The following is a 57,671-nucleotide window of genomic DNA, read 5'->3' as shown; positions in this document are numbered from 1 at the left end:
CACACCCGCTCAACAAATTATTCGAATCTACAAAGGCCGGCGCCACGAGTCTGGCGATGGAGGCTAAAAATAAAAGGGACAAAAATCCCAATCATGCGCGTACCCAAGTACCAATCTCAGAGGGAGATGTGTTGTCCCAAGTGACCTTCGGAAAGTGGCATAACCTTGTTCCCTTCGACGAAGGCGAACACCAAGACGAAATTACTAATAGCTACAGGAAAACTATTTGGGACGAAGCGCTCCACAAAGCATTTTTCAACCCCGTCACGGTCCCAGACGAAGTACGTTGGCTCTTGTACCGTTTGTCATATTTCCGAAACCGCATTGCCCACCATGAATGTGTATTGCTCAAGCCATTAACAATTCCGCCGTCTCACGCTCTCAGGGAACGCGTACATGACATTTTTCGACTGTCGAGCCTTATCGACCCAGACATCCACATCCTTTTGACTTCGTACAACAGGGTGTCAAGTCTTCTCAAGAGCTGCCCAATCGAAGTTGAATCCTGATATTGCTACGCGTTAGCAGCCGGATGCTGCGGTTGAGATGTCTCCCTGCTCGGCGACCCGCCACAGGAACTGCGCGAGTGGACCGACACGCTGACGCAACGCGCGTACGGTTTTAAACACAGGCGTTTTCCCAGGTCGCGGATTTTGAGTGCGTTGTTTGTCACTGGTTCCGCTGGCAAAAGCGGTTTCTGGCAGTTTCCTGTGCACCAAAACCCGGGGTTTCGGCGGGGCGGGAGGGCAAAAGGCCAGGTCACTTATCGTGCGGAGTGGAATTTGGTGCGCCCGGCGCCCTCACGCCGAAAGAGATAGAAAGATATCGAAACAAATCGCTGACCTGCACAAATAGCATTTCGGCGAGGCTTCCAGGCCCCTATATCTTTCCGATATCTTTCTGGCGTGGAAATTGGCTACAAAAAGAATTACCTGGGCTTTTCGGAATGTCCCAGGGAGCGAGTGCCAAAGGACGCAATTTCGGTTTTGGAAACGGTTGTTTTCCCAGGTCGTGAATTTTCGGGTGCGTCCTTTGGCACTGGCTCCACTAACGAAATGGTTTCTGGCAGTTAGCTGGGCACCAAAACCCGGGGTTTGGCGAGCCGAAACAGCAAAAGCCCAGGTCGCCACTGGCCAACAATGGAATTTGGTGCACAAGCCCCCTTCACCCCGCACCCGATACCATTGCCAGCATGAGTTCCCAGTACAGCGCAGTCGGGGTGATCCTCCCGCGGGAGGTGCCGCTTGGTGGCCCGATGGCGATGACGGTGCATCGGACGATTCCGCATCGGCAGCGTCCGATGATTGGGGCGCAGTTGCACATCGCCCCGGGGGGCTGAGGTTGAGCTTGCGGTCGAGGCGTCGTTCGAGCACGGCCTTCTTGTCGACGCCGCCGGCATCCGCCTCGAAAACGTCGAGTTGCCGGAGCATGCGATCGGCTACATGGGCGTCGGTGAGACGGCGATGCGCATCGAGAACACCAGTGACGAGTGGGTGTATGCGCTGCTCATTGGGGGTGAGCCGTTTGGGGAGGAGATCGTGATGTGGTGGAACTTCGTCGGCCGGGACTTCGAAGAGATCAAGCAGGCACGGGCTGAGTGGAAGCCGCGCCTCAACCCGGGTCCGGTGGCGCGGGGCTAGGGTGCTAGGCGTCGGCAAGCATGTCGCGTACCAGCGGCACGACCTTGGTCCCGTAGAGCTCCACCGAACGCATGCGGGCGGCGTGGGGGATGTATCCAACGGTGGAGTACACCATGTCGTATCGACCCAGGTCAAGCGTGCGAACCGTGTTGGCGATCTTCACCGCCACCGTCTCCGGCGAACCAACCGTGAGCGCGCCGCGGCTGATCTCCGACCCGAAGCGGCTGCGGGTCAGCGGCGGCCACCCACGCGTCTTCCCGATGCGATGCTGAGCCGCCGCGTACTCCTCAAAGATGAGTTCCTTGGCTTCCTCATCAGTGTCGGCGACGAAGCCGGGGGAGTGTACGCCCACGGGGTGCGCGGTGGTTCCGAACTGCGCCGAGGCCTGCTTGTACAGATCCACGTACGGCTTGAACCGGACGGGTGCGCCGCCGATGATCGCGAGCATCAGGCCGAACCCGTACTTGGCGGTGCGCACGACGGACTCCGGCGAACCGCCGACGCCGACCCAGGTAGTCAGGCCATGTTCGGTTTTCGGGTAGAGGTCCGCGTTATTGAGCGCGGCTCGGGTCTGGCCGGACCAGGTCACCGGCTCCTCCTTCACCACCTCGGCCCACAGGCCGAGCTTCTCTTCGAAGAGCTGGTTGTAGTCCTCGAGGTTGTAGCCGAAGAGCGGGAAGGACTCGGTGAAAGATCCGCGCCCGAGGATCACCTCTGCACGGCCGTTCGACAACGCGTCGAGGGTGGCAAACTGCTCGAAGACGCGGACAGGGTCGTCGGAGGACAACACCGTCACCCCGGACGCCAACTTGAGGCGTTGCGTGGCGGTGGCGATGCCCGCCAGCATCGTCGGCGGGGAGGAGATGGCGTAGTCGGGCCGGTGGTGTTCGCCGACGGTGAAGGCGTCGACACCTATGGCATCGGCGAGTTTTGCTTCCTCGAGTGTCGCGCGGATCGCCTCGGCGTGCGTGAACAGCGCGCCGTCCTCCTTGCGAGGGATGTCGCCGAACGTATCTAAGCCGAACTCAATAGCTGCGGGATCTACCGTGGTCATGCCTGCTCCTTGTCGTTGATCAGTGTGCGTAGCGTGTGCACGTTTACATTCGCACCGAACGCGGGGTGTCCGGGCTGCAGCGCAACCCCGGCATCGAGGGAGTGCAGGGGCAGGGGATCGAACCCAAAGTCGCGGACGAGCCCCGCCACCTTTTCGACGTCCCCTTCGCCATCCCCCGCCACCGCAATCGCCTTGCCGGTCCCGGAGCCCTCATCGAGATCGTGGTAGCCCATGTGGTTGAACGCCTTCACCACGCGGGATTGCGCCAGGTGGTCCTGCACCAGCCGCGAGGAGTTCGCCTCCGCGAGCTCCGGGTGGTGGCCGTCCGTCTCCCACCAGTAATTCATCGCGTCGACGACCAGCGCTCCCGCCAACGCATCAGCAGGCAGTTGGCGGAAGTTCCGCAGCGGCAGCGCGAGAATCACGACGTCAGCAACCTTAGCGACGTCCCCTCCGGTGGCAGTCGCAGCACCCGGTACGAGCGCGCGCACGATCAGGTCGATCGCCGCCGGATCGCCCGAACCAGCAAACGTGACCTCGTGGCCTGCGGCGATAGCGTGCCTGCCCAGGACGGTGCCGAGCTTGCCCGTCCCCAGGATTCCGATATGCATCGTTAGCCCCTCTCATTTATGTGACGTGTCACCTATCTTAACGCGTCAGCGCTGAGAGTATTCCCGGGCTGCGTCTGATTCACGTAGCGGCGGAGCGCTGCGCACCAAAACCCGGCTTTTCGGCGAGGCTCCACTACATTCCCTCAGGTCGGCGACCTCCGGCGAGGGAATTTGGCGCCTAGCAAAGTGAGACGCATGCCAAGAGATGCAACCCCATTTGGTCTGTCCATTTATAGTTCCAGGTGAGCAAAGTGCTAGATATTACGCGATGTCAGATTTGGCACTCTGCGAACTCCCTGTGCACCACAATCTCTATTTTCGACCGAGTCGCATGCCATTTCCCCAGTTCGCGAACAATCAGCAATGGAATGTGGTGCGCGAAACGCCGACTGCACTCGCTACCTTAAAACGTAATCAATAACCGTTGCGAAATTCGGACAGCCCGAGCGCTCTAGCATTACGGCAGTTATCGGCCGGTCCGCCGCTTTGACGCCCTTTACCTTCTCCCAATAAGCCTCGTTTTCCTGCGCTACCCTCTTACAAAGCCCTGGGAACGCCTCAAAAATGTGGCAAAAGAAATCATCCGGAGTCAGCACGTCAAACAGAAACTGCTGTGAGTCGACATAGTCAACGAGTCCCCTGTCGCTGGTGACGACGCACTGGACGTTGCCAGCCACGGCAGCGCTGAGAACGTGATGATCATGAATGTCCGCGTACCCATAATTACCAACAACAAAACCGGAGATTTCCCATTCCGCCAACGCACCGCGAATTCGCTTGAAGCGTTTTGAAATAGCACCCTCGGGAGCGTGTGGGTTATTTCTGCGCAAATGATACTGAGCTTCGGCGATAATATCCTCGGTCCACACTGGAAAGAATGGTGGCTCGACATCTTTATCAGAGCCCAGGAAGAGAAGGAAGCACCAGTCGGTGAGAGTGCGCGAGTACCAGATGTTAGCGTCAAAAAGGACTGGAATACTCACAGGCCTTCGATCTCATTATCGAGCTCTCGAATCGCATCGAACTCGTGCCGTGCGCGCGCACGGCACCGCTGCAAGTATGCGACGACGTCTTCCCTATGAAGCCGCGTGTGCGACCCGACTTTGAAGTAATCGATTTCGCCTTCTCGAATCCGTTTCATCAGAGTCGGCCGAGAGATCCCGAGATACTCAGCGGCCTCAGTGGTGGTGAACACCTCGGAAGGGCGGGAAAGTGCGACGCTCTCTCCGCGCGCGACCCTGGCCAAGATGGACTCGATAAATGAGGCTAATGCAGGTGGAAACGTACCGCGCACGGCATCATGAAACGTTTCGGGGTTAGCCACGACTTGACTGGCCTGCTGCTCGACAGCCTGGGTGACCTCAATTGCCGGATTAGTTTTCGTTGTCACGGTGTTTCACCTCCAGAGGGTTTACACTTATAACTGTAACATCCACACCATAAACGTGCAACCCGCCGTACTACGCCACCATCTGCCAGACCGTCACGCAAATGATCACGATGCCCAGGCCGAACACGAAGATCGCCTCCGGCTGGTTCGCGTAGTGGCGGAAGGCGGTCGCGTGGCGGAACAGGAGCATCGGCACGATGTAAACCAGCAAGGTAATGAAGATACCGCCGACGACCGAAATCAAATCCAGGATTGACGGGTTGAAGATGGCGACAGCGACCGTCGATACGAAGACGAAGATGTAGATGCCCGCGCGGACCGCACGCGGATTCCACTTCTCCGTCGCATTCGGCGCCACCGCACGCAACAGGTACTGCGTGCCCTCCTCCGTGCCAAGCATGTGCCCAAAGTACGACGACGCAATCGCACACAGCGCGACCACCGGGGTCACCACCGCCATGAACGGGGCATTCGTCGTGTTGGCGAAGTAGGAGAGGACCGGAATGTTCTCCTCGCGCACGGCGGCCATGCCATCCGCGCCGAGGGCGAGCGTGCAGGACCAGACGAAGAACATCGTGAAGCTGACCAGGAGCGTACAAGTGATCAACTCAATCTTGGAGACCTCCTTCTCCGTACCGGCCACATCACCGTCGTGCGACTTCTGCACATCCAACGCCGACTGCGACACCGCCGCCATATGCGAAAAGGAAAACACCAGCACAGGCAACACAAACAGCATCGCCTTCCACAGCGGCACGTCCGACTTGTACGCCATGAAACTCTCCAGATCCCAGTACGGGATCAAGTACAGAGAGACGGCAGCGAGCGCCACGATCAGCGGATACACCAGCAGATTCGCGAACCACAGCGTCGCCTTCTTGCCGAGGGCGTAGGCGCCCGTCATCACGCCGACGCAAATCGTGGCCAGCAGCCAACGGTCAATGTGCGGGCCGCCCATCTGATTCACGATGAAACTGTCCATCGTGTTCGTCACCGAAACGCCATAAATCAGCACGATGGGGTAGATGGCGAGCCAATACATCAACGCCGTGGCCAGGCCACGCTTCCGCCCAGCCAGGGACGTGATGACCTGCAGCACGTCCAGGCCCTTCACCGGGGACGCCGACACAATCCTCGAATACATCCGATGCGAGAAAAACACCATTGGTCCAACCAGGATCGTCGCAAGGAGGAGGGGCCAGAAGCCAAAGGAGCCGGCGTCGATAGGAAGGAAGAGGATTCCGGCGCCGACCGCGGTACCGAACAGCGTAATCGCCCACGACCAGGTACTACCGTCCGGAGACGGGGCTCGCCGCGTGCGGCGGATCTCGCGCTTGTCCGCCGGGGTGAGGTTCTCCAGCTCGAACTCGTCAGCGGCAACCTCCTGGTGCTCGCTGCTGAAAGGTACGGGGTCCGTGGCACGCTCGCTCATGAAATCCTCTCTCGCTCGACAATAATGTGACCCCACACACCTTAGCCGATGAATGAAATTGAGCTAACTTATCGACGGCCAGCTGCGCGGAGGGTTGGGCGGAAGGTGTCGAAAACTGTCCTTAGCGATTTTGTGAACAGAATTGCGCCTGGGCTACCAGTGAGCACGACGAGCCCGAAGCACCCGCCTCAGATCCCTGGCCCGGCCTGGATCAAAATCACAGTCCCGAATGAGGCGCTCGGCTAAATCCCCCGTGGCGGCAAGGGCTTCGTCGGCGACTTTGCAAACAACTGGCTCCGGCAATCCAATACCCTCCGCGAAGGCGAGGAACTTCTTGTAACTCAACCCAGACGTCGAGTCGCGAACGGGGAGCGCAAGGGAAGTATCGCCGTAAGGCACGGTGCTCGGGATGTCATACACCGGGGCAAGCTCGAATCCTCTACCCGAATCCATTACGGACACATTCTTCGCATGCAGATCCCCATTGCCCGACAGCCACGCAAACGCCAACTGCTGCGCCAACCCGCGCGCCGCAACCAACGGAGCAGCAACAACGCCAAGCACCGAGGCACACACATCCTCGTAGCTCACGTTGTATTTCTCACTCGGGTAGATGCCCAGCAATTGCGCAGCATCTTCGACGGGACGTTTGTGGGGGAAGTGGCCGTCGAAACGCGAGACGACCAAACCTGACCTGCCCGAAGCATCGTGAACCACCTGAGCCTCGACCACGCGACCTCGCGCCGACGGCATGGTGCGATACGCCGCCAAGCAGGCATTTTCATTCTCGACGACCCTCGGAAACTCCGGTGGCGCGACCTTCAAAATCGCATCCCCCCGCACCGGAAGTGCAAGCGTGCGCGCCGACGCCTTCTCCTGCACCCCAGCCAACGCATTCGCATCAAAACCGGTCGATGGATCTAGCAAATCAGCGAAATCGCCATACCCATCCCGCACGTCCACCAGTGGTGCGACCTCGGACGGCAGCTGACCCCACGGCAGCACCCGCACATTACCGACCGTGTTGCCACCAACGGCGAGCAGCATCGCCAGCTCATCATCCAGCGATGCCTTCACGCTCCTGCGCAACGCGCTCAGACGACGACCCTCCGGCAACAGCCCCGTAAAAAACGGGGGCAGTGCCCCCGACGAAGTCTCCACCACTTTGCCGAACGGCAACGTCGTCGCGACTATAGCGCCACCCGACTCCGCGTACCCATCAACGTAACTAAACGTATTGACGCCACCCCGACTCACAATCTGCCCCGCAAGCACGTCATTCACCCACACACCAGCGGCCGGGACTTGGGTTGGTGCTTGAATCATCGGGTTTTGGATCATCGCAGCGCCTCCGGAACGTGCTGCACCGCCACCACATCCAAGCCAAGCACCGCCAGCACGGCCTCAACCTTATCCAGCCGGACAGAACGTTTTCCCTGTTCAAACTCGCGAATGAACCGTTCCGACACCATCGACAGGTCGGCCACGTCCGCCTGCGTCAGGCGCATGGCACGGCGTTGCTCGCGAGCCTGCTCGCCGAGACTGCGGGGCGTGGGGGACATGGGGGGCCTTTCGGTGTTGTGATTCTGGAGGGGTTTCGGCCTTTTGGAGTTTCGGCACGATCGTGCCGTTTTGGAGTGTAGTTTGCAGTTCTGGCGTGCGCAAGAGGCGTTTTCGGCATGAACGTGCCGGTTTGGGGCGCTGGTAGCGTGGTGGGTTCACACTGTTTTCGCGCCGGTTTCGCGCTGGTTTCGTTCCCGTCGACCTGCTCCGGTCGACCAATGCAGGTCACGGCGTTTTCGGCCGCATCCGGGCGTTTTTGCCGATTTTGCGCTGACCTGGGTTGGTCGACCGCAAGAGGTCGACCGGAACTAATTGAGGGAGCGGAGGGGAAGCGTTTCGCCCGGGATGGAGCACGGCGGAGACGGGGGTGGGGAGCAGGGGAGGGGGATGTACATCATGGTGTGCAAATTGGGGAAAGAGGGGACGTCGGGAAGTGGGGGCTGCCAGAATGAACGCATGCAAACGGGGGATTGGAAGTCAGCGCTGCGCGCCGAGTTTATCGACGTCCGCGACTGCGTCAACGTAAACAGCCAGGTCAGGGAGCGACTGGAGACGGGTGAGCTGGTGAGGTTGTCGTCGGGGGTGGCGGTGCCGGCGTCGATAATTAATGGATTGCCGAGGTACCAGCGGCAATGGGCGAGGAGCTTCTGCGTAGGGATGAGCGCGCGGGCGGCGGTAGTGACAGGGCGGGCGGCGGCGCATCTGCTTGGGATGTGGACGGTGAACGCTCCGATGCCGGAAGTGCGGATGCTGGCGAAGCATCCGCCGCCGAAGTCCAAGCAGCAGCCGGGCGTGCGTTACGTGCGGGCGCCGCTTCGGCGGGACGAGGTGGTGCGCGGGCAGCACCTCAACACGACGACGCCATACCGGACCTTTTTGGAGATTGCTCGCGAAGCGGGGTTCGTGCACGCACTCGTGGCGGCGGACTGGCTGCTCTATTCGGGGACAATGGTACCTGCGCAGCTAGAACACATGATGTGCATCACCCCCAGATTTCACGGTATTGGCTCAGCTCGTAGGGCTGTTAAGTGTGCGGAACTTGGGCCGGAGTCGGCGCCAGAGTCGCATGCCAGGGCGATATTGCTGGATGCCGGGTTCCGTAATGTGCTGCCGAACGTGTGGATCGAAAAGACGCGCTACCGGGTAGACCTTCTCATCGAGGATGCGCTCATCATCGAGATCGACGGTCGCGTGAAATACGAAGGCGCCGGCGTCGACACCGCGGACGTGCTGCTCCGGGAAAAGCGCCGCGCCGACACCCTACGCAACCTTGGCTACGAACTCATCCGGTTCTCGCCCAACGAACTCGCACGCAACCCCACCGCCTTCTTATCGACGGTCCACTCCGCCCTCAACCGCGCCCGACGGTAAGTGCGCTGCCGGTCTTCGCGCTGGTTTCGTTCCCGTCGACCTGCTCCGGTCGACCAATGCAGGTCACGGCGTTTTCGGCCGCATCCGGGCGTTTTTGCCGATTTTGCGCTGACCTGGGTTGGTCGACCGTAAGAGGTCGACGGGAGCAGTTTAGGGGGCAGAGGGGGCGGGGCGTCGGTAGATGAACTCGTGGTCGCGGTGATTACCGACTTTGAAGAAGTACTCGCCTGCCTTGGAGAAGCCGTAGCGGTGATAGAAGCGCTGCGCCCCAAAGTTCTGCGACCACACACCGAGCCACGCCGTACGCGGGCCGATCCAGTCGAGAACCAGCTCGATGAGGGTGGAGCCGAGGCCGGACTGTTGGTGGTCGGCAAGGAGGTAGAGGCGTTTGAGCTCGCGGTCCTCGGGGAGGACGTCCGGGTGGGGGAGGCTGCAGGGCCCAGCGAGGGCGTAGCCCACGAGGGCGTCGTTGTCCTCGACGACCCAGGTGGCGTGGTCGGGGTCGGCGAGGAGGATTTTGTGTTTCTGCAGGTCGTAGGCCTCGTTGAGGAAGGCTGCGAGGTCGGCGGGGTCGTAGAGGTGGCCGAAGGTCTGCGTGAACGTGGCGATAGACAGTTCGACGAGGGCTTCGGCGTCGTCGGGCCTGGCGCGGCGGATCGTAGGCATGGGGACAGGATAGGGGAAGGGATAGGCGTCACAAACGGAGTCGGGAATTTGTGAACAGAATTGCAGATGGGAGTAATCCGGGCTTAAGGGACATTAGGGCACAGCGGGAGACGTTTGGTGGGGCAGTGGGGCGTCGATAAGCAAGAGTCCCTGCGGTACCGTGGGCTGCGTGACTGCTGCACTTGCGCCCAAGCCTGGAGGCCTTTCGATCGACGCGCCGTCGGAGCTGCGCGAGCAGGGCTACGGCCCGGTGGCCGCTGGCAAGGCTTCGTGATCTAGGAGAGATTATGCGAATTTACACACTCGGGTTTTCACACAAGAGCGCGGAGGAGTTCTTCGACATTCTGCACGATTCCGGCGTGCGGCGCGTGGTGGATATTCGCCGCTCGAACACGAATCAGCTCGCCGGGTTTACTAAGAAGGACGACCTGCGCTACTTCCTGCGGGTCATCCTGGACATGCCGTACACGCACGAGCTTGCTCTCGCACCGTCGGCGGATCTGATGCGCGCGTATCGGCATGACGAGGTTGGCTTCGATGAGTTTTCGAAGAAGCTGCGCGAGGAGTACGACGCTGGGGAGGTTTCGTCGCTCGATCGGTCGCTTTTTGACGACGCCGTGCTCCTCTGCTCCGAAGCAGACCCCTCCACCTGCCATCGGTTAGTTGCCGCCGAGTACCTCGCCGAAGTTTGGGACGACGTGGAGATCGTGCACCTTTAGGGTTGTGTTTGGGCTTAGCTGTCTTGCTCGCCGTGGCGTTCGCCCGTAAGCATGCTGAGCAGCAAAATGTTACCCTGCGACAGGGCATCATCCGGGCAGTAGACCGCGTGCGGCACGTACGCGCGTAGGTGGACAACTTCTCCCTGCTTGAGCGGGAAACGCTCGCCGGCACACTCGAACTCGAGAGACCCGTTGAGGCACTGCACGGTGATCGGGTGGGCCGCCTTGTGTTCCGGCAACGTCTGGCCAGGGCAGAAATTGAAGACGATGAGGTTCGCGCCGTCGCCCTGCAGCAGTCGCTTGACCCCTGGTCGCGCGTTGTCTGGCCGCGGAGCGACGGCGTTGATCGTCTGGATGCAGGTGGCGTGATCGGTCGAGTCTGCCGAGTCGGCAGCACCAAACACTTCGGGGCGGTTGACAGGTAGGTTGTCTTTTAGCTGGGACATCGTTGATCCAATCTTGGGGTATCGGGGTGGTGGCGTCTGGGCGTTTACGACACCATTTTATCGGCTCAGTCCGCAGCGTGTGGCATACGCAGGATGACTCGTTGGCGGGGCTGACATTCGGTCAGTGGGTGCATCTTCTCCCCAAGCCACATGCGGGCGAACGTAACGCTCGCGTTGTTCTCTGGAACGAAGCGCTCGAACCAAACCTCTCGCTCTATGGCCAAAACTCCACTAATCGCAGGCGTTTCCAAAGCCAGGCGCTTGCAGTCAAAGAATTACGAAACCGAGCTACTCATCGACGCCCGCTAGTCAAAGACCAAAACAGAATTCAGAATGCACACCGAGACTGCATCGAATTGCTCCGCGCAATCAATCCCGAGTTAGGGGATTGGTTTAAGAACCAGAAATGGATACCAAACGTATTGGCCACATCGCCGATACCCAGAAAATAAAAGATGGCCCCCGATTTCTCGAGGGCCAGAGCCTATTTGCCTTGCGACTTGATGGCTCAAAGATACATGGATTTCAACATTGAGTCAACACGACCCACCGTAGGTGATGATGGCGCCGAATCTCCCCAACTACACTGAGATCGATCGGATTCTGCGGCGCATGCCAACGACAGCGTTCACCCCGCCCCAAACCGTGCTCCCCACCGAAGTGATGGGGGACTCAGGCGACTTCACCGGGCGGTGGATCGTTGGATTCAAATACCAAGACTTCTCCAAAACAGTAGAGAGCTGGGTAGACATGGTTGTTGTTCACCGACCTGTTCGTAGGCGCGCTGTAGTGAGCAGGACTCCAAGCAGACCATTTCAATGATCTTATGGACCGCCTTCCTCTTAAACTCGACGGAATACTTTCTGGACATAGTGCCTGATCTTTCCTTACCTGAGGTAGGAACTAAATCCAGGACGCTTAACAATTTTGATTGAGTGGTCCTAAAACCGGTGGCTGCTAAACTCTCAGGACAGGCCCTGAGCAGGACTTTGTTATATTTAATTATACATGTTTAGAAATAATGCTTCTTTGAGGGGATGGAATTTTGGCTACTGATTTAAGTGAAGAAATCGTTACCTGGCTCAAGGCGAGAAAAGGACCAGAATGGCAAACTGCACTGCTCCAAAAAATTGCGCACGGAGAGCTAGTCGCTAACGAAGACATCGATAACTTTGTGAGCCACTCCATTAATGACGAAATTAAAAAGGTCAAATGCTGGTTTGAAACACCGTCTTTCGACACTTCGGAGCTTTCGAATCAGCTGAGTGTTGATGATTTTGGAGTTCGAACTGAAGCCGACGATCCAATCTCGCTAAAGGAAATAACGCACGTCAGAGGTGTGAATGCCCTGAAACCTGGAGCATCCCTCTTACTTTCTGAATCTGGACTGAATATTGTTTTCGGACACAACGGATCTGGAAAATCTGGCTTTACGCGGATTATGAAGCAGTTTGCGGCCTCACGAGGCCCGGAGACTGTTCTCCCTAATGCTTTAGGTGAATCTACAGAAACTAAGGCAAACGTCACATTTTGCACAGGAGACGACACCGCGACATCCGAATGGACTGGAGGGGAAGCGTTAGTAACAGGAAGCCTTAACCGGGTGAGGGTTTTCGATTCGGTTTCAGCCAGAAGTCATATCAGTGAGAGCAACGAAGTAGCTTATGTGCCCCCACAACTAGAGGTTCTTTCTTCTATGGTGGATTTGCTGGGGCAAGTAAAACAGGCGATTGAAGATCGCCAACTAGGCCTCAAACCACCGCCCGCAAGCTGGAACGCCGTAGGCGATCAGGAATTCAACGACCTGGTGGAAATCCTAGGGACCGACGAAAGTAAAAAGATAATCGAAGAAATACTAGAGTTTACAGACGAGGATTCTGACCGGTTAGCGAAGCTTGAAGCGGATCTGGCAAAGCTAAAAACATCCTCCCCTCAGAAGCTTGCAACGCAACTTTCTTTACATGCAAAACAAATCACCGAGATAGCGAAGACTTTAGAGACCGGCGATCAAAGACTTTCGCTGGACAATGAGAAACAGCTGGTCAGCTTGATCACTCGAAAAGAGTCGGCTTCGAAAAAACTTGAAGAACAAGCCAAAAGCCTACGCTCTTATGACTTGATAGATGGTCTTTCGGAGCCCAGCTGGGGTGTGCTTTGGGAGTCTGCCGTAAAATTCCACAGCTCGATAAGCGGCGCATCTGGTAAGCAATCCGACTTACATAAGGCTGATCGCTGCCCGTTATGCCAGCAAAACTTTTCCGATGAGGCTAAAGACAGAATCAAAGCCTTCCAAGATTTCAAGAAGGGAGAGCTTTCTGTTCAACTAGAACACGCGACGAAAGCACTTGTTGATTTCAAGGAGATTGTCAATTCGGTACAAACTCGTTCCGACGAGGAACTGGAAGATGTATTAGACCTTATCAGTGCTTACGCAAAAGAGGATGGTGACGATTCCGAAATGTTAGCCCTAGAGGGGTTAATCGTAGCGAGCCACCGGGAAATTGAAGATAGAAAAATCAGATTCCTGGATTTGATTGCTAGCGCGCAAGCAACAAAAGCGGGGGATGAAATAGCACCTTCTGCTCGCGAGCAAGCCGATAACCCCAGTTCTTCCATTGCAAGAACGATTTCGTTGCTTGGCGAGCTATTAGACAGAATCAATGACGAAGCCGCTAAGAATCGTGCTCTTGCGGAATCTGATTCGGCCGAGACGAACGTTGCAAAAGAAATCGAAGTACTCACGCGAAAGAAGCTTTTTGCAGAGGAAAGGGCTGCTTTAAGAGAGCAACACGACGAAGAAGCGCTGAAGAAAGCTATGAAAAAGGCGCTTGGTCGGTGCTCGAGCCAGGCGTACACAAAGCTCATTAAGAATCTATCCTCGGATTATGTCAACGAAATCGGAAGTGTATTCCAGGCCGAACTAAAGGAGCTTGGTCTAGACCCGTCAATTCCTGTCAAATTGCAGTTTGATAAAGCCAAAAAGGGAATTAATCACATCCAGGTTGTCTACAACGATACGAAGAGCCATTCCGTTGGCAACATTCTCAGTGAAGGAGAGCAGAGGATTATCTCGATCGCAGGTTTCTATGCCGACCTGACGAGCACAGGAGACTTTTCCACTCTCATATTCGACGATCCGGTGTCAAGTCTCGACCAGAGGTTTCGAAAAGCAGTAGCGCTGCGCTTAGTTAAAGAGTCGACAAAGCGTCAAGTGCTGGTTTTTACCCACGACAACGTATTTGTGCGACTATTAGAAGAAGCGAGGGGAGATATCAACCTCGATTTAGCAGCGAAGGGCCAAGAAAGACTCCCTGAGTTTTCTGAAATAGAAATTGTACGGACAGAGGAAGGTGCTGGTGTCCATCCGCCAGTTGACTGGCGCAGAAGAAATTTGAAGGCTCAAATTGGACAGCTTAAAGATATGGCCCAATCCATAAGGTCAAAAGAAAAGTCTGATCCAGATAATTACCCGCAGAATGCAAAAGTCTTGATGTCTGCAGTCCGTGAAACTTGGGAGCGGGTAGTCGAGGAAAGGCTACTAAATGGCGTCGTATCCCGCTTCGGCCGCGATATCCAGACGAAACGCCTTAAGCCTCTGCATGATATTTCCCCTCAAGATATTGCCAAAGTTAATTTGGGGATGACGATAGAATCCCGGCTTATGACTGGTCACTCAACCCCGCTGTCTGTATCTGCAGAAACCTACCCCACGGCAGATAAAATATCCCAGGAGGTACAGAATCTCGATGACTTCTATAAAGAGCTGGGGCGTAGGGGGCGATCCTAAAAACTCCCGAGACTAAATCTTTGTGTTTCATCCCGTCACGTCCAGAAGTAGCTCAAATGAGCCCACTTTCCGGCCTCTAGAGAGGGTGATCAATCTCTCTCATTTACTGAGGCTGGGGGTCAAGTCCGTGTATGTCTCTCCTGAGAATGATATGGGTTTTCCAGTCGGGTGGAGGCTGTTATCGCTATGGAGCTAGTTTCCAAAAGACCAACGACCACCGCCCCGGTGCTCTAGGTGTCTAGCTAGTGGCCAATTCCAGTAGGCAAAAACCGGCCAAGCCGGGCGTGTCGTTGCCTCGGCCGTCTCGGTTGTCGGCGATGACCACACCGCCGCCGTAGTGCCGGGCATCAATGCGTGCCCGGTAGTGTAAAGGTCATCGTTTGAGCCCACGGCGGTAGCCGAGCGCACCTCGTCTAGGCGCCACCGCTCGGGCTTAGACGTGTCGTCGGCGGTCGCCTGTTCGCGGCTTACCGCGCCGCGCCCCAGTCACCGAGGGCGTCCATGTCGTCACTGTGACCGTAGACCCGCCCGCCGCGTGTGTCGGCATCGGTCGTGGCGTCATGTCCGTAGATACAAGCACCAAATCGGTCAAGGTTGAAGCTTCCTGAGCTGCGGCAAAGGGGCGTCGGAAAGTTTTGTCCTCGGCCTTGAGTAGACTGCACCTGGATTACTCACACGCGACCTCAAGGAGCCCTACATGACACAGGCGCAACGACCTTTGGCCCCAATTTTGAAGTGGGTCGGCGGCAAGCGGCAACTGCTGCCGGAGATAGCGAAGCATGTGCCGGACAGCTACTCGCTATACGTCGAACCGTTCCTCGGGGGAGCCGCCGTGCTGCTGCACGAGCAGCCCGCGAAAGCACGTGTAAATGACTCGAATGCAGAGCTCATCAACGTGTACAAGTGTGTGAAGGAGTCAGCATCAGAGCTCATAGAAACACTAGAAGAACACGCCCAACGCAACGCCGAGCAAGGCAGCGAGTACTACTACTCCGTGCGCGCACTCGACCGGAGTGAAAAATACCGCGAGCTTAGTGACGTCCAGCGAGCCGCCCGCATCCTTTACCTGAATAAAACCTGCTTCAACGGACTCTTTCGCGTGAACTCCGCAGGCCAGCTCAATGTGCCGTATGGGAAATATAAGAACCCGAACATCGTCAACCGCGAGCAGATTTTGGCGCTAGAGGAATATCTGAACGAAGCGGAGGTCGATATGCGTTGCGGCGATTACAAAGACTGCCTCGTAAACCTGCCAAAGGACAGTTTCGTGTATCTGGACCCGCCATACATGCCGCTAAGCCAAACCTCCTCCTTTACTGGGTACACCCAAGAGGGGTTTGGTTACCAAGATCAGGTCACGTTGCGTGACGAGTGCCTTAAACTGCGAGAGCAAGGAATCGCATTTCTACAGTCCAACAGTGACTGCGAAGCGATTCGAGAGCTCTACAAAGACTTTGAAATTCGCTCGGTGAGCGCTCGCCGTGCGGTCAATTCTAACGCAGCCAAACGCGGTTCAATTACGGAGGTACTCATTCGTGGCTAGTACAGAAAGCAAAACAAACACGGCGTGGAACGCACTGCTGGAAAAGTATCCCATTGAGGAAACCGTCGAGACCGAAGGACTCTACCACATCACTGCAGCCGCGATTAAAGAATTCCGCGAACCGCGCCTCATGACGAAATTCGACACTTCCGAATCCGTCGCAGCTCCGCTGAAAGAGAAGAAACTCAACGTCCTACCCACGAGCCGGAGCTCATACGTCATCGGTAAGTTCAACCTCTACCAGGAATTCCCAGAAAGCAGCGACCGCACGCCCACAGCCATCCCGCTGCCAGAGCTCGAAACCCTACGAATCGACAACCTCACCAGCGAATCTAACGCTATTAACGCGCTCGTCGTCTCAGGCGCCCTCAACGACTTCCTCGGCGAAGAACAGGGCGCCCTCATCGAGACTTTCAACGGACGAATGGGCACTGGTAAATTCGACTTTCGCGTGAATCTGCACAGCCCCACGACTCTTGGGGAGAGTTCACCTCTCGAGCAGGCCTTGAACAAGCAGGTTCGTATCAACGTGAACAAAGCACAACTTGAGATCGACGGTGGATTCGAATCCCCAGGCTCCGTGGTGATCATGGAAGCCAAGAACGTCATTAACGACGACTTCAACGTCCGACAGCTCTACTTCCCATACCGCCGTTACAAGTCCCGCGTACACAAACCAATCCGACTCGTCTTCTCTCAATTCACTAACCTGACCTACCACTTGTACGAATACACCTTCACCGACCCTGAGAATTTCTCTTCAATTAAACTGATAAAACGCAAGGCCTACAGCTTTGAAGACCAAGGCATCACCGTCGAAGACCTACTGTCCGTGGTACGTGGGACCGCAGTCACCGCATACGACACCCAAGGCAGCTCCGACATCCCATTCATCCAAGCTGACCGCTTCGACCGCGTTCTTTCCCTTGTTGAATTCCTCTCCAACCAACCCGACTACGAAGCCACTTCCTCAGAAGTCACCAACTTCATGGGCCTCGTCGTCCGACAAACCGCCTACTACACCGCGGCGGCACGCTACCTTGGGGTCGTCGATAGGGTCGGGCCCGGGAAGTACGCTCTCAACGAACAAGGCAGCAACATCCTCAACTTCGGATACAAACAACGCCAACTCGCCTACGTCCGTCTCCTCAGCCAGCACCACATCTTCAACACCCTCTTACGAACGGCGCTCACCACGGGTTGTGTTCCTAGCATCGACATCATCACGGACGAAATGCGCCAACACAATATCTGCATCGAAGAATCCACCATCACTCGACGCGCGCAATCTGTCGCTAGCTGGATAGACTGGGTCCTGGCACTTGTGGAGTAGAGGCAGAGAAGCCGCTGAAAAGGTCTTTCCAACTACGGAAACTCCATCGCTTCATTCAGAGAACAAGGTGTGCCACCCATCGAGCGCTCGTGCTTACAGTGCTACGGGCTCTCTAGGAGATGGGGTCTCTGCAGCCTCGCGGGACATCATCACGCAAGTTGCCGAGAACTATGCCGATGATGAAAGGCTACGCCAAATTACGTGCCCCGCCAGACCAAAGGTTAGAGTTCTCGAGTATAAACCTCACGGGTGACTACAGCTCCAGGGCTATGCCTCCAGGGCTATGCCAAGACTCGAATGACCCAAGATAAGTCTCGCTACGACGGCATCCTCACCGATGGTCGCACATGGTGGCTCAGGCCACCTGTCGCGGCGTCGTGAAACGCTAAACTCGTTTTGAGGAAGCGCAAATCTGGTTAGGTCACGTTGACGCGTCGTTCAGTACGGGCCGTTTGGCTCAGTGGGTGGCTGCATACCAAAGAACCGCGATTCCCACGGCGAGGAACCCGCCGTAGAAGGGGAAGATCGACCACGAGAACCAGACTCTAGGATCAAAGAAGAACCAACCGCAGAAGGCTATCCACAAATTCTTCCAGAATCCTAGCCCATTGTCATCCTTGTCCTGCGATGATGGATCGCCATCCGCGTCTGGGATATTTCGGTCGATATCATGCGGGTCGAGCGAGAGTTCGGGAACTCTTTTTCCCGCAACGACGGCATTGTAAAGTCGCCTATACGCTCGCTCTTGCCGCAGGTAACTCGCATCCATGTAGCCGAAGAGTAGAATGGCTGCGATTCCAAGTATTGCCACAGTTTCTGATCGTTGGGTAAGCGCGTATCCGAATGTCGCGGTGACCACAGGCAGGAGCCAGCTCTTCGCCTGCGTCGAGGAGTGGGCCATCCGAGAAACGACGCTTTGAACATAGTCAAGGTGCTTTAGCCAAACGGTTTCGCTCGTGGCCCTGGTCTTCGGCCCGTCTCGCTCCGTCACGGCCGAAGCTTTCTGCAAGCGTCGCGGAGCGCGTCCCAAGTTTCATCTTTCGCGTGTTCAGAGTAGTGAGTCTCCGGAGGCCAGATGCGTCCGATAGCATCGTCCTTCCATCTCGGGACGAGGTGGACGTGAACGTGGTTGACACTCTGCGTGGCGACTTCGCCGTTCGACTGAATAACGTTAAGCCCTTCGGCCCCGATGGCTTCCACGATTACCCGTGACATGCGCGAGATTAGTAGACCGATGTGCTCGGCGTCGTCGTCGCGCAACTCCCAAATAAACGGGACATGCGCGCGCGGGACGATCATGGTGTGGCCCAGTACGGCTGGTTCCGTGGGAAAGAATGCCACTGCCCGATCGTCCCGATACACCTCGCGCGCATCAGGATCGTTCCGTTGCACAATTGTGCAAAACGGGCAACTGGGTTCAGCCGTCACAGACGAGTCTTGCCCTGCGTTGCCCATGTCGTCAAATGATCCTTCAAGTAGTTGTAGGTGGCTTTGGAATCGATCTTCCCTGTCCAGTCGGTCTGTGTCGGATCAAAGATCGGAACTCCTGAGACGCCTGAGACTCTGTCAAAAGGGTTGGGGCCCGATGAATCGACACTTCCCATTGAGGACAGGCCATGGATCCGAATACCGAGAAGAGGCTTCTTGTCATCCCATGCCTTCTGGATCTCATAGCGGACCCATTCACGCGACGCAGTTTCTTTGCCGACAAGAACGATGACGGCTGACTTCCACTTCATCTTGTCAGAGATCCATTCTTTGATGGCATTGTCGCCACCGCTCTTGACAGTCTCCCATTCTTGATGATTAAGGATGGGTTGTCCTTCGAGTGCTCCCATCTGTTCGATGAGTTGCACTCGATGAACATCTCGGTCGTAGTGGAAAGAGTAAAAAACGGCCATGTCCTTCTCCTTTGAACTCGTTCTCGGAGAGAAGCTCGCTCTCCTTCGTTAGTATATCCGAACTCCAGGGCCCACACCCTAGCTTCTGAGAGCGTGCCGGCTGTCGACAGCCGACCTACAGGCCCTGTGTCGGCCCGTCGCGCCGCGGGTCGCTTCGGTGCCGACCGTACTCGAACGGATCTCTGATCTGCCGCTCCCGCTTCGCCACTTGCCGTCGCTGTTGCTCTTGATCGGCACGTTTGGCCTCGAGCAGGCGTACAACCTCGTTCACTGGGAGATTGCAGAGTTCGTCGGCCTCGGCGCGGAGCATGGCGACCTGGTTCTTGGCGTCTCGCGCCACACGGTGCGAGTTGGGCGCGGGGTGGCTTCGATCCGTTCCGCGACTCGCGCGCGTTGCTGCACCCACATGACCTTATCGATGAGCCCGTTGTAATGGTCATCGTTGAGTTGCGCTAGGCGCTCTCGGTCCGCGTCGAGCGTCGCAGCACGCCCGACCCGCGCAGTCAAGTCACCGCCGGTTGCTTGGCGTGTGGTAGGGTTCAGGAGGATCTGCTCGAACGTTGCCAGCACCGCCTCCTCCACGAGTTTGGAGATTTCGGCGGAGCGGACCGACCGGTGACACCCGCCGTGCGCCGACTGAATGCACCAATAGACGGGACCTCAGTGAATCATCGCAGTTCCACATGTCGAGGAGCTGATCAGACCTGATAACGAGTCAAGCCTGAGCACCTCTATCAAATCCAGTCTTACGTACTTGCACACGCAGCAGTACTTGCTGAGACGGAAAAATCCGGCCGGTCGCAGGCGCGATGGTTTATGCAACTCTGGGCGCACCGACAGCAGCTTTTGACCGGCATCAACATTTTCGTATTCATGGCCACGATTTTGCGTTTACCGCTTTAGACTTGAGTGGTCACACAAGCACAGTGCGGGATGAGGCGCTTGCTGCGCTTGGAGTAGAAGTCCCCATAGCATCGGCAGCTCACGCGGCGCTTTATGCCGTGAGTCCAGCTGAACCTACTTCTTAAGCCCAGCGCAGTGCTGTTAGCGACGGTCGAACTCGATCGAGCCGGTATTCGGGAACACGTCGTAGACATCCTGGACGGAGGTGAGGCGGCATTCATCAAACGACGCCAAAAGTACAACCTGTAATGAGCAGTATTTGGGTGTTCCAGAAGTAAATGTCCGCTTCTATCCACGCGCCACCATAAGTACATGCGCCGATCTCACGCCCGGTTGCATGTCTGTCGAATAACACCCTCACTTATTCTGATGGAGCGTTTGCGCTCCGTGGAGGATTCGCCTTTTCCGCGATACGTACGCGGAGTGAGCAGGGGAGAAATCGCGAAGGGCGACACCCAATCCCTTGGGTGTCGCCCTTCGAAGCTCTGGCTATTAGTCGAAGTAGTGCTCGACGTCGATGGAGCCGCCGGCAGCTTCGAATTCGTCCTTCACTGCCTTGCGCAGGTCAGCATCGGTCAGGAAGTCCAGCGCGACTTGAGCCAGCCCGTATGCGCCGTCGACTGCACCGCGGTCACCCTTTTCGGTGCCGACGGATTCCTCGAACTCGCGGGTGTGCAGAGCCTGATCCTCGTTCGCGACCTTGATCAGCGGGTGGATGCCCGGGACTCGGTACGAGACGTTGCCGAAGTCCGTCGATGCGGCCAGGATCTCGGACACGACGCCACGAGGCAGTGGCTCGCGGCCACGGCGACGCTGTGCCTCGACCCAGCGGGAGACCAGCTGGTCGTTCGCGCGAACACCGAGGGTTGCAGGGCTGTAGTCCCATTCGATGTCGACGCCACAATCGGTCATCTGCGCAGCGCCCTTCACGACGTTTTCGACGCGTCGCGAAAGGTCCTTCAGCGTGTCTGGGTACTTGGAGCGGACGTAGAACTTCATCTCCGCTTCCTCAGTAATGATGGATTGGCGGGTGCCGCCCTTCGTGATGATCGCGTGGATCCTATCTGACGGAGGGACTTGCTGACGCAGCACCGCAAGGCCCTGGTACGTCATTGCTGCAGCGTCAAGGGCATTCCGGCCCATGAACGGCTGCGAGGAAGCGTGGGCGGCAACGCCATGGAAGGTGACGTTCAGGACGCGGCGTCCAAGCCAGACCTGGTCTGCAAGGTCGTAGCCGTAGGAGTGGACCATGATGCATGCGTCCATATCCTCTGGCTTGAATGCGCCGCCGCGGGCCATGACCTCCTTGCCCGACGAGCCCTCCTCAGCTGGGGTGCCGATGTACTTCACGGTGCCCTTGAACGCATCCGGGTTCTCGCGGACGAGTGCTGCCAGGGCAAGGTAGGCGCCCAGGCCGGTCGCAGCCATCACGTTGTGGCCGCAAGCGTGCCCGATCTCGGGGAGTGCGTCGTACTCGGACAGGATCGCGATCGTTGGGCCGTCCCCGTTGACGAGGTGGGACTCAAACGCGGTCTCTACTCCGTAGACGCCGACCTCGACATCGAGGTCGTGTTCCTTCAGGATTTCAGCGATGCGCTTGACCGAACCGTATTCTTCAAATGCGGTTTCTGGGTTCGCGTGAAGATATTGAGACAGACCGATGATGGTGTCGGAGTGGGCGTCGACAAGTTCTTCGAGCCGATCGCACAGCTCCTTTGGCGCACCTTCAGCCGTCGGCTCATGGTAGCGCATTGTCTCCTTAGCGATCTGCGTCTCTGCAGCGAGATGCTGCGTAAATGCAGGGTTCGGGGGAGTTGGTTCGTGCATATCGCACATAATGATTCCTTTCTTTTAACCAAATATGGAGCCAAGTGCCATGCCTGTAGCGACAGCGGCGACGATCGCCACTACGCCCGGCAGCATGAACGAGTGATTGAATACAAATTTTCCGATGCGGGTAGTACCAGTACGGTCGAAGTTGATCGCCGCAACGATGGTGCCGTACGTCGGCAGGAAGAATGCGCCGTTGACGGCCGGCCACATACCAGCCAACAAACCCGGCGCGAGCCCAAGGGAAAGACCAAGCGGCATCAGCGTGCGCGTTGTCGACGCCTGCGAGAACAACACAATCGAGCACGCAAACAGGGCAATAGCGAACATCCACGGGTACTGCGAAACAAGCCCCTCCAGGCCGCCGACGATGAACTCTTCATTCGCCTCAATAACTGTGAGGCCCAGCCACGCGAGGCCGAAAATACCCACAATCGCGATCAAACCGGTCTTCGCAATCGAAGAGGTAGCAACCGCGCCGACCTTCACGTGCGTCACCGCAACCATGATCGCTGCCGCCGACAGCATCAGAATCTGCAACAGCACCGCAATACTCAACGGCTTTCCTTCTTCCCCTGGAGGACGAAGCTCTGGAATTGCGCCAAAGAGTACGACAAGCACGACTGTTACCAGGAAGATCGCAGCAGTGATCCGCGGGGAGCCCGGCCGTGCACCATTCTTCTCAGCGGTGACGTCCTCCTCGAGGCGGCCGTCCGCACCAATACTTGCCGACGCCCCCTCCGTCTCCTCGAGCAACGCCACGGAACCCTTGGACGAAGCCACAATCTGATCCTTCGCCTGCTCAACCGAGATCTTCTCCCGCTTTGCCTTACGCTGCGCCTTCACAAGAAGCGGAATGTCCTCGACTTCACCAGCCGCCACACGGCGCTGGAACTCCGGATCATCCTCCAACTCCTTGCCGTACCGCAACATCACAAGCGACGCGACCAGCACACCGACGATCGTCGCCGGCACCGCAATCAACATGATCTTCGGAAGCGAATAGCCAGCGCCCTCAACCACCACGATGAACGCAGCCATCGCAGCCGACACAGGGGAAGCAGTGATGCCCTGCAAACTTGCAACAACACTGACCGAAATCGGGCGCTCGGGGCGGATACCGTTACGAAGCGCCGTATCGTGAATAACCGGCAACAGTGGGTACAAAATATGACCGGTACCAGCAGCAAACGTGAAAATATACGCCACCATCGGAGCAATAAACGTGATGCGCTCCGGGTAGCGCTTAATGATCTTCTCCGCCATCCGGACGAAGAAATCAATACCACCAGCAGCCTGCATCGTCGCCGTCGCGCACGTGACTGCCAGGATGATCAGCATCACGTCCACAGGCGGCTTTGCCGGTGTCTCTCGAAAAACAAACGTCAGAATGAGAAGGCCGATACCTCCCCAGAAGCCGAGGGCGATGCCACCGTGCCGTGAACCCAACCAGATGCACGCCAGCATTACCGCAAGTTCGGCAAGTAAAATCCATGCCATAAGAATCTCCTTAGCGGTGTGTCATATATTTATCCATCTTAAGTTTGATATAGGTAAAATATGTTTTTATTCGGAAACTAACCATATGAGATAAGTCACGCCAATGGATGGTTGGTCGTGTGGTATTTTGCGCGCGCGTGTGGGGTAAGCGGGGATCTTTGGACTCGGCCGCTGACCGGCCGAAACTTGACAAATGATGAGGGGGGGGAGGGGCTTGAATAAAGGCGAACTGTCAATTCCCCTTTATTTCACTGAGGAGTTCCCATGAACGTAAAGCGCACCATCGCTGTTGCAATTGCGGCTGCGTCCATCGCCGGAGGCGTCTCCGCTGCGCCAGCAAACGCTGAGATTTTCGTCCCAGACACTGAAGGCGCAATTGCATCGTCCCTAAAAACGATCAACGGCTCGACGAACGCGGGCTCGAGCGTTGAGGACGCCTACAACTGGACTCAGTTCGGCTGGTTCGTGCTGTGGGCAACGGTCGCCGCAAGTGGCCTGGGCATCATCGGCCTGGTTGCACAGGCTGCGGGTGTCCTCCCAGCCGGCACCATCCCGCTGCCACGCTAAACCCACAAACTGCCCACAAGTAATTCACGACACCAATTAGGAGAACACAATGAAGCGCATCACCGCAGCAACCCTGGCTGCCGCAACCGCCATGTCCCTCGCCGCAGCGCCAGCACAGGCTGAAGAACACGACCCTGCATATGAAGCCGGTGAACTCATCCGCATTTGGGCCACCAAGGGGACAGGCGCTGCTCCAGACACCGCGCCAGTGGGCAAAATGGCTTACGGCTCAATCGAGGCGGGCTCCTCGGCTGAGGAAGCCAATAAGGCTACCCAGGCAGGCTGGATCCTCACCTGGATCGCCCTTGCTGCAACCGGCCTGGGCGCAATGGCCTTCGGCGCGAAGCAGGTTGGCCTGCTGAAGTTCTAAAAGCACATCGCTCACTCCCCTCCAGGTTGCTGGTAGGGGAGTTTTTTCGTGTTCGGTTGGGCGGCGGGCGCACCAAAATCCGGGTTTTCTGTTTGCCTCGTTTGTGTTTCCCCAGGTCGCCGCTGTCTCGTGCTGGATTGTGGTGCACAGCTAACGTTCAGGAAGCTCCCTTCGTTGCACTTGCGTTTCTGGCGCCCTCTCGAGCCGGGTTAAAAGCGTGGGCTTAATGGAGTGCGACGCTGGTCGGCGAAAATCGGCCGGGCTGGGTGAGAAAGCGCGACCTGCATCGCACGCTTCGAATCGAACGCTTTGAGTGCACAGGGAGCGTGCCGCCCGGAGAACCAGATCGGGACTGTCGCGCTTGGTCTCGGTCGTGCCGTTCCTGTTTGTGGGGTTGCCGGGGTGAGCTAACAGTGGTGAGTGAACAGGGGTGAGCTACCCCTTGAACGCCCGCACCGCGTCGGCGAGTACTGCTGCCGACCAGGCGCGGATGCGGGTAGTCAGGCTCAGGCTGATGTCCGGGGTGAGCTCGCGACGGAACACTTCCAGGTTCCGTGGACCAGGACGGCCAGATGGCTGCGCATACGTACAAGTCACGATGTATTCGGGACGATCGGTAGCCTGCGGGTCGGCGAACACACTGAAGTTCGCGGTCACTTGGGAGCCGGAAGATGAGGTCGGCGTGAGGGAGAAGGAAAAGCCGTCAGCGTCGGTGCAGGTTGGGGTGGTGCAGGTGCGGGCGATGGTGGCGTCGAAAAGTGGGTGGTGCTGGAGTGCACCGAACTGGCGCTCGAGCTCCGTGAACACCGTGTCCGCGAGGCGGAGCGCGGGGGCATCGCCGAGGTCGGCGAGGGCGGAATCGACGTCGTCCGTGCCGCCGAGTTCGAGCATCGCGACGTTCATCGTGTCGATCGCTCGCTGCTCAATGAAGTCAATGAACGGGCGGAACACACCCGCATCGGCGCTCTCGAGGGCGTCGTAGTAGTGGTGCTTTTGGTCGTCGAAAATGACGAGGGGGATGCCGGGATCCCGGTACAAAAACACCGACGCCAACGCCCGCGCCACACGCCCATTGCCATCAGCAAACGGGTGCACGCATACAAACGCATAATGCACATACGACGCCTGCACCACCGGATGCGCCGCCACAAACTCATCCAAACGGCACTGCTCCACCAGGCGACGCATCTCACTCGGCGTCTCCTCCGGCGACGCATACACGTGCTGCGAACCATCCGGACGCACCGGGGAATTCTGCTGCGACTTATACACGCCACGCTGCAGCGGCTGCTTCTGTCGACGAACCTCACCAGCAATCAGCACCCTGACCTCATACTCGTCCTGGCTCGCCATGATCGTTTCGTGCAGGCGACGGATCAACGCCTCCGTCAACGGCCAGCGGCCCGTAGCCACATCAAGCGCCAAGTTGTAGCCGTCCATCGCCGCTTCAAACGACGGCCGCACATGGACACCGCGCTCCTCCATCGCCGATTCCCAACCATGCGCCTGCTTCGCCACGAAATACGTAAAACCACGATCCGAACGAAACACCCCCTCAATCGCATTCGTATCGACGGCAGCAAAGCGCGTCGACTCACGCGAATAGCGAGCACGCTGCTCCGCCCCGAAACGTCGAAACTCGGCAGCAAGTCGCTCAAACGCCCCATGCCCATTCGCCTGGTCGGACCACTCAGCAAACGTCGGAAACGGAACGTACGCAGCGGAATCGTTCACGGTACACCTCCCCAACCTCGGCGTGTCCTCATTGGCACAGACTCTAACACGAACACACCCCCACGCCAGCCCCCAGAAGGTGAACAACCGGCGGACGCGCTGGGAAAAGGCCTGGTGGAAGGTGAACAATAGGTAAAAAGTGGAAAAGAGTTTCATTCCCGGCGGGGGAGGAGAATAATGCCAGGTTGTGAGTATCACTATCCTTCTGATTCTGATTATCGCTGTGGCACTGTTCTTCGACTTCACGAACGGTTTTCACGACACGGCGAACGCGATGGCCACATCCATCGCGACGGGGGCGCTCAAGCCGAAAACGGCGGTGGCGCTCGCGGGCGTCCTTAATTTAATAGGTGCGTTCCTGTCAGTGGCGGTGGCGAAGACGGTGGCGAGTGGCATCGTGAAGTTGGACGGGTTCGATCTGTCCAACACCATCGAATCCGAGAAGCTGCTGCTCGTGGTGTTCGCCGGGCTGACCGGCGCTATCATGTGGAACCTGTTCACGTGGCTATACGGGATTCCATCATCGTCCTCGCATGCGCTGTTCGGCGGGCTGATCGGCGCGGCGATCGCGGCGATTGGCTGGGGAGGCGTCGTCTGGGAAGGCGTCCTGGACAAAATCATCCTGCCGGCCGTGTTCGCGCCGTTCGTTGCGGGGATCATCGCGGCCGTCGCGACGTGGCTGGTCTACCGACTCACCGCCAACGCCGAACACGAGCACCGCGACACCTACTTCCGCTGGGGGCAGGTCGGCACCGCGTCGCTCGTCGCGCTCGCGCACGGCACATCCGACGCCCAAAAAACCATGGGCGTCATCTTCCTCGCCATGGTCGCCGCCGGGCAATTCGACGCCGACCACACCATGCCCTTCTGGATCCAAGCAGCGTGCGCCCTGGCAATCGCCATCGGCACCTACTCGGGCGGGTTCCGCGTCATCCGCACACTGGGCAAAGGGCTCGTCGAAATCCACCCGCCACAAGGTCTCGCTGCCGAAACATCGTCCGCGGCAATCATCCTGACCTCCTCCCACCTCGGCATGGCACTATCGACGACCCACGTCGCCACCGGATCCATCATGGGCTCAGGCCTGACGGGCCCGAAAGGTGAAGTGCGCTGGGGAGTCGCCGGAAGGATGGCACTCGCCTGGATCACCACACTGCCGATCGCGGCAGCCATCTCCTTCGTCACGTGGTGGGTGGCGAAGTGGGCGTCGACAATTGGAGGCGACCTCGTCTGGGGAGGCATCCTCCTCACCGTCATCCTCGCAATTGGCGGCGGCTACATGTTCTACCGCGCGCAACTGCAGCCTGTGCACCGCGACAACGTCAACGACGACTGGGACCCAATCGACGGCCCCGAAGGCCCCCAAACCGGACCGACCGGGCCCGCGCACATCGTCGACACCACCCACGGACTCAACCACCACCTGGGCAAATAGGAGACACCAATGCTGAAATCACTACTCATGGTCCTCGGCGTAGGCATGCTCCTCGGCGCCGGACTGCCGACTCTGTTCTCCATGGCCATCCACTTCCTCTCCCCGGACGAAGACGGCACGGCGGCGAGCGGAGTGCGGCGTTTCGTTGGGTGGGCCTTTTTGGCCGTTGTGCTCGTGGCCGTGGTGGCCGCCATTTTGTTGATCGCGCGCGAACGGATCGAATACTTCACCGGGTGGGACCCGTACCCGTTCCTGTAGGTTTTTCGGGTTGTTTTCGTTTCGGTGTTTTCGTTGGTTTTCGTTGGTTTTCATTCCGGTCGAGGTGTTAAAGGAGTGCGACGCTGGTCGCCAGAAATCATCCTTGGCCAGTGCGAATGTGCGACCTGCATCGCACGCTTCTAATCCCACGCTTTGAATGGATCGGGGTATTTCTGCGGTTCAGCCGTGGGCGAGAATCGGGAAAGCGGCTGTGTAAGCTTTGGAATAGCGCTTTATCGAAGCGCTCCCTTTTCTAGCGGTGCGAGTCTCCACCGCTGGTGTGGTGGATCCAGGCTTGCCCTGGCTAGTTGGGGCCACCTCTCCGTGGGAAAGGGGGTGAGACGAGATGCCTAAACCTGGTGTCGGCGATAAGCCGGAAAAGGGGAAGGTCCGGATAGCAATCGGTGCGATTACGATCCGGACCTTTGTGGCGTTAGTGGCCAAACTGCTCGCGGATGTTGTCCGCGAGCTGACCGGTTGGCCAACTAACTAGTCTCACGAAGCCCTTCACTTTGCTTGCCGGCGGGTGAGGGGCTTCGCCTTTACGCTGACATGGAGGCGTTGGGTGGCTTCATGTCATATCCCACTATAGACGAGTTGTTGCCCTTTGCCTCAAGCCTGGGGAAATGAGTGTGCTGGCCACCGGGACTCGTTCCAGAAATACCTGCGACACGCCAATAGTGGGTGTTGACAAACTAATTTTGTGGCCCTAGAGTTACCTCAACGTGAACAGAAGGTTAACAACCTTCACACTTTGAAAGGAGGGACCCACATGATGCAGTTGATCAACCAAATCCGCACGTGGTTCCGCGACGAGAACAACGGCGTTGCCACCGGCATCGACGTGCTACCGCTCGCAGTCCTTCCACGGGCATAATTGCAAATGGGTTTGAGCCCGCACCCCTTGGTCTTTATGGCCGGGGTGCGGGTTTTTGCGTTGGTGAGGGAGGGCGCACCAGATTCCAGGATTTCGGGAGGGCGCCTGGGCAAAAGACCAGGTCGCAGGTTGGGCGGGAGGGAATGTGGTGTCCCCCCAACCGAGTGAGTGCCAAAGGACGCAACCAACTTTTCGCGACCTGGGCTTTTGCCGGATCTGGCAGATGGAATTGCGTCCTTTGGCACTGCTGTGAGGAGGCGCGCACCAAATTCCGGGATTTCGGGAGGGGGCCTTGATAAAAGCCCAGTTCGCCGCAACGCCAAGAGGGAATCTGGTGTCGAGCTGGAGGGAGTGCGCACCAAATTCCAGGGTTTCGGGAGAGGGCGGGCGGAAAAGCCCAGGTCGCCGCAACGTCCAAAGGGAATGTGGTGCACGGGGAACGCACAGGCAACTCACAGGCGCGCCAAAAGCAAAGAAAAAGGCCCCCACGCTAGGAGCGAAGGGGCCCTCAAGAACCCAAAACTAGTGGGCGACGGTGTGGCCGGCCTCGCGTTCGTTGGAGGAGCTGGTCATGGAGGCGAGGACTTCGCTGATGTGGAGGTCGCCGATGGGGGCTTGCTCGGGGTCGTCGAAGAGTTGGTCGCCGAGGATGTTGTAGACGTAGTCGAGGTCCTTGTCGCCGCGGCCGGAGAGGTTAACCAGGAGGTTGAGTTCGTGGCCGTCGGCGTCGGCGACTTCGGCGAGCTTCAGGGCGTAGGCCAGGGCGTGGGAGGACTCGAGGGCGGGGATGATGCCCTCGTAGCGGGAGAGCAGGCGGAAGGCCTGGAGGGCGTCTTCGTCGGTGACGGCGACGTATTGGGCGCGGCCGATCTCGCGGAGGTAGGCGTGCTCGGGGCCGACGCCTGGGTAGTCCAGGCCGGCGGAGACGGAGAAGGACTCAGGCAACACTTCACCGTCCTGACCTGTGACGATGTAGGAGCGGGAGCCGTGCAGGATGCCCAGCTTGCCGTGGTTGAGCGGTGCGCCGTGGCGGTCGGTGTCCAGGCCTTCGCCGGCGGGTTCGACGCCGATGAGTTTGACGTCGGCGTTGCCGGGCTCGTCCTTGAGGTATTCGGCGAAGGCACCGATGGCGTTGGAGCCGCCGCCGACGGCAGCGATGACGGCGTCGGGGAGTCGGCCGGTGTCCTCGAGCATCTGCTGGCGGGACTCGCGGGAGATGACGGCCTGGAACTCCTTGACCAGGGTCGGGAATGGGTGGGGGCCGCAGGCGGAGCCGAGGACGTAGTGGGTGGAGTCGATGTGCTCGACCCAGTCCTGCAGGGCGATGTCGATGGCGTTGGACATGGAACCGCCGGCGTCGTTCGTTACAGGGATGACTGTGGCGCCCATCAGGCGCATGCGACGCACGTTCGGCTGCTGGCGGGCAACGTCCTGCGCACCCATGTAAATCGTGCACTCCATGCCCATGAGTGCTGCGACCATGGCGGTGGCGGTGCCGTGCTGGCCGGCGCCGGTCTCTGCGATGAGGCGGTTCTTGCCCAGCCGCTTCGCGATCAGCGCCTGCGCCAGCACCTGGTTGCCCTTGTGGGCGCCGCCGTGCGCGAGGTCCTCACGCTTCAGGAAAATTTTCGACGACCCAACCCTCGGCAGGTTGGCACACTCGTAGACCGGAGTCGGTCGGCCGAGGAACTTCGCTTGGAGGCGCGAAAGCTCGTCGAGAAACTCTTTGTCCTCGCGGGCGTCCACGAACGCGCGCTCGAGCTGATCGAGTACCGGGTAGAGCGGCTCGGGCACGTACTGCCCGCCGAACTCGCCGAAATATGCAGGTAGAAGCGTGTCGCGCTCAATCTTTTCCACATCGGTCATGGTGAATTTCCTCCGCGTTTGTGAACCTTTGTTGTGCGACACTCTACCTCCAAAACAGGTAGTGTGGGGGCTTTCTGAACCCGAACGAAGGAGCAATCATGAAACGCACACTGACAGTCTTGGCCGCGGCGGCACTGCTCGCTGGCTGCTCGAACGGCGGCACTGAGGCGCCAGCAACGAAGACCGTGACGGAGGCTCCGGAGACCACGGTGGCGACGACGACCACGGCTGCGGCGTCGGAAAGCGCGGGCGAGGCCACCAACGACGCCGCGTACGAGGCAATCGAGGCCGCGCGCCCATTCGGCACCGTCATCTCCATCGACCGCGAGGACAACACCAACGCCTTCGAGGTCAAGGTCGCGGCAGAGGACAAGATCGTTGAACTGCTTGTCGACGGCAACCACGTGATGGAAAAGGAGTCCGAGCAGGACGCTGAGGACGTAGCCAAGGCCGGACAGGCCACCGTCGCGATCGAGGACGCCATCAAGGATGCGCTGAACCAGCACGACGGCATCCTCGACTCCGCCGAACTCGACGAAGACAACGGCGTACTGCAGTGGGAAGTCAGCATCGATAACCCGGACGGCACCGACCTGGCAGAAGTGAACGTGCCGGCGAAGTAAAAATAACCGCTACTGGGGGTCAAACCCGGGCGGGTGCAGCAACGCACCCGCCCGGGTTTTTGCGTTGGTGGGGGAGGGGTGGCGTCGATAATTAGTTGGATTTTGTAGCTACAGCAACATGCAGCGCGTAATGTGTGCCGCGTCACTAATTGGAGTTGAAGGGAGTGAACATGGGCATCGTTGCGTTGATAGTGTTCATCGCGATCACGGTTGTGTTCAATGTTTTGCTAAAGCGCAATATTGCAGAAGCGCTGCTGATCGGCCTGGTCGGCGTGGCGCTCGTCGGCGGAACGAGGGCGCCAGAGCTGCTATGGCTGGGAATTAAAAAGGCCGTCTCCTCGGAGGTCACGTTCGCTGGTATGGCGTTCGTGTTCATGGGGATCATTGTGCAGTCGACGGGCTTGATTGACAGGCTGATTACCATCCTGAACTCGATCTTCGGTCGGCTGCGCGGCGGGGCGGGCTACGTGTCCACCCTGGCCTCGGCAATGATGGGGCTCATCGCGGGCTCGACCGCTGGCAACTCCGCCACGGTCGGATCCGTGACCATCCCGTGGATGAAGCAGACCGGCTTCTCCTCCAACAGGGCAGCGACGCTGGTCGCCGGTAACTCCGGCCTGGGCGTGGCGCTGCCGCCGAACTCCACCATGTTCATCATTCTGGCGATGCCGGCGGCTGCGGCGTCGTCGGCAAGCCAGGTGTACGTGGCGCTGGCCTGCGCCGGCGCATACGCGGTGCTCTACCGCCTCGCCGTCGTGTTCTTCTGGACGAAGAAGGACCGCATCCCAAAGACCCCCAAGGACCAAATCGTCCCATTCGGTCAGGCATGGGCACAGGGATGGCGCTCGCCGTCGATCTTCCTCGGCATCATCATCCCGGTGCTGCTCACCATCGGCCCGCTGGCCAACTGGTTCAAGAACTCCACCGGCGTCGGCGAGGACGGCATCAAGGCCATCTCCATCATCGTGTGGGTGCCGGTGCTGATCACGCTCATCGCCCTCATCGAGGGCGCGGGCCGCATCCGCCGCAACAACGCCCAGTTCAGGGCACAGATCGTCCGGGACCTGCCGAGCTTCGCCACCGTCGGCATCTCGCTGTTCGCAGCGCTCGCAGCCGCGTCCATCATGGAGGAACTCGGCGTGGGCGACCAGCTCTCCAACACACTCGGGGCGATGGACCTGCCGAAGTGGGTCATGATCCTCGTCGTCGGCGTGCTCGCCGTCATCGTGGCAACCCCGCTGTCCTCCACCGCGACGGCAGCCGCCATCGGCGCCCCGGCAGTCGCGGCGCTCACCGCGGTAGGCATCGACCCGACGGTAGCGATCGTCGTCACCCTGCTGTGCACCTCGACGGAGGGGGCGTCGCCACCCGTGGGCGCGCCGATCTACCTCTCGGCCGCGATGGCGGAAGCCAACCCGACCAAGATGTTCATCCCGCTCATCATCTACTTTGTCCTGCCGATGATCCTGCTGGCGTGGCTCGTCGGCATGGGACTGGTCCCCGTCTACGTACCAGGAGTGTAAAACCATGAACCCAATCTTCAAACTCTTCTACATCCTGTTCTACCTCTTCCTCGCCGCGTTCCTCCTCGGCGGGCTCGCACTCGTCGGCGTGCAGGCAGTCGGCCTTGTCACCGGCAGCGGCGACACCATCACCGGCGCCAAAGCGGCGCTCGCGCCATGGGTCTTCGGCGCAGCTACACTTTGTGCAGTATCCGCATTCGTGCTCGGCTACCGCCCAGAAGCGCTCCGAGCACAACGCGAACAACGCAAACGCGACAAAGAAGTGCAGTTCCACGAGCACCGCGACGAAAACAGCGCAGAATAATAGAGGACACGCATGAACACCACGCCACACGCCATCCGGGCCAAGCTCCGCAAAGACATGCCAACCCGGGCCGCCTACTCCTCTGACGCATCACTCTTCCGACGCGTCCCGGCGGCAGTACTCGAACCCAGCAGCGCACAAGACGTGCTCGACGGCATCGCCTACGCACGCGAACGCGGCTGGTCCATCGTAGGGCGTGGTGGTGGATCCTCCGTGGCGGGCAACGCCATCGGCGACGGCCTCGTCATCGACACCTCCCGCTACTTCAACCGCATCCTCAACATCGATCCCGAGGCCAAAACGGCCACCGTGGAACCCGGCGTCATCTGCGACCAACTCCGCGACGCCGCCGCACCCCACGGCCTGACCTACGGCCCCGACCCATCCACCCACTCCCGTTGCACCATCGGCGGCATGGTGGCCAACAACGCCTGCGGCTCCCACTCGGTGGCCTACGGCACCTCCGCCGACAACCTCGTCGACATCACGCTCGCACTCGCCGACGGCAGGGAAGTCACCTTCAGCGCCGACGGCTGCGACGACCCCACACTTCACGACGCCCTCTCCGCCCTCTACACCCGAAACCAAGAACTGATCCAGCAGGAACTCGGGCGCTTCCCCCGCCAAGTCTCCGGGTACGGACTGCACTACCTGGGCACCGACATGGCCAAAGCCATCGCAGGGTCCGAAGGCACCCTTGGGGTGATTACGCGGATGACCGTGAGGCTCGTCGATAAGCCGAAGTACACCGCACTGGCCGTGCTGTCCTTCGCCGACGTCTTCGCCGCCGCCGACGCCGCCCCCAAACTGCGCCAACCCGGTGTGGCCACCATCGAAGGCATGGGCGGCGACCTCCTCGACGCGCTGCGCAGCAAAAACGGGCAAGAACACGCCGGCGAGAACCTCCCCGGCCAACCCCACGCCGGCGGCTGGCTCTACTGCGAAACCGAAGGCGACACCCTCGAGGAAGCCATCGCCGCCGCCGAAGCGCTCACCTCCACCGTCGAACACACCGGGGCCGTCGTGGTCAGCGACCACGCCGAAGCCCGCGCGCTGTGGCGCATCCGCGAAGCATCCGCAGGCACCGTCACCCGCCTCCCCGACGGCGGCGAAGCCTGGCCCAACTGGGAAGACTCCGCCGTACCGCCCGAAAACCTGGCCAGCTACCTGCGCGGACTCTACGACCTCATGGACACCTACGGCTACCGCGGCATCCCATTTGGCCACTTCGGCGAAGGCTGCGTCCACGTCCGCATCAGTTTTGACTTCCACTCAACAGAGGGCATCACCAACTTCAACAACTTCATGAACGACGCCGCCGCACTCGTCACCAAGCATGGCGGGTCCCTGTCCGGCGAACACGGCGACGGCCGCGCACGCTCATCCCTGCTGCACACCATGTACAGCCCCGAAATGCGCGCCATCTTCGAAGAATTCAAACTGCTCTTCGACCCGCAACGCATCATGAACCCCGGTGTCCTCGTCTGGGCCGACGCCGTCACCGACGGCCTGCGCATGGAACCCGCCCAACGCACCCACGAAATCACACCCGTCCAACTCTTCCCACGCGACAACGGCAGCTTCACCGACGCCGTCAACCGCTGCGTCGGCGTCTCTGCCTGCCGCTCCATGGACGGCGCCATGTGCCCCTCCTTCCAAATCACCCACGACGAAATCCACTCCACCCGCGGCCGCGCCCGCATCCTCTCCGAACTCTTCCGCGGCGAAACCATCACAGGTGACGACGCCACCACCGCCCTCGACCTGTGCCTCTCCTGCAAAGCGTGCGCCTCCGAATGCCCCGTCAACGTGGACATGGCCACCTACAAAGCAGAGTTCCTCAACGACCACTACGCCGGCCGCGTCCGCCCACGCGTCCACTACCTCATGGGCTGGCTGCCAATCCTCAGCCACATCGCCCACAAACTCCCGCTCGTGCCACGCATCACGAACTGGGCCCTCCACGCCCCCGGCGTCTCGACGGCCGTCGCGAAACTCGGCGGCGTGGACACCGGGCGGCCGCTCATCAGCTTCGCACCCGAGTCGCTGCAGAAGTGGGCGCAGAAGCGTTCGGGGGCTGCTGGAGAAAAAATTGTGCTGTGGCCAGACAGCTTCAACAACAAACTCAACACCGGCCCGGCGCGAGCGGCCGTCGAAACGCTGGAAATGCTCGGCTACGAAGTCATCATCCCCGACGGCTTCGTCTGCTGCGGCCTGACCTGGCATTCCACCGGCCAACTCGCGATGACGCGGCGCGTACTCGAACACTCCGCGCACGCGCTCAAGCCGTACCTCGACCAAGGGCTGCAGGTCGTCGCGCTAGAGCCGTCGTGCACCGTCATGCTGCAACACGACGCCACCACCCAAACCGCCGACCCCGCCGTACGCGAACTCGCCGAAGCCACCCACACCTTCGCCGAAATCGTGGCGCCGAAACTCCAGGAGCTCGTCGACGAAGGCAAAGTGCGCAAGCACAGCGGCAGCATCCTCACCCAGGTCCACTGCCACGAGAAGTCACTCGGCGACCCGCAGCAGTCCTCCCTGATCCTGGCGGCGCTCGGCTACGACGAGGAACAGATCCAAACCGGGTGCTGCGGCCTCGCCGGCAACTGGGGCTTCGAAGACGGCCATGCCGAAATGTCGCTGGAGCTGGGAGAACGCGAACTGTTCCCGCGCGTGAGAGAACACAACGGGCCCGTCGTCGCCGACGGCTTCTCCTGCCGCACCCAAGTCGAGCAGGGCACGGGCACCCAGGCGCAGCACGTCGCCGAAATCGTTCGCGATGTGCTTCGGGAGGAGCTCGGGTAGCCGATTTCAAGTAGCGTGTGGGCATGAACCACACCATCGAACACCAGCTACAGCACAGGACGATCCGCGAGTTTGAGCGGAGGGGCGTCGATAAGGAGGTGCTGGACCAGCTCTTCGAGGTCGCGATGCGCACAGCGAGCTCGCGCGGCCTGCAGCAAGCCAGCATCATCCACGTCACCGACGCCGACCTGCAGCGAAGGCTGGCGGAGATCGGGCAGCAGGAATACGTCGGGCGCGCGCCCGTCTACCTGCTGTTCATCGTGGACACCGCGCGCAACGCGGCGCTGTTGGAGGACCCCTCAGCCGCCGGGCACACCCGCCCCTTCGTCGAAGGGTTTACCGACGCCTGCCTCATGGCCCAAAACGTTGTCAACGCGGCAGAATCGCTCGGGATGGGAGCCAACTACCTCGGCAACATCCACAACGACCTCCAAGCCGTCGTTGACCTGCTCGAACTGCCTCGCTTTACCTTCCCTGTTGTTGGGCTGACCCTTGGGTGGCCCGCCCAAGACCCACAACTCAAACCACGCATCCCGGCGCGGCTTCGCGTCATGGAAAACACCTACCAGGCCCCCGCGAGCTGGTCCGAGGCGCTGGGGGAGTACGACCAGGAGATGACCACCTACTACGACCTCCGCGACAAAAACCGCAGGTCCGACAACTTCTTCCGCCAAGTCCGCGCAGGGTTGCCGACGCACGCCATGCCACAGGACGGGTCCCTCGATGTCGCGCGGCGGCAGGGGTTCGAGATCTAGTTTTTTGGGAGCGAGTGCCAATAGACGCAATTCCTGTTGGGTGAGGGGGTAAAAGCCCAGGTCGTGAAAAGGGGGTTGCGTCCTTTGGCACTGGGGTGAGGGGGAGCGCACCAAATTCCTGGTTTTTGGCGAGCGGGTTTATAAAAGCCCAGGTCGTCGGGTGCCAAGGAGGGAATGTGGTGTCCCATCGGGAGGGAGTGAGTGAGGCTAGAGGCCTGTTTGTGCGCTGAGGATCTCATCACGCACGCGTTCGAAGGACTCGCACCCCTCCAAGAAGCTCACATCGGTGAGTGCCTCCACCCAGCGGGACCGGTCCGTCGTGAAGCGGGAATCATGCTTTCGCTTTCGGCGCCCGTGGGAGGCGATGTGGGCGCCGTGAAGCTGTTTTAGCCGATCCTTCGCCGCAATATTCGGGATAGTTTTCCTGGCTGGCAGATCCTTCGCAGGAATGTTGATCCCCAGCTGTGCCTGATACTGCGGACTGTGCAGTGCGTGGAGCACCCACGCCTCAGTCATTTTCACCGGCACAACGGGAACAACCGCGAACTCCGGGCTGACCTCTTCGGACGCCTGGTGGACTTCAAGCGCACGGCGCTCATAGCCGTCATTGTCTGCATCCCGATGAACAAAAACAATGTCAGGCGTTTGGCCCTCATCCATGATGAGCTGAAGGACATCAGCCGTGCGCTTCGACCCCGCGAAAGGCTGAGCAACAATTTGGGAGTCAGCCCCGAATCCGAGATCGATGAGGAGCGCCTTGAGCGGGCTCATCAAGCCATCGTCGCTGGTACCCTCGCGAACGAGCAAACAATACAGTGGCCTACTCATCGATCCCCCTCATCGTCTGCCGCAAAGAGCTCACGGAAGCTGAGCTCCGGGAACGACTCGCGAAGAAGCTCCTCAACGTTCGCAGCCGAAGCCTTCACCTTCGACTTCCTCCAGCTCCCCTCCGCCACCACCGGGGTGAGGACCAGCGAGCCATTCATCGGATCCTTCGACCCCAGCAACAGCTCATCGAAATTGTCTTTGTGCAGCGCTAAAAATGCTGGTGAATGGGTATTCACGATGACCTGACGAAGCGGATTCTCCGACCCGATTGCTTCCTCAGGGTCCACGCTCAAATCGTGCAACAGCCAATACATCGCCTGAATCTTCAACGGGTGAATGCCGTTCTCAGGCTCCTCGAAACAGATCAGGCGGCTCCCACCGGAGTCAAGCAAGATCGTGCCTAGGACCAGGAAGCGCAGCGTCCCGTCAGAAAGAGAACGGGCAGACACCACACCACCATTACCGACCTGCGCCTGCAGCGTAAACACCTGGCGTGCCTCGTCAAAGTCCACCGTAACGCTGCGTACATCAACAAGATCTCCGACGATGTCAGCAAGCTCCGCAAGCACATCATGATCCGGCGACTGCCCCACAAGACGATCCAACGTCTTCGGCAGGTTCCCGCCCTTCACACTAATAAAGTCGGGAGCCAACGCCTCGCTCGGCGCGCGCATGGCGCTCGGCTCAAGGGAAAGGTACATCCACGCATCCAGCTCCCGGCGCGCCGCCATAATCACCGGATACTGGTCCTGCTGCCCATACACCGACAGCGCAGTACGGGCCGGCGCATCCCCGCTCAGCGACACCAACGACGGCCTTCCCTGACTTCCATGCCGCACATGGATTTGTCGTTCCTGCTCACTCGTCTCAATAAACGCTTTTCGACGTCCGCCCATGATCGCAGACTCAACAAAGCTTTTCTTTGCCCAACCCAGCTTCTCTCGAGCATCCGCCTTCGTGAGCGGTTTTAGCTCCTCACGCGTAACAACAATGCTGGAAACGTTCCTATTGTTGCCAACAGTCACGTCCCGCAGCTCAAGATCAACCTCATACCGGAGATACGTCTGATCAGCAGTAATCGACTTGCCGAAGGAATCCTCAAACTCCTTCTCCGTAATCATCTCCGCAGCAAACGACATCTTGCCACCCGGCGCGAAAATATCGCGCACGTCGCCGCCATTGCCCCGGATCTTGATGGCAGCCTCATTCAACGTCCGCGACCCAGTGAGCGCTAGGAACTGGAGGGCGTCGAAAAGATTAGATTTACCAATCGCATTCGCCCCGGCGACACAGGTGTATGGGCCGAGGTCGATAGCTAGGTTGCGCAGGTTCTTAAACCCATCAACTTCAAAGCGGGTAAGCATACCGAAATACTAACCCACGCCTAGCTAGTCAAAGACGCGATGGAACCAAAGCGCGCGACGCAGCGTCAAACTCTTGAAGAACCTGAACCATCAGGTTCCCCGACAGGAAAGGACACCACATGAAGCGAATCGTTGCTTCCGTAACCGCAGTAGCCATGCTGGCTACCACCGCCACACCGGCAAACGCCGCCAACGCTAAGTACCAGAACGGTACCTGCGCGTTCACCCTGTTCGACGACGAGCTTCCCAGCCTCAAAGCAAGCACCATCGCACCCAAGAAAGCACTTTCGGAGGCCGGGTTGCGCGAGGCATTCGCGCTGGTAACGCCGCAAGAAGCATCGGACAAGCTGACACTCCTCGATCAGGAGGTCGCCGCACTCACCAAGCAGCGCTCAGAACTACTCGACGCCACCACCAACGGCACAGCCGACGAACAACAACTTAAACAGCTCAACTCCCAGCTCAAGTTCCTTCGCGCTTTCGAGCCTGCCCTGAAAGCCTGCTCTCAGCGCGAGGACTACAAGGGGAGAGTAGTCCGAAGCCCACGTCCAAAGCAGACTGGACCAAAGCAGACCGGGTCAATCGGCAACAGCGAAGGAAGTAGCATTAAAGATGTGAGCCCAGCAGAGATGCACGATTGGCTCAGCGTCGCTGGCCCACTCGCCGGGATCTTCCTCGCAGTAGCGCTCGGCGCGGCCGCACTCGTGACCGTGGTATTCCCAGAAATGGCACCGAAGCTGCCGTTCTAGGCGCACCTATTTCGGGGGTATTTAGGGAGCAACTCCAAACATTTATCGAAAAACTATTTCCCGAATAGTGGGGATTCAATATATTTTCGAGCTAGGTAGTTCACCTAAAGCCCCTTAATTCTTACCCCTGAAAAGAGGTTCAACATGAAGAAGATCATCACCGCCGCAGTTGCTTCGGCAGTCATCGCTGGTGGCCTGGCCGCTCCAGCACAGGCAGCTGACAACCAGCCACAGGAGACCAAGTGCAAGATCACCTACCCGGTTGCCAAGGAAGGCGACAAGGCCGAAACGAAGGAATTCACCAAGGCTGAGGCTGACGCACAGCTGAAGAAGGACATCGAGGCTTCGGCCAAACTGGTCAAGGAGCGCGCTGAGGTCGAGGCACAGCTCAAGGACAAGAAGATCAAGCAGGAAGACGCCGACAAGAAGTTCAAGGAGATCGACGCAAAGCTCGCCACCCTGAACGCCACCGCCCCAGCACTTCGCGCTTGCGCAGCTGGCAAGAACCTCTCCCCATCCAGCTCCAAGATCGAGTCCACCCTCAGCTCCATTGACGGCAAGCTGAACAACTACGGCATCGGTGCCGTAGCTGGTGGCTCCGTTCTCGCGCTGATCGCCCTGATCGCAGTGGCCCTGCCACAGGTTGCACCGATGCTGCCACCAGCAGTGCGCGACGCGCTTCCTTTCTAAGAAGCATCTCACCGATAGATGTGGGCGACCCATGTGGGTCGCCCATTTTTTATGCGCTTGGGCTAGAAGCCTAGGGGGCGCGCACCAGATTCCTGGTTTCTGACAGGCGGGTTTGGAAAAGACCAGGTCAGTTAGGGCGCGGGAGGGAATGTGGCGTCCCATCGGGGGTGCCAGTGCCAAAGGACGCAATTCCTGGTGGGGGTGAGGGTAAAAGCCCAGGTCGTGAAAAGGGGGTTGCGTCCTTTGGCACTGGGGTGAGGGGGAGCGCACCAAATTCCCCCTCGTGGAGTTGGCGACCTGGGGAAACGCCGAGGGGGTCTGGCGGGGGGAAAACGGGAATGTGGTGTCTGGGCGGGGGACACGCGCACCAGATTCCTGGTTTTTCGGCGGCCAGGTTTGGAAAAGCCTAGGTCGGCGGGGGTACGGGAGGGAATGTGGTGCGCGCGACAGGGGAGCGAGTGCCAAAGGACGCAATTCCTCGTGGGGGTGAGATCAAAAGCCCAGGTCGGCTGCGAACCGGAAGGGAAGTAGGCGCGCGGGCCGGGGAAGTACACGTAGTGGGGGTGAACTTTCGGGCGAAAAGCGCGCAAGCACTATACAAAGTGTGGGCCAGGCCACTAACGTGCCCGTTATGACACAAAGCACATTCACTGCCCAGAGTGGGTCGGGCAATAGCTCCAGTGAAGCCATGATTGAACTTACGGGTGTACAGAAGCACTTCGGCGACTACCACGCGCTTCGAGACATCAACCTTACTGTGCCGAAGGGCCAGGTTGTGGTGGTGCTCGGGCCGTCGGGGTCGGGGAAGTCGACGCTGTGCCGCACGATCAACAGGCTCGAAACGATTGACGAAGGCACCATCACCATCAACGGAGTCCCGCTGCCAGAGGAGGGCAAGGCCCTTGCGAAGTTGCGGGCGGACGTCGGGATGGTGTTCCAATCCTTCAACCTGTTCCCGCACCTGACCATCAAGGACAACGTGACGCTTGGTCCGTTGAAGGTGCGGAAGCAGGGGAAGGGGGACGTCGAGAAGCGGGCGATTGAGCTGCTGGACCGCGTGGGCATCGCGAATCAGGCGGATAAGTACCCGGCGCAACTGTCGGGTGGGCAGCAGCAGCGCGTCGCGATTGCGCGGGCGCTCGCCATGTCACCCAAAGTCATGCTTTTCGACGAGCCCACCTCCGCCCTCGACCCCGAAATGGTCAATGAAGTGCTTGATGTCATGGCCAACCTCGCCAACGAGGGGATGACGATGCTCGTGGTCACACACGAAATGGGCTTCGCCCGGCGCGTCGCCGACCGCATCATCTTCATGGCAGAAGGCGCGATCATCGAAGACGCCACACCCGAAGAGTTCTTCACCAACCCGAAAACCGACAGGGCGAAAGACTTCCTGGCCAAAATCCTGGCCCACTAACCGAAAGGACAACACCATGAACATCCGTTACGCCGCACTCACCGCCGCGCTCTCCGCCGCTGCCGCAACCCTCGTCGCATGTGGCGGCGGCGCCGGCGAAGGCACCGACCTCCTCAGCCAGATCGAATCCGGCCAGGTCACCCTGGGTACCAAGTACGACCAGCCGGGCCTCGGCCTGCGCAACCCGGACGGCACCATGTCCGGCCTCGACGTCGACGTGGCAACCTACGTGGTCAACCACATCGCGAAGGCCAACGGCTGGGCAGAACCGACCATCACCTGGCGCGAAAGCCCATCCGCGCAGCGCGAAACGCTCATCCAGAACGGTGAGGTAGGCGCCATCGCGGCGACCTACTCCATCAACAAGGGCCGCTCCGAATCCGTCAACTTCGGCGGACCGTACCTGGTCACGCACCAGGCGCTCCTCGTCAGCAACGACAACACCGACATCAAGGGCCTCGAGGACCTCGACGGCAAGATCCTCTGCTCCGTCACCGGCTCCACCCCAGCCCAGAAAGTCAAGGACGCCCTGCCAGGCGTGCAGCTTCAGGAGTACGACACCTACTCCTCCTGCGTTGAAGCACTCCGCCAAGGCAACATCGACGCCATGACCACCGACGCCACCATCCTGCTCGGCTACTCCGCCCAAACCCCAGGCGACTTCAAAGTCGTCGAAATGACCAAGGACGGCAAGCCATTCACCGACGAGTACTACGGCATCGGCCTGGCAAAGGGCGACACCGCAGGCACCGACGCCATCAACAACGCGCTCAAAGAACTGCAAACGTCCGGAGAGTTCGACGCCCTCGTCGATAAGAATCTTGGCGGCGACGACGCAGTCTCCGCCGGCACCCCTGGCGACCTCTCCTTCATCGAACAGTAAGACCCCCTAAGGCAGGAACATCATGTCCACACTCTGGTCCGACCTGGGCCCGCAGCTCTGGGCAGCCTTCTGGCTGACCATCAAGCTCACCATCTACTCAGCAATCGGCTCCATGATTGTGGGCACGATCCTCACCGCGATGCGAGTCGCACCCATCCCCGTGCTGCGCGCGATGTCGACGTTCTACATCAACGTCGTGCGCAACACACCCCTCACCCTCATCATCATCTTCTGCTCCTTCGGGCTCTACCAAAACCTCGGCATCACGCTTGCCGATAGAGAGTCCGCGACGTTCCTGGTAGACAACAACTTCCGCCTCGCCGTACTCGGATTCATCATCTACACCTCGGCATTCGTCGCGGAATCCCTGCGCTCCGGCATCAACACCGTCCACTTCGGACAAGCCGAAGCCGCCCGATCCCTCGGCCTCAGCTTCGGCCAAACATTCAGCAACATCATCTTCCCCCAAGCAGTCCGCGCAGCCATCGTGCCGCTCGGCAACACACTCATCGCGCTGACGAAAAACACCACCATCGCATCCGCAATCGGTGTCGCCGAAGCATCCCTCCTGATGAAATCCACCATCGAAAACCACGCCAACATGCTCTTCCCCATCTTCGGAATCTTCGCACTCGGCTTCATCATCCTCACCCTGCCAACCGGCCTCGCCCTTGGCGCCCTCTCCGAACGCATGGCGGTGAAAAAATAATGAGCGTCCGCGCAACAGTACTTTACGACGTCCCCGGCCCCAACGGCCGCCGCACCAACCGCATCCTCACCGGCATCAGCCTCGCCGTCTGCCTCGGCATTGCCGCATGGGTCTTCTGGAAACTGCAGGCCAACGGACAACTCGCCGCCGCGAAATGGACTCCGTTCCTCAACTCCCAAACCTGGACCACCTACATCCTCCCCGGCCTCATGGGCACCCTCAAAGCAGCAGTGGCATCCATCCTGCTCGCGCTGGCCGTCGGCATCCTCCTCGGCCTAGGCAGGCTCTCCCGCAATCGTTTTGTTCGTTGGGTATGTGGCGTCATCGTCGAGATCTTCCGAGCCATCCCAGTGCTCCTCCTCATGATCTTCGCCTACCAACTCTTCGCCATCTACCACCTCGCCCCGCCAAAGCACCTGGCGTTCGCCGCCGTTGTCTTCGGACTCACCATGTACAACGGGTCCGTCATCGCCGAAATCCTCCGCTCCGGCATCAAGAGCCTCCCCAAAGGCCAAACCGAAGCCGCCGAAGCACTCGGCTTGACCTACCCGCAAACCATGCGGACCATCCTGCTGCCCCAAGCCATCGCCGCCATGCTGCCAGCCCTGATCGCCCAAATGATCATCGCGCTCAAGGACTCCGCCCTCGGCTACCAGATCGGCTACGTCGAAGTCGTCCGCTCCGGCATCCAAAGCGCATCCGCCAACCAGAACTTCCTCGCCTCGCTGGCCGTCGTGGCCATCATCATGATCCTCATCAACTGGGGACTCACCGTCCTCGCCCAACGCGTCGAACGCCAACTGCGCGCCGGCCGCGCCCGCCGCAACATCTTCGCCAAGGTGCCCGAGGAAGCCGACCAGGGGTTGGACACCAAGGACAACGTCAACGTCGACTGGCACGACCCCGACTACGTGGAAATCCGGAACCCGGACGAATAGTTGCTGAGGACTCCAGTGCCAAAGGACGCAATTCCTGTTGGGGGGAGGGGGTAAAAGCCCAGGTCGTGAAAAGGGGGATGCGTCCTTTGGCACTGGGGTGAGGGGGAGTGCACCAGATTCCCCCTCGTGGAGTTGACGACCTGGGGAAACGCGGAGGCGCCCTCTCAAAAAACGGGAATGTGGTGCGCGGCTAGGAGAGGAGAGCGTCAACCAGGTCGAGGGCGCCCTCGACGGAGAACTCCTCGGGGCGGTTCGCTTTGTGGGTGGAGTAGGCGTCGATAATCTGGCGCCACCTGCGAGGAATCCCCTCCTCCTCGTACACCGCGCCCAGGAACGCGCCGGCGATCGCGGCGTTTGTGTCCGTGTCGCCGCCCATCCCGACAATCGCGACGAGGTCCTCCTCGAAAGAGGTACCGTTCGCGACGAAATAGCACACAATATTCCAGGCGAACTGCACGTACCCCATGCGATGGCTATAAACATCCACGGGAAGGTACTGCATGAACTCCCTAATTGTCGACGCCTCATCCCCAGCCGCCGCGAGCAGCGCCTCGCGAGGATCCTCACCACTGATCGTGCGTGCGAGCGCCTCACAATACATACCGTTGATGGCCACCGGGTACTCGTTGGGGTGAGTGAGGCGAGCGTCGGCGCGGGCGTGGTCGCCGGCGAGCTGCGGGTCGTGCGCGTACGCGATGGCAATCGGGCTGACCCGCATCAACGCACCGTTCGACTTGCTAGCTGAGTTCGGCTCAAACGGTGGCCGAAGCGCAGCCGCACACGTATTGCCGATATCCGGCGGGAACGACGCCGCCCACCGCACATACGACTCGAACACGTCCTTTTCTTCATACCCACCACAGCGCACCATACTGCGGGCAAGTGCCAGCGCAAGCTCGGAGTCATCGGTCGCCTGGCCCGGCGCGACATTGAACGGGCCGCCGCCAATGAGTTCGCGGACGCCATCCGGGAACCGGGAGCGAATCTGCGCGGGGGAGGAGAACTCGACGATCGCGCCGAGGTTATCGCCAATAATCTGGCCGTACATCGCGCCCCGGGCCCGAGCGCGTAATGACTGATCCATGAGAGGTTCCTTTCTCTGGTGGTTGATGGGGGCCATTGGGGGTTACAAGCATCAGGATACGAACGGGACCCGACACGGCAGGAGTGTGAGACGAAATTATGTTCGGGTGCGTTTGTGGGGAAGCCAGTGACAAAGGACGCAATTCTTGCTGAGGGAGAAGGTAAAAGCCCAGGTCGCGAAAAGGGGCGTGCGTCCTTTGTCACTGAGGCAGCGCTAAGATGTCAAGAATGAAGCCAATGATAGGGAGTGCGATTGAGGCGGTGGTGGGGCGTCGAAAAGTGAGGAGGCGCCAGGACATCACTGATGAGCAGGTGTTGGCACACGAGATTCGCACGCCACTGTCGCTGATTCAGGGGGCGGCGGAACTGCTGGCGGACGAGGAGGATGAGGGAAAGAGGCGTCGATTGGTGGGGACGATTCAGACGAACTCGGCGAGGGCGATTCAGATTGCGGAGTCGCTGCTGCTGCAAGCGAAACTCCATAATGGTACCTATAACCTGCAGAAACAGGCGGTTGATGTGCGGGCGCTGCTGCGGGAGACAGCGCAGGAAATGCGAGCGATTAGCCAAGTACCGATCGTTGTGGATGACCCGGGCGACCCCCTCACGGTTGAGGCGGACCCGCAGCTGCTGCGGCACGCACTGTGGAACGTGCTGAACAACGCTGCACGCTACGCGGGCGGGGACCACGATATTGTGGTCCACTCGGAGGCCAGCGCGACCAAGGTGATTATTACTGTGGCGGACTTCGGGCCAGGCATGTCGACGAAGCAGCGTAAGCAGCTGTTCGTGCCGTTCTCGCAGTTCAATACCCGTGGTGGCAACCAGCGGGTGCCGACGGGTGCCGGGCTGGGGATGGTGATCATGGCCGATATCGTGGGACGGCACGGTGGGGAAGTGTTGGTGGATTCGAGTGCGGACCACGGGACGTCGGTGCTCATGACGCTGCCGAAGGGCACGATGGCAGGGGGCGAGGATGACAAGTAGGCACGTGCTGATCGTCGATGATGAGCCGCAGATGGTGCAGATCGTCGGCTACGCGATGGAGATGGAGGGGTGGCGGACGTCGAGCGCGGGGACGGCCCGGGAGGGCTGGCAGATACTCAACGAACAGCACTGCGACCTGGTTATTCTCGACGTGATGTTGCCGGACATGTCCGGCACCGCCCTGTGCCAACGCATCCGGGCTGCGGGCGAGTTCGCCGACACACCCGTGATTATGCTGACCGCGCTCGGCGAAACCGAGAAGCGCGTCGCCGGGCTGGAGGCGGGGGCGGACGACTACCTGGCGAAGCCGTTTTCCCCACGCGAGTTGGTGCTGCGCGCCCGGGCGTTGCTGCGACGCAGCGGCGTGTCACAAGAGATCACTGCCAAACCGATTGTGGTGGGTGAGGTTTCGGTGCACCCGCTAAGTCACGCGGTGGAGGTGCACGGGAGGGCCGTCGATATGACGGAGACGGAGAGCAAACTTCTGCGGGCGCTGCTTGTGCGGCCCGGGGAAGTGGTGGGGGTTCGCCAGCTGCTGAACGAGGTATGGGAAACCAGCGCGACGCAGGGCGGCAGGAACATGGTGAAGTCCACCATGTATCGGCTACGGAAGAAGCTTGAGGACGCCGGCATGTCCCCGGATGCCATCGCGTCCATTCGGGGCAAAGGCTACGTCTGGGCGGGCCAATAACACACGGTAACAGGACTGTTACCAACTGTTACCGGCAGCAAAAGCGCTGTTACCAGGCAGGACACACAATCAGTAGTGGAAATACTGAGAGTGCACAAAAGGAGTGCCTGCCATGTTCAAATGGTTACAAGCCCCGGGGCCGATTCCACGGCTCCCGGAGGAGGAAGTAGACAAGCTGTACCCGCGGATGCGTCTGCAAGTATTCATGGGTATCTTCCTTGGCTACGCAGGTTTTTACCTGATCCGAAACAATATTTCGGCGATCGCCCCCTTGCTGATTGACGAAAGTGGCGCGATCGATAAGCCGGCGATCGGCATTATCGGCAACGCGGTGCTAGTCAGCTACGGGTTGTCGAAGTTCTTCAGCGCCATGATCTCGGACAAGTCGAACGCGCGCTACTTCCTGCCGCTCGGCCTGGCGCTGTCCGCCTTGATGAACCTGGTGGTCGCGTTCGTGCCGTGGGTGTCTGCGAGCGTCGGCGTGTTCGCCACCGTGATGTTCCTGAACGGCTGGTTCCAGGGCATGGGCTACCCGCCGTGTGGGCGTATCGTCGTGCAGTGGTTCTCGACGAGCGAGCGCGGCTGGAAAGGCTCACTGTGGAACACATCCCACAACCTGGGTGCATTCGGCCTGCCTGTGCTGGTTGGTATCGGCCTGAGCATCACGGGCCAGAACTGGCGCGCAGCCTACTGGTTGCCCGCACTCGTCGCGCTTGTGGTGGCGCTCATCGCGTTCCTGCTGATCCGCGACAACCCACCATCAGTCGGCCTCCCACCAATTGACGAATACCGCGACGACCCAGCAAAGGTCGCCGAGGACACCGGCGAGAAACTCTCCACGAAAGACCTGGTGTTCAAGCACATCCTGCACAGCCGCATCATCATGCTGCTCGCGTTCGCGAACGTGTTTGTCTACGCGCTGCGCTACGGTGTGCTCCACTGGATCACCACCTACCTTTCTGAGCAGCACCACATGAGCATCGGCAGCGGCCTGGTCGGCTTCGCCGCCTTCGAGCTGGCCGGGTTCATCGGCACCATCCTGTGCGGCTGGCTTTCGGACAAGGTCTTCCACGGCAACCGCTCCGCATCCATCTCGCTGTTCACCCTGGGCGCGGGCCTGTCCATCGCGGCGTACTGGCTCTCCCCGGTAGGCACCCCGTTCTGGCTGATGGTGCTGTACGTCGCCCTGATCGGTGGGTTCATCTACGGCCCAGTCGGCCTGATCGGCCTGCAGGCCCTCGACCTTTCCCCACGCAACGTGGCAGGCACCGCCGCTGGCTTCACCGGCCTGTTCGGCTACCTGCTCGGCGCGACCCTGGCATCCACCGGTGTGGGCTTCCTGGTGAAGTACGCCGGCTGGGACGTCACCTTCATCGTCTTCCTCGTGTTCACTGTCCTGATCCTGCTCATCTTCCAGGTCATCTGGCGCGAAGAGAAGAAGCTCATGCAGCAGCGTGAAGCGGAGATGCAGGCGCACGCCTAAACACGCCTAAACTCCCCTAAACTACAGCACTGTGTTTGCAAAGTGGCTCCGCTTGCCAGCGATCATCGTGGTGGCCATCGTCTCGGCCACCACGATGTACCGCACCCTCATCCCGCAGAACACTAACCTGACCATCATGTGTTCCAACGACGCCACCGTCTGCGAGCAGTGGAAACTCGACATCCGGCGCGAGCTCGGCCTGGACGTCCGCTATGTCAGTCTCCCCACCCAGGAGGCGCTGAAACGTTTACAAACCGGGTCACGCGAATTCGACCTCTGGGTCGGAGGTCCCAGCGAAAACTACCGATTCGCGGCCCGCCTCGGGCTCCTCGACGCCACCAACCCACCCGCAGCCACCACCATCCCCGCCGAGTTTCAAGACCCCCACGGATACTGGTTCGGGGTGTACGCCTCCATCCTCAGCCTGTGCAGCAACCCCGACGCCTTCCAAAACCTGAGCACTGACATGCCCACCACCTGGCGTGACCTGCTCCGCCCCGAACTCAACGGGTGGGTTTCCGCGCCATCACCGCTGACGTCCGGCACCGGGTACGCCATACTGCTCAGCATGCAATCCGCAGGCCTCGAACCCGCAGAGATCCAGAACATCATACGCAACATCGACCGCTTCACCCGGTCCGGCAACGCCCCCAGTGACGTTGTCGCGCACGGCGAGGCGGCCGTCGCTATCTCATACGAGCCCTACTGTCAAAACAAAACCACCCGTGCCGGCGCGCCCCTGACCATTACCTACCCCTCCGAAGGGACATCGTTCGAGATCGCCTCCGGAGGGATCGTCGCCCAGGGCAGCAACAAGGCCGCCGCGCGGATCGTGATGAACTGGCTCCTCTCACCGAGCGGGCAGACCTCCGCCCGGCGCGTCGGCCTCCCACAAATCCCTACCAACAGCGCCGTCGCCGGCAACATCACCGAGGTGCTCGCAACCACCCACGGCATCACCGCCATCCGCCCCGACCTCGCCGACGCAGAACGCGAACGGTGGATGACCTGGTTCGCCAACACAACAGGGGAGCGGCCATGAAAGCCCTCCTCGGAGCCACCGCGACCATCACCACAATCTTCGTGATCGTGCTCGGCCTGCCGTACGGCGCGCTCATCCAAGAGGCACTCGCCGACACCAGCGCGCTCCACGGCCTACCCCTCACGCCACTCCTGACCAGCAGCACTATCGCGCTCATCGCCACCCTGGCAACCACGGCACTGGGCACCATCGGTGCCCTCGCAGCCACGCGGTGTGGGCGAATGGGCGTCGTCACGCTCGACATGATGCTGTTGTTCCAGCTCACCATCCCACACCCCGTCATCGGTGCAGGGTGGAAAGTCATCCTCGGGCGCACCGGAGTCCTCCCATGGCCCCTCACCGACGACTTCACCGGACTCACCGCCCTCACCTTCACCTTCATCACCTCCTTCCTGCCGCTCGCATACTTCGCGCAACGCACCGCACTCGCCCCTATCGACGCCCGCGAAGTCAACGCCGCGCGCCTCGGCGGCGCCCACGACTGGAGCCTCTTCCGCCTCATCTACCTGCCACGCCTCGCCCTCTTCACCCCTGCGATCTGCGTATTCATCTTCAGCGCCATCCTCTCCGACCCCATCACCCCAAATATCATCGCCCCACGCACCCCCATCGCCGCCACCACCATCTGGTTCAGCTCACACTCCTACGGCAACCAGGGCGAAGAAGCCTGGCTCGCGCTCCTCCTCACCCTGCCAGTCCTCGCAGTATTCGGCCTGGCCGCCACGTACTACATGCGCCTACTGCGGCGCATGCCCGGCATCATCCAACTCATCCGCACCACCCACCCCACCACACCAGGCCGCGAACACGCCGTCGGCGCCACCACGCGCACCCCGCAATGGATCCTCGCCTGCGGCATCGCGTTCAGCGCCACCTTCCTCACCCTCGCCACCCACCGCGGCATCACAGAAGGCGGCCAACCCCCAATCGGCAACGCCGTCATGAACACCGTCGGCCTCAGCTTCATCGTCCTCATCTGCTCACTCGCCCTCAGCGCCGCCGCTCTCGCCGCCCGTGCCACCAGCGGCAACCACCTCGGCTGGATCGGCCGCCGACTTATCGACGCCACCTTCGCCCTCATCGCCACCGCCCCCGGGGCAACCATCGGATGCGGACTCCGCATCATCGCCACTCAACCCTCCCTCGACAGCCCAGCAAACCCAGCCGCAGCCTTCACCGCCGTCGTCCTCGCCTGCCTCCCCAGCTCCCTCGCCATCACATACTTCCTCCTCGTTTACATCGGCCCCCTCATGTCCCAAGGCGAATACCGCACCGCACTCCTCCAAGGCGTCGGCCCCATCCGCGCCACCACCACCATCGTCCTACCACGCTCCGCACACCTGCTCATCCTCGGCTTCCTCGCCGTCTTCTCCAACACCACCGTCCTCGCCGTCCCACTCCTCTGGGTCAGCACACCCGACACACCACTCCTCATCCTCCGACTCTTCATGCTTCTCGACGCCGCAAACTACTCCGCAGCCCTCTCCATCAGCATCACCGTCTCCCTCTTCATCGTCGGCATCGCAGCCATCGTCGGAGTCGGAGTCGGCGGCATGGGTGGCATCGGTGGCATCGGGAACCGAAGGGGCGTCGACACGCACTGGCGAAAGGACCACCAACCATGGCAGCAATAACCATCCGCAACCTCCTCAACACCATCAACCTCGACGCCGACCCCTGCGAACTCATCGTCATCCTCGGACGCTCCGGAGCAGGAAAAACCACAATGCTCAAAGCACTCGCCGGCCTCACCCACGCCCCCGGACACATCACCATCGACGGCCAACCCATCCACCACCTCCCACCCCACAAACGCCCCATCACCATGATGATGGACCACCCCGCCCTCTTCCCACACCTCACCATCACCGACAACATCCGATTCACCGGCGCCAACCACGACGCCGTCAACGTCGCCATGCTCAGCCTCGGCATCGACGACCTCGCACACCGCTACCCCCACCAACTCTCCACCGGCCAACAACAAAAAGTCGCCCTCGCACGCGCCCTCGTCCAACAACCCACCCTCATGCTCTTCGACGAACCCCTCGCCCACGTCGACACATACTCATCCAAACAACTCAAACAACAAATCCTCCGCACCCACCAACGACTCGGCAGCACCACCTTCTACGTCACCCACGACATCGACGAAGCCTTCTCCATCGCCGACCGCATCATCTACCTCACCAACAGCCACATCACCCAAGACGCCGCACCCCAAGACCTCCGCGAACAACCCGCCACCGTCGAAATCGCCCGCCACCTCGGCGCCACCATCTTCATCCCCACCACCGGCACCATCACCCACACCCACTACGGAACCGCCACCGCCCACGTCACCCTCCTCAGCCAACACCACACCATCCCAGCCGAACCCACCCTCACCACCAACGACACCCTCGTCGCCATCGGCTATCCCACCAGCGCAATCGCCACACCAACCGGCCAACAAGCCCGCCACCTCACCGACAACATCGGCCAAATCACCCGCAGCGTCTACATGGGGGAATACCAAGAAGTTGGCATTGAAACGTCCTACGGGAGAATCGTCCTCCACTGCGACCCCGACACCCCACTCGCATACACCGCCCCCGGTGACGAAGTCCACATCCACCTCAACCCCGCAAAAATGTGGTGCACCCGAGCAGGGTAGGGGGCTTTGGTGTCTGACCTGGTGGGGTGAGTGGAGGCGCGCACCAGATTCCTGCGCGTGGAATTGGCGACCTGAGGAAACGACGAAGGGTTGATCTAGGGGAAATCAAGGAATGTGGTGTCTCGTCGGGTGGGCTGAGTGACAAAAGACGCACCCCTTAACACATAGCCCTTTTTCTACCTGCACGTTTGAATGGCTAGATAATTTAGGGTTGCGTCCTTTGTCACTGGGACCAGGGGCCAGGGGCCTAGTCCTCGGAGAAGCCGGCCTCGTTGAGCTCCCAGTAGGCGCCGCGGCGGGCGAGGAGGGAGGCGTGGTCGCCTTGTTCGACGATGTGGCCGTCCTGCATGACCAGGATGAGGTCGGCGTCGCGGATGGTGGAGAGGCGGTGGGCGATGACGAAGCTGGTGCGGTCGGCTTGGAGGGCGGCCATCGCGTGTTGCACCATCAGCTCGGTGCGGGTGTCCACGCTGGAGGTGGCTTCGTCGAGGATGAGCAGGGACGGCTTCGACACGAAGGCGCGCGCAATGGTGATCAGTTGGCGTTCGCCGGCGGAGAGGGCGCCGCCGTCCTGGTCGATGACGGTGTGGTAGCCGTCGGGGAGGGTGTGCACGAAGCGGTCGACAAGGGTGGCTTTGGCGGCGGCGATGACGTCCTCGTCGGTGGCGTCGAGGCGACCGTAGCGGATGTTTTCCAGGATGGTGCCTTCGAAGAGGGTGGCGTCCTGAAGTACCATGCCGACCTGGCTGCGCAAGTCCTGGCGAGACATCGACTGCGTATCGACGCCATCAAGGAGAATCTGGCCCGAGTCGATGTCGTAGAAGCGCATCAACAGGTTGACCAGGGTGGTTTTGCCGGCGCCGGTCGGCCCAACGATGGCGACCTTCTGGCCCGGCTGCACCTCCAGGTTGAGGTCCTGGATGAGGGGAGTGTCGGTGTAGGAGAAGTGGACGTCGATAAATTGGACGTGCCCGGAGGCGCGCTTCGGGCTGGTGTGTGACTCGCGGGGCTCCTCGGGGGCGTCGAGGAATTCGAAGACGCGCTCGGCGGACGCGACGCCGCTTTGCACCATCTGAGCCATGCCGCCGAGCTCCCCGAGCGGCTGGTTGAACTGGCGAGAGTACTGGATGAACGCCGTCGCCGCGCCGAGCGTCAGCGAGCCGTTGGCGACTTTCAGGCCGCCGAAGACCGCGATGAGGACGTAGGACAGGTAGGAAATGAACTGCATGATCGGCATCATGAGCCCGGAAAGGAACTGCGCGGAGGCGGAGGCGGTGTAGAGGTCGTGGTTGCGGGCGTCGAAAATTTCTTGAGAGGCGTCCTGGCGGCCGAAGAGCGTGATCACCTCGTGGCCCGAGAACGACTCCTCGATGTGCCCGTTGAGCTGGCCCGTTGCGCGCCACTGCTGCTTGAAGTGCCGCTGCGAACGCTTACCGATCACCCGACCACCAGCGCCGTCAGCGGAATCGAGACGAGGGCAAGCAGGGTGAGCTGCCACGACACCGTAAACATCATCGCCATGATGCCCAACACCATCAGCACCGACTGCAACGCCTGCGACAGCGCCTGCTGCAACGTCTGCTGCACATTATCGACGTCGTTGGTGGTGCGCGACAGGATATCACCGCGCTGGCCGCGGTCGAAGTAGCTCAACGGCACCCGGTTCAGCTTCGCCTCCACCTGGGCACGCAGGCGGTAAATCTCGCGCATGACCATGCGGTTGAGCAGGAAACCCTGCAGCCACATCAGGAGGCTCGCGCCGACGTAGAGCGCCAACACCGCCAGGATCAGCTGGCCGAGGCGCGAGAAATCGACGCCCACACCAGGAGTCACATCCATCCCGGACAGCATGTCCGCGAACGTGTCCTGGCCGCCCGCGCGCAACCCCTCAATCACCTGCTCCTGGGTCGCGCCGGCCGGCAGGTGGGCGCCGATCGCGCCAGAAAAGATGACGTCCATGGCGTGGCCCATCACGCGCGGGGCGTACACATTCAGCCCGACGGACACGCACACCAGCGCCACCACCAGGGCAAACATCGCCTTGTGCGGGGCCAGCAGACCGACCAGCCGCTTCGCCGACGGCCAGAAGTTCTTCGCGGAGCGCGGGGCGCCGCCGAAGTGGCCGTCCATGGAGCCCTCGAGCTTCTGGATTTCCTCGTCGGTCAGTTCGACGTGGTCTTTAGCTTGGTCCTTAGCCATTATTTTGCCTCCACAGTCTGCTGGGAACGGACAATTTCCTGATACGTCGGCGAGGACTCCAGCAGTTCATCGTGGGTGCCGCGGGCCACGATACGGCCGGCGTCGAGAACCAGGATCTGGTCCGCGTCCTGAATAGAGCTGACACGCTGCGCCACCACGATCACCGTCGCGTCGGCGACGTGCTCGGCGAGCGCCTTCCGCAGCCGCGCATCCGTGGTCATATCGAGGGCGGAGAAGGAGTCGTCGAAGAGGAGGACGCCGCGCCGCTCCACAATCGCGCGCGCGATGCACAGGCGCTGCCGCTGCCCGCCGGACACGTTCGTGCCGCCCTGCGAAATCGGCATCTCCAAATCATCCACGAACGTGGCCTGCGCGATCTCGAGCGCCCGCCACAGCTGCTCATCCGTCGCATCCGGGCTGGCCACACACAAATTCGACGCCACCGTCCCCGAGAACAAATACGGCTTCTGCGGCACCATCGCCACCGCGCCCACCAGCTGTGCACGATGTAACGACGCCACATCCCGACCACCAACCAGCACCCGACCGCCCGTCGGCGCGTAAAGACGCGGAATCAACCCCAACAACGTCGACTTGCCCGAACCCGTCGAGCCGATGATCGCGGTTGTTTCGCCAGGGTTGGCTTCGAAGGAGATGCCGTCCAGCACCGGTTCCTCCGCGCCCGGGTACGTGAAGGTCACGTCCTCGAAGGTGACGGTGCTGTTTGTGGCGGCGTCGGCTGCGCTGGCCGTTGGTTCGGTCAGCGACGGCTCGTGCTTCAGCACCTCCGTGATACGGGTGGCGCACACCAGGGCGCGCGGGAGCATCATCGCCATGAACGCGCCCATCATCACCGCCGCGAGGATCTGCAGGAGGTACTGCAAGAACGCCGTCAACGACCCGACCTGCACCTCACCCGCATCCACACGATGACCACCGAACCAGAGGACCGCCGCCGTCGCCAGGTTCAGGATCAGCATGATCACCGGGAACATCATCACAAACAAATTGCCGATCCGCAGACTCAACCGCGTGAGGTCGGCATTGGCGGCGTCGAAACGCTCGGACTCGAACTCCTCCCGCGTAAACGCGCGCACCACGCGCACGCCCGCGATCTGCTCACGCAGCACACCATTAATACGGTCAATCTTCGACTGCATCGAACGGAACAACGGCAGCAGCAGGCCGATCAGCGCCGCCACAACCACCGCCAACACAAGCACAGAAACCGCGACCAGCCAACTCATCCCCGGATCCTCCCGAACCGCCATGACCACGCCGCCGACCATCATGATCGGCACCGCCACCATAAAGTTCAAGAACATCAAGAACACCTGCTGGACCTGCTGCACGTCATTCGTCCCGCGCGTAATCAACGTCGCCGAGCCGAAGTGCGACATGTCCTCCGCCGAGAACCGCGACACCCGACCAAACACCTCCTCGCGGATATCGCGGCCCGTGCCCATCGCGCCCCTCGACCCGAACCAGACCGCCGCGCACGCCGCGATCACCTGCACAAACGCCACAGCAAGCATCACGCCGCCGGTACGCCAGATGAAGGGGACGTCACCTTGGGAGACGCCTTCGTCGATAATTTTTGCGTTCAGGCTGGGCAGGTAGAGCGTCGCCGCAGTCGTGATTGCCTGCAGCAACACCACCGCGAGCATCGCGCCGCGGTATGGGCGCGCGTGCCTGCGCAAGAGCCTTACGAGGTCCATGGGCGGTCCTTTACAGATTGTGGAATTGGAAAGTTTGATTGTAGGCGTCATTTTTTGGGGGGACAGGTAGTGATGATGAGTTTACTCGAGATTTTGTGAACAGAATTGCGTTTTTGCTTGCGCCCCACTTTTCGCTTTCCGACGCCCACTTCGCCCCCACCGCGCCAACCGGGTACCATGGAACGCGGTCAGTCACCATTGCCTGTCACATTGCTTGGCTCTGATGACAGCAACAGCGTGACGACCTCCTTTCGGGTCTGGTGGGGCCCGAACCTAAAGGGCCTGGTGGGGCCCATGGTGGGGCAGCCCGCGCGGTACTACGGTACGGCGCGGGCTGTTTTGGTTGGGGAGTAGGGTGAGTCAGAGCGGTTTACTTTTGATCACATTAGGTATAAGCGCGAATCCTGCAACAACTTGACCAAAATCCTCGTTAATGCTGCGAAGCAATCGAATGGAATACTTGTGAAACTTCATCAGCCGGTCTGTATCAAGCATTGGACGTAGGTGGCTCGCACGATTTCTCATTTGCCTCACCTCTTGGGACCACCGATACACCGCTTCTTTCGGTTCATTACTGAAACCAACACTCAGGGCGTTATTCCAGAGCCATAGCCTGGCATTGCTATTACTTGTTGCACTCGGGTGCGGGAGAATACTCGTCCACGTTCCAAAGGATAATCCGGCGACAAGATCGTGATGATTGGCTTGATGGCTAAGGCATTCTGCTCGGGCTTCCCACCAGTCTTTCCACAAGGGTTGACTCGACGAAGGATGCCAATGCGGGGGAGGCGTTTTACGAACTATATGTTGCAGAGGAACGGCAGGGTTAGTAATCCACTCTGGTCCAAAACCCTGACTACAATTCCACGCCTGCAAGTTTTGGTCAATGGTGTCACGGAAAAGCACTTCTACTAGCCCAGACATCTGCGTCACCGCTGATGCCGCCTCCATGTTCCATAAATAAAGCGCTACCGCCTGATCAAGACTTCCGCCAGCGTCGAGATACGTCTGAAAACGCGCTGGCGGAATAGCATCACGGAACACGCCGAGTGACTTATGTGTGAATTTCCCCATGGGCAATGACGCTACATGAATTGAGCGTGTTTGATCTTGACTTTCGACAACTAGCCTGTACACTTGAGAACGTTAAACGGGAAAACGCCCGTACAATACAGGTCACAGGCCCTCACGAAAGTGAGGGCCTGCCCTTTTTGCCGACCCAGCAGTTAAAGTAACTGAGCCGCCGAGTTAGACTCGCTGACGAACAGTTCCATTAGGGTTTTCGTCGCCCCACCGCTTTGTGACAAAACGGCCAGTTGTAGCTGAACGCGTAACAGTGCGGTTGTTGGGGTTAAGCGACAAAATGTGTGCTTTTCTCGGCGTGTCGACTTAAGTGACAAAATGTGTGCTTTTTCAGGGGTTGGG

Annotated in this window: 53 protein-coding genes and 1 pseudogene (1 of these 54 running past the window's edge); 31 read left to right on the top strand and 23 right to left on the bottom strand. The window is 60.0% G+C overall.

Going from position 1 to position 57,671, the window contains the following annotated elements:
* The 3 genes from KBX13_RS09360 to KBX13_RS09350 form a co-directional block, all read left to right on the top strand.
* On the top strand, positions 1-509 hold the 3' portion of the coding sequence (locus KBX13_RS09360) for an Abi family protein (RefSeq protein WP_256021905.1). It extends 262 nt beyond the left edge of the window; only the last 509 of its 771 coding nucleotides appear in the window; its start codon lies off the left edge, out of view; it ends in the stop codon at positions 507-509.
* Positions 510-1,192: 683 nt separating this feature from the next.
* Positions 1,193-1,339, top strand: a complete 147-nt coding sequence (locus KBX13_RS09355) for a hypothetical protein (RefSeq protein WP_256021902.1) — start codon at positions 1,193-1,195, stop codon at positions 1,337-1,339.
* Positions 1,305-1,640 (top strand): pirin-like C-terminal cupin domain-containing protein, encoded by a 336-nt coding sequence (locus KBX13_RS09350; protein ID WP_256021899.1) that lies wholly within the window; start codon positions 1,305-1,307, stop codon positions 1,638-1,640. The genes KBX13_RS09355 and KBX13_RS09350 overlap by 35 nt, the downstream gene beginning before the upstream one ends.
* A gap of 4 nt (positions 1,641-1,644) precedes the next feature.
* Here the strand turns inward: KBX13_RS09350 and KBX13_RS09345 are convergent, their stop codons facing one another.
* From KBX13_RS09345 to KBX13_RS09315, 7 genes are all read right to left on the bottom strand, one after another.
* On the bottom strand, positions 1,645-2,694 hold the full coding sequence (locus tag KBX13_RS09345) for an LLM class flavin-dependent oxidoreductase (RefSeq protein ID WP_256021898.1): 1,050 nt from the start codon (positions 2,692-2,694) through the stop codon (positions 1,645-1,647).
* On the bottom strand, positions 2,691-3,305 hold the full coding sequence (locus KBX13_RS09340) for an NADPH-dependent F420 reductase (protein WP_256021896.1): 615 nt from the start codon (positions 3,303-3,305) through the stop codon (positions 2,691-2,693). The genes KBX13_RS09345 and KBX13_RS09340 overlap by 4 nt, the downstream gene beginning before the upstream one ends.
* Positions 3,306-3,703: 398 nt before the next feature.
* Positions 3,704-4,288, bottom strand: a complete 585-nt coding sequence (locus KBX13_RS09335) for a PIN domain-containing protein (RefSeq protein ID WP_256021895.1) — start codon at positions 4,286-4,288, stop codon at positions 3,704-3,706.
* Positions 4,285-4,695 (bottom strand): excisionase family DNA-binding protein, encoded by a 411-nt coding sequence (locus tag KBX13_RS11555; RefSeq protein WP_256021893.1) that lies wholly within the window; start codon positions 4,693-4,695, stop codon positions 4,285-4,287. Before KBX13_RS11555 ends, KBX13_RS09335 begins: the two co-directional genes overlap by 4 nt.
* Positions 4,696-4,765: 70 nt before the next feature.
* Entirely contained in the window at positions 4,766-6,127 is a 1,362-nt protein-coding gene (locus tag KBX13_RS09325; RefSeq protein ID WP_256021892.1) for an amino acid permease, read from the bottom strand.
* 153 nt (positions 6,128-6,280) lie between these two features.
* Positions 6,281-7,468, bottom strand: coding sequence for a type II toxin-antitoxin system HipA family toxin (locus tag KBX13_RS09320; RefSeq protein ID WP_256021890.1), 1,188 nt, complete (start codon positions 7,466-7,468; stop codon positions 6,281-6,283).
* Entirely contained in the window at positions 7,465-7,689 is a 225-nt protein-coding gene (locus KBX13_RS09315; protein WP_070361682.1) for a helix-turn-helix domain-containing protein, read from the bottom strand. The genes KBX13_RS09320 and KBX13_RS09315 overlap by 4 nt, the downstream gene beginning before the upstream one ends.
* A 457-nt stretch (positions 7,690-8,146) precedes the next feature.
* On the opposite strand from KBX13_RS09315, the gene KBX13_RS09310 reads away from it, so the two are divergent.
* Positions 8,147-9,061, top strand: coding sequence for a DUF559 domain-containing protein (locus KBX13_RS09310; RefSeq protein WP_256021887.1), 915 nt, complete (start codon positions 8,147-8,149; stop codon positions 9,059-9,061).
* Between the two features lie 150 nt (positions 9,062-9,211).
* On the opposite strand, the gene KBX13_RS09305 is transcribed toward KBX13_RS09310, so the two are convergent.
* Positions 9,212-9,727 carry a GNAT family N-acetyltransferase gene (locus tag KBX13_RS09305; protein ID WP_256021886.1) on the bottom strand — a complete coding sequence of 172 codons (516 nt, stop codon included), beginning with the start codon at positions 9,725-9,727 and terminating at the stop codon, positions 9,212-9,214.
* Positions 9,728-10,014: 287 nt separating this feature from the next.
* Here KBX13_RS09305 and KBX13_RS09300 point away from each other — a divergent pair, with 287 nt between their 5' ends.
* Positions 10,015-10,446: a DUF488 family protein gene (locus KBX13_RS09300; protein ID WP_256021883.1), complete on the top strand. Its 432-nt coding sequence runs from the start codon at positions 10,015-10,017 to the stop codon at positions 10,444-10,446.
* Positions 10,447-10,460: 14 nt separating this feature from the next.
* Here KBX13_RS09300 and KBX13_RS09295 read toward each other — a convergent pair whose 3' ends face one another.
* On the bottom strand, positions 10,461-10,892 hold the full coding sequence (locus KBX13_RS09295) for a cupin domain-containing protein (protein WP_256021882.1): 432 nt from the start codon (positions 10,890-10,892) through the stop codon (positions 10,461-10,463).
* A gap of 1,045 nt (positions 10,893-11,937) precedes the next feature.
* Between KBX13_RS09295 and KBX13_RS09290 the strand changes: the two genes are divergently transcribed.
* From KBX13_RS09290 to KBX13_RS09280, 3 genes are all read left to right on the top strand, one after another.
* Positions 11,938-14,679, top strand: a complete 2,742-nt coding sequence (locus KBX13_RS09290; RefSeq protein WP_256021880.1) for an AAA family ATPase — start codon at positions 11,938-11,940, stop codon at positions 14,677-14,679.
* Positions 14,680-15,376: 697 nt separating this feature from the next.
* The gene (locus tag KBX13_RS09285; RefSeq protein WP_256021878.1) at positions 15,377-16,222 is read left to right on the top strand and encodes a DNA adenine methylase; all 846 of its coding nucleotides are present in this window, start codon (positions 15,377-15,379) and stop codon (positions 16,220-16,222) included.
* On the top strand, positions 16,215-17,555 hold the full coding sequence (locus tag KBX13_RS09280) for a hypothetical protein (RefSeq protein ID WP_256021876.1): 1,341 nt from the start codon (positions 16,215-16,217) through the stop codon (positions 17,553-17,555). The genes KBX13_RS09285 and KBX13_RS09280 overlap by 8 nt, the downstream gene beginning before the upstream one ends.
* A gap of 457 nt (positions 17,556-18,012) precedes the next feature.
* Here KBX13_RS09280 and KBX13_RS09275 read toward each other — a convergent pair whose 3' ends face one another.
* From KBX13_RS09275 to KBX13_RS09265, 3 genes are read right to left on the bottom strand one after another with little or no spacing between them, the layout of a single operon-like run.
* Positions 18,013-18,546: a hypothetical protein gene (locus KBX13_RS09275; RefSeq protein WP_256021875.1), complete on the bottom strand. Its 534-nt coding sequence runs from the start codon at positions 18,544-18,546 to the stop codon at positions 18,013-18,015.
* A complete protein-coding gene (locus tag KBX13_RS09270; RefSeq protein ID WP_256021873.1) occupies positions 18,543-19,010 on the bottom strand; it encodes an HIT family protein in 468 nt (155 codons plus the stop codon). Before KBX13_RS09270 ends, KBX13_RS09275 begins: the two co-directional genes overlap by 4 nt.
* Entirely contained in the window at positions 18,980-19,456 is a 477-nt protein-coding gene (locus KBX13_RS09265; protein WP_256021872.1) for a TIR domain-containing protein, read from the bottom strand. Before KBX13_RS09265 ends, KBX13_RS09270 begins: the two co-directional genes overlap by 31 nt.
* Positions 19,457-19,613: 157 nt before the next feature.
* Here KBX13_RS09265 and KBX13_RS09260 point away from each other — a divergent pair, with 157 nt between their 5' ends.
* Positions 19,614-19,889, top strand: a complete 276-nt coding sequence (locus KBX13_RS09260) for a hypothetical protein (protein WP_256021870.1) — start codon at positions 19,614-19,616, stop codon at positions 19,887-19,889.
* A 962-nt stretch (positions 19,890-20,851) separates the two neighbouring features.
* Here the strand turns inward: KBX13_RS09260 and KBX13_RS09255 are convergent.
* Positions 20,852-22,195 carry a M20 family metallopeptidase gene (locus KBX13_RS09255; RefSeq protein WP_256021868.1) on the bottom strand — a complete coding sequence of 448 codons (1,344 nt, stop codon included), beginning with the start codon at positions 22,193-22,195 and terminating at the stop codon, positions 20,852-20,854.
* 15 nt (positions 22,196-22,210) lie between these two features.
* Positions 22,211-23,689 (bottom strand): anaerobic C4-dicarboxylate transporter family protein, encoded by a 1,479-nt coding sequence (locus tag KBX13_RS09250; protein WP_256021867.1) that lies wholly within the window; start codon positions 23,687-23,689, stop codon positions 22,211-22,213.
* A gap of 264 nt (positions 23,690-23,953) precedes the next feature.
* Here KBX13_RS09250 and KBX13_RS09245 point away from each other — a divergent pair, with 264 nt between their 5' ends.
* The gene (locus KBX13_RS09245) at positions 23,954-24,256 is read left to right on the top strand and encodes a hypothetical protein (RefSeq protein ID WP_256021865.1); all 303 of its coding nucleotides are present in this window, start codon (positions 23,954-23,956) and stop codon (positions 24,254-24,256) included.
* Between the two features lie 49 nt (positions 24,257-24,305).
* Positions 24,306-24,626 (top strand): hypothetical protein, encoded by a 321-nt coding sequence (locus KBX13_RS09240; RefSeq protein ID WP_256021864.1) that lies wholly within the window; start codon positions 24,306-24,308, stop codon positions 24,624-24,626.
* 435 nt (positions 24,627-25,061) lie between these two features.
* Here KBX13_RS09240 and KBX13_RS09235 read toward each other — a convergent pair whose 3' ends face one another.
* Complete coding sequence (locus KBX13_RS09235; RefSeq protein WP_256021863.1) at positions 25,062-26,360, bottom strand: Fic family protein; 1,299 nt, start codon at positions 26,358-26,360, stop codon at positions 25,062-25,064.
* A 187-nt stretch (positions 26,361-26,547) separates the two neighbouring features.
* Here KBX13_RS09235 and KBX13_RS09230 point away from each other — a divergent pair, with 187 nt between their 5' ends.
* The 3 genes from KBX13_RS09230 to KBX13_RS09220 all read left to right on the top strand — a co-directional run bounded on the left by KBX13_RS09230 (position 26,548) and on the right by KBX13_RS09220 (position 28,546).
* Complete coding sequence (locus tag KBX13_RS09230) at positions 26,548-27,795, top strand: inorganic phosphate transporter (protein WP_070478690.1); 1,248 nt, start codon at positions 26,548-26,550, stop codon at positions 27,793-27,795.
* Between the two features lie 9 nt (positions 27,796-27,804).
* Positions 27,805-28,053, top strand: coding sequence for a hypothetical protein (locus tag KBX13_RS09225; RefSeq protein ID WP_256021861.1), 249 nt, complete (start codon positions 27,805-27,807; stop codon positions 28,051-28,053).
* A gap of 346 nt (positions 28,054-28,399) precedes the next feature.
* Positions 28,400-28,546 (top strand): hypothetical protein, encoded by a 147-nt coding sequence (locus KBX13_RS09220; RefSeq protein ID WP_256021860.1) that lies wholly within the window; start codon positions 28,400-28,402, stop codon positions 28,544-28,546.
* Positions 28,547-29,452: 906 nt separating this feature from the next.
* Here the strand turns inward: KBX13_RS09220 and trpB are convergent.
* Positions 29,453-30,796, bottom strand: a complete 1,344-nt coding sequence (trpB, locus tag KBX13_RS09215; RefSeq protein ID WP_256021858.1) for a tryptophan synthase subunit beta — start codon at positions 30,794-30,796, stop codon at positions 29,453-29,455.
* Positions 30,797-30,894: 98 nt separating this feature from the next.
* On the opposite strand from trpB, the gene KBX13_RS09210 reads away from it, so the two are divergent.
* From KBX13_RS09210 to KBX13_RS09190, 5 genes are all read left to right on the top strand, one after another.
* Positions 30,895-31,419 (top strand): PepSY domain-containing protein, encoded by a 525-nt coding sequence (locus tag KBX13_RS09210; protein ID WP_083290905.1) that lies wholly within the window; start codon positions 30,895-30,897, stop codon positions 31,417-31,419.
* A 170-nt stretch (positions 31,420-31,589) separates the two neighbouring features.
* A complete protein-coding gene (locus KBX13_RS09205; protein WP_256021857.1) occupies positions 31,590-32,942 on the top strand; it encodes a TRAP transporter large permease subunit in 1,353 nt (450 codons plus the stop codon).
* A 4-nt stretch (positions 32,943-32,946) separates the two neighbouring features.
* The gene (locus tag KBX13_RS09200) at positions 32,947-33,246 is read left to right on the top strand and encodes a hypothetical protein (RefSeq protein WP_256021854.1); all 300 of its coding nucleotides are present in this window, start codon (positions 32,947-32,949) and stop codon (positions 33,244-33,246) included.
* Between the two features lie 12 nt (positions 33,247-33,258).
* Complete coding sequence (locus KBX13_RS09195; RefSeq protein WP_256021853.1) at positions 33,259-36,054, top strand: FAD-binding and (Fe-S)-binding domain-containing protein; 2,796 nt, start codon at positions 33,259-33,261, stop codon at positions 36,052-36,054.
* A gap of 23 nt (positions 36,055-36,077) precedes the next feature.
* Positions 36,078-36,809, top strand: a complete 732-nt coding sequence (locus tag KBX13_RS09190) for a nitroreductase family protein (RefSeq protein ID WP_256021851.1) — start codon at positions 36,078-36,080, stop codon at positions 36,807-36,809.
* Positions 36,810-37,016: 207 nt separating this feature from the next.
* Here the strand turns inward: KBX13_RS09190 and KBX13_RS09185 are convergent, their stop codons facing one another.
* Both KBX13_RS09185 and KBX13_RS09180 read right to left on the bottom strand, forming a co-directional pair.
* Positions 37,017-37,637: a hypothetical protein gene (locus tag KBX13_RS09185; protein WP_256021849.1), complete on the bottom strand. Its 621-nt coding sequence runs from the start codon at positions 37,635-37,637 to the stop codon at positions 37,017-37,019.
* On the bottom strand, positions 37,634-39,001 hold the full coding sequence (locus KBX13_RS09180; protein ID WP_256021848.1) for an AAA family ATPase: 1,368 nt from the start codon (positions 38,999-39,001) through the stop codon (positions 37,634-37,636). Before KBX13_RS09180 ends, KBX13_RS09185 begins: the two co-directional genes overlap by 4 nt.
* 119 nt (positions 39,002-39,120) lie before the next feature.
* Here KBX13_RS09180 and KBX13_RS09175 point away from each other — a divergent pair, with 119 nt between their 5' ends.
* From KBX13_RS09175 to KBX13_RS09150, 6 genes are all read left to right on the top strand, one after another.
* Positions 39,121-39,750 (top strand): hypothetical protein, encoded by a 630-nt coding sequence (locus tag KBX13_RS09175; protein WP_256021846.1) that lies wholly within the window; start codon positions 39,121-39,123, stop codon positions 39,748-39,750.
* A 144-nt stretch (positions 39,751-39,894) separates the two neighbouring features.
* A complete protein-coding gene (locus tag KBX13_RS09170; protein ID WP_252932151.1) occupies positions 39,895-40,440 on the top strand; it encodes a hypothetical protein in 546 nt (181 codons plus the stop codon).
* Positions 40,441-41,128: 688 nt separating this feature from the next.
* A complete protein-coding gene (gene gluA, locus KBX13_RS09165) occupies positions 41,129-41,857 on the top strand; it encodes a glutamate ABC transporter ATP-binding protein GluA (protein ID WP_256021845.1) in 729 nt (242 codons plus the stop codon).
* Positions 41,858-41,873: 16 nt separating this feature from the next.
* The gene (locus tag KBX13_RS09160; RefSeq protein ID WP_256021843.1) at positions 41,874-42,740 is read left to right on the top strand and encodes a glutamate ABC transporter substrate-binding protein; all 867 of its coding nucleotides are present in this window, start codon (positions 41,874-41,876) and stop codon (positions 42,738-42,740) included.
* 22 nt (positions 42,741-42,762) lie between these two features.
* Positions 42,763-43,449: a glutamate ABC transporter permease GluC gene (gluC, locus tag KBX13_RS09155; protein ID WP_070478673.1), complete on the top strand. Its 687-nt coding sequence runs from the start codon at positions 42,763-42,765 to the stop codon at positions 43,447-43,449.
* Entirely contained in the window at positions 43,449-44,387 is a 939-nt protein-coding gene (locus KBX13_RS09150) for an amino acid ABC transporter permease (protein WP_256021842.1), read from the top strand. The genes gluC and KBX13_RS09150 overlap by 1 nt, the downstream gene beginning before the upstream one ends.
* Before the next feature lie 190 nt (positions 44,388-44,577).
* On the opposite strand, the gene KBX13_RS09145 is transcribed toward KBX13_RS09150, so the two are convergent.
* On the bottom strand, positions 44,578-45,471 hold the full coding sequence (locus KBX13_RS09145; protein ID WP_256021840.1) for an ADP-ribosylglycohydrolase family protein: 894 nt from the start codon (positions 45,469-45,471) through the stop codon (positions 44,578-44,580).
* A 227-nt stretch (positions 45,472-45,698) separates the two neighbouring features.
* Here KBX13_RS09145 and KBX13_RS09140 point away from each other — a divergent pair, with 227 nt between their 5' ends.
* The 6 genes from KBX13_RS09140 to KBX13_RS09115 all read left to right on the top strand — a co-directional run bounded on the left by KBX13_RS09140 (position 45,699) and on the right by KBX13_RS09115 (position 52,329).
* Entirely contained in the window at positions 45,699-46,457 is a 759-nt protein-coding gene (locus KBX13_RS09140) for a sensor histidine kinase (RefSeq protein ID WP_370687333.1), read from the top strand.
* Positions 46,447-47,148, top strand: a complete 702-nt coding sequence (locus KBX13_RS09135) for a response regulator transcription factor (RefSeq protein WP_256021839.1) — start codon at positions 46,447-46,449, stop codon at positions 47,146-47,148. Before KBX13_RS09140 ends, KBX13_RS09135 begins: the two co-directional genes overlap by 11 nt.
* 112 nt (positions 47,149-47,260) lie before the next feature.
* Positions 47,261-48,631 carry an MFS transporter gene (locus tag KBX13_RS09130; protein ID WP_256001491.1) on the top strand — a complete coding sequence of 457 codons (1,371 nt, stop codon included), beginning with the start codon at positions 47,261-47,263 and terminating at the stop codon, positions 48,629-48,631.
* Between the two features lie 31 nt (positions 48,632-48,662).
* Complete coding sequence (locus tag KBX13_RS09125; RefSeq protein WP_256021837.1) at positions 48,663-49,673, top strand: extracellular solute-binding protein; 1,011 nt, start codon at positions 48,663-48,665, stop codon at positions 49,671-49,673.
* Positions 49,670-51,307, top strand: a complete 1,638-nt coding sequence (locus KBX13_RS09120; RefSeq protein ID WP_256021836.1) for a transporter — start codon at positions 49,670-49,672, stop codon at positions 51,305-51,307. Before KBX13_RS09125 ends, KBX13_RS09120 begins: the two co-directional genes overlap by 4 nt.
* Positions 51,295-52,329: an ABC transporter ATP-binding protein gene (locus tag KBX13_RS09115; RefSeq protein WP_256021834.1), complete on the top strand. Its 1,035-nt coding sequence runs from the start codon at positions 51,295-51,297 to the stop codon at positions 52,327-52,329. Before KBX13_RS09120 ends, KBX13_RS09115 begins: the two co-directional genes overlap by 13 nt.
* Positions 52,330-52,576: 247 nt before the next feature.
* On the opposite strand, the pseudogene KBX13_RS09110 reads toward KBX13_RS09115, so the two are convergent.
* From KBX13_RS09110 to KBX13_RS09095, 4 genes and pseudogenes are all read right to left on the bottom strand, one after another.
* Positions 52,577-54,528, bottom strand: a pseudogene (locus KBX13_RS09110) (ABC transporter ATP-binding protein).
* On the bottom strand, positions 54,528-56,246 hold the full coding sequence (locus KBX13_RS09105) for an ABC transporter ATP-binding protein (RefSeq protein ID WP_256021833.1): 1,719 nt from the start codon (positions 56,244-56,246) through the stop codon (positions 54,528-54,530). The pseudogene KBX13_RS09110 and the gene KBX13_RS09105 overlap by 1 nt, the downstream one beginning before the upstream one ends.
* A 360-nt stretch (positions 56,247-56,606) precedes the next feature.
* The gene (locus KBX13_RS09100) at positions 56,607-57,320 is read right to left on the bottom strand and encodes a hypothetical protein (RefSeq protein ID WP_256021831.1); all 714 of its coding nucleotides are present in this window, start codon (positions 57,318-57,320) and stop codon (positions 56,607-56,609) included.
* Positions 57,321-57,472: 152 nt separating this feature from the next.
* Positions 57,473-57,671 (bottom strand): hypothetical protein (locus tag KBX13_RS09095; protein ID WP_256021829.1); only part of this gene is annotated, 199 nt, incomplete at its 5' end.

Source organism: Corynebacterium sp. CCUG 51687, from assembly GCF_024453995.1.
Lineage (GTDB): Bacteria > Actinomycetota > Actinomycetes > Mycobacteriales > Mycobacteriaceae > Corynebacterium > Corynebacterium pseudogenitalium.
The sequence above is the reverse complement of the archived record's forward strand: the minus strand, read 5'-3'. Positions and strand labels throughout refer to the sequence as shown.

Excerpts from the sequence above, each read along its gene's own strand:
- KBX13_RS09285 (WP_256021878.1), top strand. The coding sequence starts at position 15,377 with ATGACACAGGCGCAACGACCTTTGGCCCCAATTTTGAAGTGGGTCGGC.
- KBX13_RS09200 (WP_256021854.1), top strand. The coding sequence starts at position 32,947 with ATGAACCCAATCTTCAAACTCTTCTACATCCTGTTCTACCTCTTCCTC.
- KBX13_RS09225 (WP_256021861.1), top strand. The coding sequence starts at position 27,805 with ATGCTGAAATCACTACTCATGGTCCTCGGCGTAGGCATGCTCCTCGGC.
- KBX13_RS09170 (WP_252932151.1), top strand. The coding sequence starts at position 39,895 with ATGAAGAAGATCATCACCGCCGCAGTTGCTTCGGCAGTCATCGCTGGT.
- KBX13_RS09255 (WP_256021868.1), bottom strand. The coding sequence starts at position 22,195 with ATGTGCGATATGCACGAACCAACTCCCCCGAACCCTGCATTTACGCAG.
- KBX13_RS09250 (WP_256021867.1), bottom strand. The coding sequence starts at position 23,689 with ATGGCATGGATTTTACTTGCCGAACTTGCGGTAATGCTGGCGTGCATC.
- KBX13_RS09115 (WP_256021834.1), top strand. The coding sequence starts at position 51,295 with ATGGCAGCAATAACCATCCGCAACCTCCTCAACACCATCAACCTCGAC.
- KBX13_RS09120 (WP_256021836.1), top strand. The coding sequence starts at position 49,670 with ATGAAAGCCCTCCTCGGAGCCACCGCGACCATCACCACAATCTTCGTG.
- KBX13_RS09320 (WP_256021890.1), bottom strand. The coding sequence starts at position 7,468 with ATGATCCAAAACCCGATGATTCAAGCACCAACCCAAGTCCCGGCCGCT.
- KBX13_RS09315 (WP_070361682.1), bottom strand. The coding sequence starts at position 7,689 with ATGTCCCCCACGCCCCGCAGTCTCGGCGAGCAGGCTCGCGAGCAACGC.
- KBX13_RS09245 (WP_256021865.1), top strand. The coding sequence starts at position 23,954 with ATGAACGTAAAGCGCACCATCGCTGTTGCAATTGCGGCTGCGTCCATC.
- KBX13_RS09145 (WP_256021840.1), bottom strand. The coding sequence starts at position 45,471 with ATGGATCAGTCATTACGCGCTCGGGCCCGGGGCGCGATGTACGGCCAG.
- KBX13_RS09185 (WP_256021849.1), bottom strand. The coding sequence starts at position 37,637 with ATGAGTAGGCCACTGTATTGTTTGCTCGTTCGCGAGGGTACCAGCGAC.
- KBX13_RS09340 (WP_256021896.1), bottom strand. The coding sequence starts at position 3,305 with ATGCATATCGGAATCCTGGGGACGGGCAAGCTCGGCACCGTCCTGGGC.
- KBX13_RS09345 (WP_256021898.1), bottom strand. The coding sequence starts at position 2,694 with ATGACCACGGTAGATCCCGCAGCTATTGAGTTCGGCTTAGATACGTTC.
- KBX13_RS09210 (WP_083290905.1), top strand. The coding sequence starts at position 30,895 with ATGAAACGCACACTGACAGTCTTGGCCGCGGCGGCACTGCTCGCTGGC.
- gluC (WP_070478673.1), top strand. The coding sequence starts at position 42,763 with ATGTCCACACTCTGGTCCGACCTGGGCCCGCAGCTCTGGGCAGCCTTC.
- KBX13_RS09240 (WP_256021864.1), top strand. The coding sequence starts at position 24,306 with ATGAAGCGCATCACCGCAGCAACCCTGGCTGCCGCAACCGCCATGTCC.
- KBX13_RS09310 (WP_256021887.1), top strand. The coding sequence starts at position 8,147 with ATGCAAACGGGGGATTGGAAGTCAGCGCTGCGCGCCGAGTTTATCGAC.
- KBX13_RS09205 (WP_256021857.1), top strand. The coding sequence starts at position 31,590 with ATGGGCATCGTTGCGTTGATAGTGTTCATCGCGATCACGGTTGTGTTC.
- KBX13_RS09175 (WP_256021846.1), top strand. The coding sequence starts at position 39,121 with ATGAAGCGAATCGTTGCTTCCGTAACCGCAGTAGCCATGCTGGCTACC.
- KBX13_RS09100 (WP_256021831.1), bottom strand. The coding sequence starts at position 57,320 with ATGGGGAAATTCACACATAAGTCACTCGGCGTGTTCCGTGATGCTATT.
- KBX13_RS09325 (WP_256021892.1), bottom strand. The coding sequence starts at position 6,127 with ATGAGCGAGCGTGCCACGGACCCCGTACCTTTCAGCAGCGAGCACCAG.
- KBX13_RS09270 (WP_256021873.1), bottom strand. The coding sequence starts at position 19,010 with ATGGGCAACGCAGGGCAAGACTCGTCTGTGACGGCTGAACCCAGTTGC.
- KBX13_RS09160 (WP_256021843.1), top strand. The coding sequence starts at position 41,874 with ATGAACATCCGTTACGCCGCACTCACCGCCGCGCTCTCCGCCGCTGCC.
- KBX13_RS09305 (WP_256021886.1), bottom strand. The coding sequence starts at position 9,727 with ATGCCTACGATCCGCCGCGCCAGGCCCGACGACGCCGAAGCCCTCGTC.
- KBX13_RS09140 (WP_370687333.1), top strand. The coding sequence starts at position 45,699 with ATGAAGCCAATGATAGGGAGTGCGATTGAGGCGGTGGTGGGGCGTCGA.
- KBX13_RS09190 (WP_256021851.1), top strand. The coding sequence starts at position 36,078 with ATGAACCACACCATCGAACACCAGCTACAGCACAGGACGATCCGCGAG.
- KBX13_RS09130 (WP_256001491.1), top strand. The coding sequence starts at position 47,261 with ATGTTCAAATGGTTACAAGCCCCGGGGCCGATTCCACGGCTCCCGGAG.
- KBX13_RS09105 (WP_256021833.1), bottom strand. The coding sequence starts at position 56,246 with ATGGACCTCGTAAGGCTCTTGCGCAGGCACGCGCGCCCATACCGCGGC.
- trpB (WP_256021858.1), bottom strand. The coding sequence starts at position 30,796 with ATGACCGATGTGGAAAAGATTGAGCGCGACACGCTTCTACCTGCATAT.
- KBX13_RS09300 (WP_256021883.1), top strand. The coding sequence starts at position 10,015 with ATGCGAATTTACACACTCGGGTTTTCACACAAGAGCGCGGAGGAGTTC.
- KBX13_RS09150 (WP_256021842.1), top strand. The coding sequence starts at position 43,449 with ATGAGCGTCCGCGCAACAGTACTTTACGACGTCCCCGGCCCCAACGGC.
- KBX13_RS09195 (WP_256021853.1), top strand. The coding sequence starts at position 33,259 with ATGAACACCACGCCACACGCCATCCGGGCCAAGCTCCGCAAAGACATG.
- gluA (WP_256021845.1), top strand. The coding sequence starts at position 41,129 with ATGATTGAACTTACGGGTGTACAGAAGCACTTCGGCGACTACCACGCG.
- KBX13_RS09295 (WP_256021882.1), bottom strand. The coding sequence starts at position 10,892 with ATGTCCCAGCTAAAAGACAACCTACCTGTCAACCGCCCCGAAGTGTTT.
- KBX13_RS09220 (WP_256021860.1), top strand. The coding sequence starts at position 28,400 with ATGCCTAAACCTGGTGTCGGCGATAAGCCGGAAAAGGGGAAGGTCCGG.
- KBX13_RS09355 (WP_256021902.1), top strand. The coding sequence starts at position 1,193 with ATGAGTTCCCAGTACAGCGCAGTCGGGGTGATCCTCCCGCGGGAGGTG.
- KBX13_RS09265 (WP_256021872.1), bottom strand. The coding sequence starts at position 19,456 with ATGGCCGTTTTTTACTCTTTCCACTACGACCGAGATGTTCATCGAGTG.
- KBX13_RS09135 (WP_256021839.1), top strand. The coding sequence starts at position 46,447 with ATGACAAGTAGGCACGTGCTGATCGTCGATGATGAGCCGCAGATGGTG.
- KBX13_RS09180 (WP_256021848.1), bottom strand. The coding sequence starts at position 39,001 with ATGCTTACCCGCTTTGAAGTTGATGGGTTTAAGAACCTGCGCAACCTA.